Here is a 46281-nt window from a genome sequence, read left to right as displayed (position 1 = left end):
ATCTGGTCGGTTTATGGCGAGAGCGGCTATGTGCTGCCGCTATCCGACAGCACCCGGCTGACGCCATTTGCGGGGCTGTCCTATGACCGTCTCAAACGTGGCGGCTTTACCGAAAACGGCGGCGTGTTCGGCTTGACGGCGGATAGCCAGGCGTATCGGCAGACGGCGGCACTGCTCGGGTTACGCGGCGATGCAGCGTTTCAATGGGTGGGCGGACGCAGCGTATTGCAGGGCTACGCAGCCTGGCAACATGCGTTCACCGACGGCAGCCTGGATTTCAACGCAGCCTTCGTCGGCGCGCCGGCGGCTGGCTTTACGGTGCAGGGAATAGGATTGGCGCGCAATTCCGGCTGGGCTGGATTGGGCTTGAGCACCGATGTGGACAAGCGCTGGGGTTGGTATCTGAACTACGACCTGCAGTTCGGCAGGGGTGGTTTGGCTAACAATGTGGTGGCGCTGGGGTTGCGCTTCAAGCTGGATTAACCGGTTGCGGGCAGGGCGGAGCGCCGTGTTTCAGCGGCGTTTGAACTCTGCTCCGCCATGTTTGCCATTACTCGATGGCTTACTCGATTTGCGGCGGCGCCAGCACATCGCGGCTGCCGTTGGTGGCCACCGATGACACGATGCCGGCGGTTTCCATCTGTTCCACCAGCCGTGCAGCGCGATTGTAGCCGACGCGGAATTGCCGCTGCACCGATGAAATCGAGGCACGCCGGGTGCGCACCACGAAGGCCACCGCTTCGTCGTAGAGTGGGTCGGCTTCGACATCCTGGCTGTCGCCGAGCAGATCGGTGGTAGCGCCCTCGGCTGGCACTCCTGCCAGGATTGCCTCTTCATATTCCGGCTCGCCAAACTGTTTCAAATGCTCGACTACCCGATGCACTTCGGCGTCCGACACAAACGCACCATGCACCCGTTGCGGGTAACCGGAGCCGGGCGGCAGGAACAGCATATCGCCGTGGCCGAGCAAGGCTTCGGCACCCATCTGATCGAGGATGGTGCGCGAATCGATTTTTGACGACACCTGGAATGCGACCCGAGTCGGGATATTGGCCTTGATCAAGCCAGTGATGACATCGACCGAAGGCCGCTGTGTCGCCAGGATCAGGTGGATACCGGCGGCGCGCGCTTTTTGCGCCAGGCGGGCGATCAATTCTTCGATCTTTTTGCCGGTCACCATCATCAGGTCGGCCAACTCGTCGATGATCACGACGATCAGCGGCAAGGTCGATAACGGCTCCGGTGCGTCGGGTGTCAGTGAGAACGGATTGCTGATTTTCTTTTCGCGTTTCTCGGCATCGCGGATCTTCTGGTTGAAGCCGGCCAGGTTACGCACACCCAGCGCCGACATCAGGCGATAGCGCTTGTCCATTTCGGCCACGCACCAGGTCAGCGCATTGGCAGCCAGTTTCATATCGGTGACTACCGGCGCCAGCAAATGCGGAATCCCTTCGTAGACCGACAGTTCCAGCATCTTCGGATCGATCATGATCAGCCGCACTTCTTCCGGTGTCGCTTTGTACAGCAGCGACAGGATCATTGCATTGATCGCCACCGATTTACCGGAACCGGTGGTGCCGGCCACCAGCATGTGCGGTGCGCGCGCCAGGTCTGCTACCACTGGCTTGCCGGTGATGTCCTTGCCCAACGCCAGCGTCAAATGCGATGCAGAATCCTGGTAGGCCGGTGCTTCCAGTATTTCCGACAGTTTGATCATCTGCCGTTTCGGATTTGGCAGTTCCAGTCCCATGCAGGTTTTGCCGGGAATGGTTTCGACCACGCGGATCGACGTCAACCCCAGTGCCCGCGACAAATCCTTCATCAAGCCGACGATCTGGCTGCCGCGTACGCCCAGTGCTGGTTCGACTTCAAACCGCGTAATCACCGGGCCGGCATCGGCGCCCAGCACCGTCACCGGCACCTTGAATTCGCGCAAGCGCTGTTCGATCAGCAAACCGGTTTCCGCCAGGCGCTCGACCGGAATCTCGATCGCCTCGTTGACTGCCGGATCGAGTAAATCCAGTCCGGGTAATTCAACCCGCGGTTCATGGCGTAACTGGAACGGCACTTCGTCGTCATCTTCGAAAATCAGCGTTGGCGGAGATGTCGGTGCGGCAGACTGCGTTGCGGCGCTCGGCGGAGCCGCGACGGGCGCGTCAATCCTGCCGACGGCGGTATGGGAAGGTAAGGTCGCACCGGATATGGCGGCAGTCGGATGCTGTGTTGCCGCCGTACCGACCGGTGCGATGCCATCCGGGGCCGTCTGCGTTGCAATCGCTGGCGCGGGCCGCGCCTCAAATACCGATGACGCGTTGGATAACGCAGCAGGGTGACTATGCGCTGCTTGCGCGACTGCTCCTTGCAGATCATGAACCGGTGCTTCCGTCACCGGCACGGCGGACGCTGCAATTGTTGTCGTCGTTGCGATAGCAGCAGTGCTTGCGTGCGTACCAACGGGGCGCGTGCTGATGGTTCTGGTCTGGGGACGATGCTGCGCGCGCTCGACAGCGCTTCTGTTGATGGCATCTCCGCGCGCGGTGCTGGAAGTCCGGGCCTGCTGTGCGGTATCGGCGCGGGCGCGCATGGCGGGAGTGGGAATGATGCGCTCGAAACTGGCCCATTCGGACATTGCTCTGCCGCCGGCCTTTTGGTCCTGCTGCTTGGCCGGCGCCTGACGCGGCGCGCCTGGCATTTTTTTTGACAGGTCGGGCAGATCGGAGCGTGACGGTAATTGCCAGGATTTTCGTGTACGCGGCGGCACGGCAACGCTTTCGCGCTGTCGCGCCGGTAGAGGCCTGGTTCCGGCTGCCGTTGCTACGGCGCTGGGTGTGGCTCGCGTGGCTCGGGCGATACGCGGTTCGCGTGCCGTCTCAGTCGTTTCGATTTTTCCTGGCGCGCTGCGTGGAGTCTCGCCGGAGCGAGTAGTGGATTTGGCGCGTTCGCGGCCGAACAGCCACGACAGCGCAATCGCGCAGATCGCCATCAGCACCAGTATTCCCAATATGTTGCCAAGCACGCCGGTGAATCCGCGCGCCAGGGCTTGTCCGGCAAAGTCGCCATTGGGCGGCGTCGATCCAGAGCCGCGTAGCAGAGCTTCGAGCGCGCTGCTGCCGCACAGTATGAACAAGGTGCCCAGCCATAAACGGATGGATCCCGGGCCGCGCAGTGCAGTCGTCCCGGCCCGGCGCGCTTTGACTTCGCGTACAACCAGGGGAATCAGCCACAGTAAAGACCATCCGAACCAATCGAAAACTGCTATATGCATACTCAAATTCAACGAAAAATCGACGTCCGGAAATCGCAAGACATGCACCGGTCCGCTCATGGGCCGGCAGACTCCGCTTGACAGTTGCAGTGCTTCGGCCGCCGCGGATGACTGGCTGAAGGTTGTTGGACGCCTTGTAATGAAAGTAGGTGATATTAACCGAAAAAGCAGCGGCCGTTCCCTGTGGGATGTGTTGCTGCCTTTCCCGTTCGCCGACGATGAATGTCAAGTATTGTGCACGCGATAGCAAGATGGCATTCAATATCATTCAATCGGCAAGCCCTTCGATCAATTGCGTTTGAAGTGTGCAGGCAAAAAAAATGCCTGGAATCCAGGCATTCTGTGAGGTATGTCGTACAACGCTGAAAATCGGCCGGCGCATCGCGCATCCCGGCCGGTCTGGCCTTTGGGTCAGTGCGGGAAGCTGACCAGGCGCGCCTGCATTGCCGACGACAAGCTCAGGTCGAAACGGCCACCGCTAGGCAAGCCGCTGATGTCGAGCGTGGCGCTGCCATTTTGCAGGCGGTTGCCGAGCACCGTCTTGGCGCCATTCGGCGCTACATACATCAGCGACAGGAATGGTTCCTGAGCTGCATTCCAGGTCAGGCTCAGGCGACCGTTCTGCACTGTCCAGCCGACCGACGACGCCATCCCTTGCGCTGCGCCGCTGGCCTGGGTAGCCACCTTGGCGCGTTGCACCTGGCCTGGCTGGCGCATGGCCAATACCTGGCCGTTATGCAGCACTTCCACGGTGGAGATGTCGCCGGGATTCGGCATGCTGACCCAGAAGTGGCTGGTTTCATCCTTGGCGTCGGCCACGCCGACTGGATCGAAAGGCAGTTTAAAGGTCTGGCCCGCCACGGTGTGCACCCGTAATTCATAAGTCGACTTGGCGCTTGCGGTGTCATTGCGCAACTTCGCCGCTGAGGCGCTAGCCGGATGCAGCAGCACGCCCTGTGCCGTGAGTTCGCCGGAAATGGTCAGGTAGCCATCCGCAGCTGCGATGTCGGCGCCGGTCGCGGCCAGCACCAGCGGTTGCGGGATGGCGAGAGTCCGCGATTCGGCAAACTGCTGCGCACGCACGTAGCTGAAATCCGAGAACCAGGTGCCGCCGCAATAACCCATCACATCTTTCATTTGCGTATTGCTTGGCGTCAGCGGTGCACTCAGCGTGCCGATCTGGGTGTCGGTGTCGTACAGGCTGTTGTAGACCGGCAGCGCACTCAGGTCGGCGTTGGTGTTCGGGAACGCCGGATCGGGGTTGCCAGCGCCGCCGCACGGTGCATGGCTCAACGAATGGTTGTGGCCCATCTCATGCACCATGATGGCTTGCCATTGCGGCCATTTGTTGTCGAACGGATCGCCTTGGCCGGCGCTGGAAGTCCAGTCCAGGCCAATGGCGGCAACCGGCGAACTACCGCCTTGGGTCCGGTTACCGACATAGCCCAGGCCGGCGACGAACGAGCCGGGAATAGGGTTGTACATCGGCACGAAACCATAATAGAAGGTATTCGGACTTTCGACTTCACGCGCAGCTTCCAGCTGGTTGAGGGCGCTGCTCCAGTTCATCGTGGTGGTGTCGGTGGCGCCGCTGATGACCAACGGGGCGCGTTTTTGTACGACGATATTGCCGTTCGCATAGGGATAGACCCGCGCCAGTGCTTTCTGGACATCGCTCAAGGAGGTCGGCAATACTCCGGTCGCGCCGCCGACTGTCAGCGGCACCAGTATCACGCGCATGGCAGTCGCTGCGCCCACGGTAGGCGATACGTCCTGGCTCGCTGGGCTTGTTGGGCTGCTGCCGCTGCCGGCCAAGACCCGGATGCCGACCTTGACGCCAGGTTTGACCCAGGCTGCAGGCAGCACGACATTGAAGCTGCTGTTCAGGTTGTAATCATCCTTGGCGGTAGGCAAATTGGCCGGTCCGCTCATCGCCAGCGTGCCAAGCGGCGTACCTGATCCGGAACTGGCCACCAGATTGACTACCGGGCTCTGGGTGCCGGCGGTTGGCGCCAGGACTGTTGCCCGCACCAGGGCAGGGCGTCCCGGAGTCAGGCGCAGGGTCGGATCGGTGGCGCTCTTGTCGAACACATGCACGAAATCGACGTTGCTGATCCATAGCCCGACGTTGCCGCTGCTGTCGATCGAACCGGCATTGACGCTGGCCTGGCCGGGCGCGCTCAACGTCACGTTGCCGCTGGTGCCGAGGCTGACATTCAAAACCAGCTGCGTACTGCTAATGCTGACGATGGTCGCGTTCGAGGAGCCGACCTTGGCCGCAGTGACGATGTTGAGATTGCTGCCGGCGATGGTGAGCACAACCGTGCCGCCGCTGGTGGAGCTAAGCAAGGATGTCGGGATGACCGATGGCTCTACGGTAAATGCGCTGGCGCTCTGCACTTCCTGATAGGGATCACGCACCGTGAGCGGGCCGGATGCGGCGCCGGGCGGCACGCTGAACGTGACCGCGTTGTTCGATGCGGTGCTTGCCGATGCCAGCGTACCGTTGGCAAAGCGGATCGTGGTTACCGCCGCCAGGCCGTTGCCGCTGATGGCGACGCTGCTGCCAACGATGCCGACCTGCGGCAGCATGGCGGTAACGGTCGCCGGCACGTAGCCATTGATCTGGTATGCGCTGCTGACGGCGACACCGCCAACATTCAACGTCAACATGCCGGAAATCGCCTGCGCCGGCATGGTCAAGGTTGCCGAGCTGCTGGTACTGCTGACTACCGCCAAGTTGATGCCGCCTATGCTATAGCCGCTGACTTTATCCAGGTTGTTGCCCTGAATGGTGAAGTTGCTGCCGACAGGGACATTGCTCGCCGATACGCTGGTGATCAGCGGCGTCGGTTGGCTGGACGAGAAGCTGGTTGCCGACTGTACCGAAAATCCTGGGCCGGACAGCGTGATCGGTCCGCTGACCGGATTGACCGGAACCGTGACGGTGATTTGGGTATCGCTGACAACGCTGAATGTCACCGCCGTGCCGCCGATGGTTACCGCGGTGACGCTCTTGAAACCGCTGCCGGTAATGGTGACCGTGGCGCCGGGTGCGGCGCTTGATGCCGACAGCGCCATGATATTCACCGAGGCTGCTGGAGCGGTCGTTGTCGGCGTACTGCTGGAGCCGCCACCGCCGCCACAGCCTGCCAGGGCCAACATGGCACAGGTAAAAACGAGAATCAGAGGATTCCTGATGTTATTCATTTCAAAGCACTGCCTTTGCAAGATCGAGGTGTGTCGGATGTCAGCGAGCATGCCGGCCTGCATCAACATGGATGCAGCGTCGGAAAACGTTTCCATTTGGAAATTTCAGGCGGGATTGTAGTTGCTAAGCGCTGGTTCCGTAAAGCAATAGATGTCTTGTCATGCTCAAGGATGGTGAGCCATGTGTTGTATCAATTGGATTGAAGTAGAAAAAAAAGACCTCACTAGCTTGTCAAGTTTTCTCATTGGGAATACTCTGCCTCAACTACAGCTGTTGATTTCGGTCTACCGTCGGTCCATTTAGTGAACGAGCTTGCGTGAAATTGCAATTCAAATATCCTACTGCACGGGTCGGCAAAATATTGCTGCTGGCCCTTGGCATATTCACTGTGCTGCGGCTGATCGTGATTTGGAGCGCAGTACGTGAGCACTCAGGAGATATGGAGCGCATCACAGTTCGTGCCGCGCAGACGGATATGGATAACCTGGTGCGCAGCTATGCGGCAAACACGTTGCGTGTGGTGCAGCGTTTTGATCAGGCGACAAAATCGATCAAATTCCAGTATGAAAGCAAAGAGGGAATTTCGGATCTGCCGGATTTTGTCGGCAGGAGTGTCCTGAATAATGACGATATTCCTTTGCTGGCTTCTATCGCCAACGATCAGGGCGATGTCGTCGCCAGCACCCGGCACGGCCCGATCGGCATCGCCAACGTCAAGGACCTGGCGTTTTTCAAGATTCATGTGTTGCAGGATTCCGGCCAACTGTATATCGGCAAACCGTTGGTCGACCCTGTCTCCGAAACGGAAAGCGTGAGTTTCAGCCGTCGATTGAACCACCCTGACGGCAGTTTCGCCGGCATCGCATTCGTCAGCATCGATCCTTCCTATCTCAGTGGTTTTTACACGAGCACGGATTTCGGCGCCAATGGAATGGTGAGCTTACTGGGTAATGACGGCGTCTTTCGTGCGCTGCGTATCGGCAGCACGAACAAGAGCGGTGCGGCGGTCGACTTTGCCGATACCCTGCAGCGCTACAATGCTGCGCATGCTACGGCTGACGGCGCGCTAGTGCTGCCTGCGATAGACAAGGTGCCGCGCTACACGGCATATCGGCAGCTCGACAACTATCCGTTGCTGGCCAGCGTGGGCATTGCCCGGAGCGATGCGTTGCGCGCGCTGAACAGCGACAAGAATAGCTACTATCTGCTGGCCATTGGCGCATCCTTGACTGCCATCGGATTTTTTTGCTTTACTGCATTCCTCGTGATGATGCTGAAATCGCGCGAATCGCTGATGGAGTACCTGGCTTCGCATGACACGTTGACCGGTCTTCCCAACCGCTTGTTTTTCCAGCAGCGCCTGCAGGAGGAGATGGGGCGCTCGATCCAGCACGGCAACGCACTTGGCGTGCTGTTCATTGATCTGAACGATTTCAAGGCGATCAACGATAAATACGGCCATGAGGCTGGCGATGCCTTGCTGTGCGCCGCTGCCAAACGCATTCAGGCTGCAGTGCGGAATATCGATATCGTGTGTCGCTTGGGTGGTGACGAATTCACGGTTGTGCTGCCCAATCTGACCGATGCCGATATTGCTGCAACAGTCAGTCATCGGATCCGTCAGACGATTGCCCAGCCATTTTCGATAAACGGTGTTGAGATGTCGATCGGCGCTAGTATCGGTATCAGTCGCTATCCGGAAGATGGCGGCAATATATCGGCCTTGCTTGAACGCGCCGATAGCGCCATGTATCACGCCAAGTCCGGCGGTTAAATCTGGTTTGCGTCGTGCGCAACGCGCACAGCTAACTGGGTGGTCGTCAAATTTAACTACGCGCAGTTACTACACGCAGTTAAATGGGGTCAGAGTTTTTTTTCGGCAGGGTTTCGCCGAAAATTACTCTGACCCCTTTTAACGGCCTACGGAGTGAGTGCGGCGGTGCATCAGCCGTGTTCATTCGGCGCTACTTAAAACGGTTGCTACTCCGTGGAGGCTTGCCGGGGGCGGCCCGGCAGCCGCTCACTTTTTGCTTCGCCAAAAAGTAAGCAAAAAGGCGATCGCACAGCCGTTGCCCGCCGTCGGCGGGTCCCCAAATGAGCCGTGCGCCAGTCGGATGGGACACAAACTCGCTTCGCTCAAACATGTGTCCCATAATTCCCGACTGTCGCGCGTCTCATTTGGCAACGTCAGCATGCGAAAAGTCAAAAGCAACGGCAACGTCAAAACCAACATCAACATCAAAACCAACGTCAACGTCAACGTCAACGTCAACATCAACATCAAAACCACCCCCGCGCAGTTAAATGGGGTCGGAGTTTTTTTTCGCGGCTTTTCGCGAAAATTACTCTGACCCCTTTTAACGGACCACGGAGTGAGTGCGGCGGTGTATTGGCAATGAATGGGCGTTGTTACCTAATGCGGTTGCTACTCCGTGGAAGCTTGCCGGGGGCAGCCCGGCAGCTAGTCACTTAAATTACTGCACGCAGATAACTCGTCTTTCAAATTAATCTAGGATTTCGCCGGCTGCTCGGCTGGCAATGCAATCTCTGCCTTGTTTTGCCAGCCACCACCCAACGCGGCAAACAGTGTGACGCAATCTTGCAGGCGCTGTCCCTGCACCCGAACGAAATTCATGCTGGCTTGCGCGTAGGCATTTTCGGCGGTGATCAGTTGCAGCACATTCGATTTGCCGGCGCTATAGCTGGCGCGCTGCAGGCGCAGCGATTTGCTGGAAATATCCAGTGCGTTGCCGGCCAGGCGCAGTGATTCGGCGTCGTTGTCGATCGCGCGCAATGCATCGGCTACCTGGCCGAACGCTACCAGCACAGTCTGGCGATAGGTGGCGAGCTGGGCGTCGTAGGCGTCTATTGCCGCGCGCTTTTGCGATACCAGCGCGCCGCCCTGGAACAAGGTCCAGTTGCCATTGGTGCTGGCGCTGATGGCTTTACTGGCGTTGTTGAGCAGCGTATTGAGCACGGTGGATTGATAGCTGTCGGAGATTGACAGCGTCAGGCTCGGATACAGCTGGGCTGCGGCAATGCCGATCGCTGCGCTGTCGGCGTGCAACAGCGCCTCCGCCGACAGAATGTCCGGTCGTTGATGGACCAGTTCCGACGGCAGGCTGAGCGGCAGTTGTTCCGGCATCTTGAACGTATCGAAATCGAAATCCGGAGTGCGCCATTGCGACGGTGCTTGTCCGACCAGGACCGACAACGCATGGCGTGCGACGCTGAGCTGCTGATGCAACGCCGGCAGTTGGGTGCGGTCATTTTCGAGTTGCGCCTGCGCGGTCAGGACATCGGTTTGCGCTGCGGTACCGATCAGGTAGGATTTCTGAACCAGTTCCAGATTCTTTTCATCGTTCTTGATCAAATCTTCAGTCGTGACCAGCAATTTTTGCGTCACCGCCAGCGTAATGGCTTGCGTCACCGCAGAACTGGTTAATGTCAGGTAAGCAGCCGCCAGTTGGTAATGCTGGTTTTCGGCATTAGCCTTGGCCTGTTCGACGGTGCGCGCGGTTTGACCGGCAATGTCGAAGGTGTAGCTGATCGATGGTCCAAGTGAAAACTGATTGCTGACTGTGCCGTGGGAATATTGGTCGGTGCCGGCGCCGATAAAATTCTTTCCAACCGATGCACCGAGGCTGACAGTGGGGTACCAGGTCGATTTGGCCTGCACGATCGCCTCCTTGGCCTGGGCCAGCGTGGCGCGCGCTGCAACCAGGGTCTGATTGGCGGCGATGGCTTGATCCAGGACTTCTTTCAAGCCGGGCACCTGGAACAGATCCCACCACTGGGCAGGCAAGGCCTGTCCCTGCACGATGCGCGACGGTGTTGCTGTCGGCGAGCCGGCCGGCGGAGCCTGGTCGTTATCGTATGCGGTGAAGTTTGGCGCCGCGGGACGCACGAAGTCAGGGCCGGCAGTGCAGCCGGCAAGACCGAAGACGGCGCCGGCCAGCAGGCTGAAAACGCGGAAGCAGCCGCCGCAGCTGGAACGAAGGGGCTGGTTATTCATAACGTAGGGCGTCGATAGGATTGAGGAGAGATGCCTTGCGCGCCGGGTAAAAACCGAAAAACATGCCGATGCCGGCGGAGAAGCAAAAAGCGCCGATGATCACGCTGGTATGCAGCAGAATCGGCCAGCCGGCGACGTGCGCAATGATCTTCGACGCCACAATGCCGGCCAGTACGCCGGCGCCGCCGCCGATCAGGCTCAGCAGCGTAGCTTCGATCAGGAACTGCAGCAGCACGTGGAAACGCCTGGCGCCGATCGCCATGCGTATGCCGATCTCGCGGGTACGTTCGGTGACCGACACCAGCAGGATGTTCATGATACCAATGCCGCCGACGACCAATGAAATCGAAGCAATCGCTGCCAGCAGCAACTCCATCACGCGGCTATTTTCATCGGCAACTTCAGCAATTTCAGTCAGGTCGCGCACGCTGAAATCATCGGCCTGATCAGGTTTGATGCGATGCCGGCGCTCCAGCGTCTGCGTCACCTGCTGCAACGCCGTCTTCACCAATTCTGGGCTGCGCGCCTGGATGTACATGGTTTGCACAAAACCCTGCAGCTTGGGCTGGATGCTGAACGGATTCGGCGGCGCCGGATACACCGTGGTGCCTTGCGTCAGCCCGGTTGACGGTTGCGCCACGCCCAGCACCCGGACCTGAGAGGTGCGGAAGGGAATCAGTGCGACATCGTCCTGATCCTGGCCGGAGGCCGAATGCCCCTTGACCGACAGCACGCCGATGACCTCCATCGGCACATTCTTCACGATCACGGTGGCGCCGATTGGGTCTTGTCCTTCACCGAACAGATTATCCACTACCGTCTGTCCCAGGATGCAAACGGTACGTCCTTCGCGCTCGTCAATCTCATTGATCAGCCGTCCCGACGACAGCCCCCAGTTGCGAATCGACAGATAACTAGGCGTCACGCCCTGCACGCTGGTCGACCAGTTTTCATCGCCATTCTCTACTTGTGCGGACTGGCGGTTGACGTAGCTGATGACGCCGACCGCCGGATCTTCTTCCAGGATCGCCGCACCGTCGGAAACCTTCAGCGACGATGCGCTACCGGAGCCGCCGCGCACGCCGCTGCCGCGCACCGAGCCGGGCAGTACGATCAGCAAGTCGGTACCGAGGCTCTTGAGTTGCGCCTGGACAGCGGCCCTGGCGCCTTCGCCTACCGCCAGCATGATGATCAATGCGCATACACCGATGAAGATGCCGAGCATAGTCAGTGCCGACCGTAATTTATTGCGGCCGATTGCGCTGAATGCTGCAACGAACGCCATCGCCAGGAAGGACAGGAATTCCGCCGCACTGATGCCGGCTGATCCGATGGATGGAGGCGCCAGTTTGCTGGTCCGTGCACCGACGGCTGGGGCATCGACTTTGCGGATGTCGGATAGCACCAAGCCATCGCGCAGGGTGATGATGCGGTCGGCAAAATCGGCCATTTCCTGTTCGTGCGTGACCAGCACAACGGTCAGGCCCTGATCGCGATTCAATGCGCGCAGGGTGCCCATGATTTCGTTTGCGGTGGCCGAATCAAGGTTGCCGGTCGGCTCGTCGGCCAGCAGGATCGACGGATTGTTGATCAATGCCCGCGCCAGTGCAACCCGCTGCTGCTGGCCACCTGACAATTGATTGGGGCGGTTGTCCAGGCGATCGGCAAGTCCCAGCATGCCCAAGGTTTGATTCACCCGGCCGGCGCCATCGGCCAGTTGCCCGGAATAGAACAGTGGCAGCGAGACATTCTCGGCCGCGGTGGTGCGCGGCAGCAGGTTGAAGCTCTGGAACACGAAGCCGACCCGCCGGCTGCGGATCTTTGCCAGTTCCTGTTCGTCCAGGGCGGCGACATCCACGCCTTCCAGCAGATAGGTGCCGCCGGTAGTCTGGTCCAGGCAGCCGATCAGGTTCATCAAGGTCGACTTTCCCGAGCCGGATGCCCCCATGATCGCGACAAATTCGCCACGTTCGATAGCCAGGCTGACGCCGCGCAAGGCGTGCACTTCCTGTGACCCGACCTGATAGGTTCGGGTCAGATTGCGGACATCGATCACCAGGTCACGCCCGGCGGCCGATTGTGCCTCAGAGATCATGGCCGCCCCATGCCGCGCCGTCCGGCGCCGGCTTGCTGATTGAATGGCGATTTGATCGGCGCGCTCTTGGCCTCTACCTGGCGGATTTCCTTGACGATAACCTGGTCGCCCGGTTTCAGTTTTCCACTCAATACTTCAATCGCATCACCGTCGTCCAGGCCTGTGGTAATCCATACCGGATGTGGCGTGCCATCGCGCAGCACCCATACCCTGGCGCGTTTCCTGGTTTGTGCGTCGGGCTTATCCGTATCTTTATCAGTATCTGTCTCGGCCTGCTGCTTGCCGTTCGGCTTCTGCTCCGCCTTGTCATTGCCGCGGTCGTGCTGCGCATCAACTTGCCCACCCGCGCCATGACGTTCGCCGCGTTCCCAACCATGGTGGTCGCCATGGCCACCGCCGTGATTGTCGCCGCGATGCTGGCCGCGGCTGTCGTCTGCACTGCCATCGTGTTCCTTGCCGCTTGCGGCGTTTTGCTTTGTAGCGCTCTTGTCCGCAAGTTGCGTGGCCGGCTTTGCAGCTTGATTGGTGTTGCCGGCGCCGTTGTCGGCCTGGCTGTCATCCTGGTTTCTGGAACGCGCTCCGTGCTCGTGTGGCGAGCCGCCGCCATGACCGCTGCGTTCCGGTGTGAAGCGCACGGCAGCAAGAGGAATGCGCAGCACGTTCTCACGTGCGTCGGTGACAATTTCCGCATCGGCGGTCATCCCCGGAAACAGCAGCAGATCCGGATTGTCGACTGTCACCACCACATCGTAAGTCACCACGTTCTGCACCGTAATTGGTCCACGGCGAATCTGCTTCACAGTGCCTTCGAAGGTTTTATCGGGATAGGCCTGCACCGAGAACGTGACATCCTGGTCCACCTTGATCCGGCCCACGTCGGCCTCGCTGACGTTGGCGTCCACCTGCATCTTGGTCAAGTCTTTGCCGATCAGGAATAGGGTAGGGGTTTGCAAGCTGGAGGCGACAGTCTGTCCGACATCGACGCTGCGAGTCAGCACCGTGCCGGTCACCGGTGAAACGATGTTGGTGTAGCCGAGATTGACGACTGCCGATTTGAGCGACGCTTCCTGCGCCACAATGGCGGCCTTGTCGAGGTCAATCTGGGCAACTGCCTGCTTGAAGACATTCTGGTCGTTATCGACAATCTCTTGCGCCACGATGCCGTCTTTCAGCAATTTGGTATCGCGCTGATACACTGCATTTGCATAGATTTCGGCGGCCTGGTCCTTGCGTAGCTGGGCACGGCTGCTGTTGAGTTGCGCGGCATTCTGGTCGACTACCACCTGGAATGTGGACGGATCGATCTTCGCGCAAATCTGCCCGGCCTTGACCTCCGTATTGAAATCGCACGTCAGCGATTTGATGGTGCCCGAGACATAAGAGCCAACCTGAACCGTTACCCGCGGATTGATTGAGCCGGTCACATTGACCGAGCGCTCGATATCCCCCTGAGTCACCTCGGCGGTCACGTATTGCGGCTTGTCGTGGTTGCTCGCCCACCAATAATAGGCACCGCCTGCCGCCGCCAGCAGCAGGATCAGCAGCAGCCAAAGCAAGGCCTTCCTGGAGACTTGGCCCGTACGCGTTGCACCTGAAGAAATTTTACTCACACCGTTGCCTTATACGATTGATGCGGCGGCCATATTCCGCCTGTTCGTCAGGCTGCCAGCAATTGTTCTTGTTTTCCGTAATCTATTGAAATCCCAAGCCGGCTAGGCCGAAACCAAACAAAGCAAAAGTGCGCCGTGACGCCGCTTTTGGTGCGCGACGGATGTCTTTTGCTGATCGGATGCTTACACCAGCATTAGAACCCCCGCATGTAAATTGCTTATTGCAATGAACACGGTTTTGTATCGGCAATGTATATATTTGTAAGGAACTGCTCAGCGCCTTCCCAGCAAGGCTGGTGCAGGCATTAAGGGGTTATTGAGAAAGGAAAAAAGGTGATATTGCTGATGCTGTTCAGTAAAAGACTGAACAGATTTTTTGTTTGCGAGGGTTGGGTAGGGTGGGCACTCATGCCCACGCGGAAGGTTGGTTAATTGACGGGTGAATACGGCGTGGGCAGAAATCTGCCCACCCTACGATCCGGAGACTCGTCTCGGCGCCAGTCATTCCGGCGAGCGGGGCTGGTAGGGTGGGCACTCGTGCCCACGCGGAAGGCTGGTTAATTGACGGGTGAATACGGTGTGGGCAGAAATCTGCCCACCCTACGATCCGGAGACTCGTCTCGGCGCCAGTCATTCCGGCGAGCGCCGGAATCCATTCAGAGAAAGCAGGGCGACATTCTGCCGCCCCGCATCCTCAGAAATCTCCGTCATTGAACCGAAAATGATTCCAGTTCTTCGGTCGTGCGTTTATGCAGTGCGCCGCTGCCATTCGAGTCTTCGGAAATGACTTTTACATCGCGTTTGATCTCGGGGACATACCAAAACGCTTTGTACAGCCGTCCGCTGACTGGCGGCGGCGTAAAGGCGGTGTGGGTTTGCACGATAGCGGTAGCTCCAGCAGTTCCCGTTCCCACCGCGCTGTTCGCCGACGGACCGCGTGGTTCAAATTCCTTGCTCCACTCGCCTTCCACTTCAATCTTGAGCGCCTTGAAAGTCCCGGCCGGTACTTTTACCTCTTCCCAGCCGATGACCGTGTATTGCTGCGAGATTTTTTGTGTTTTAGTCAACGCATCGGGCTTGTCTTCCACAGTCTCCAATTTCCAGGTCTTACCAGGCTGCATCGGAAAATCGTAGGGGCGGTTAACCACGATATTTTTCCCGTTAACGCTGCGAGTGACGCTCCAGTCGGTATTGAGGGTGGATTCTTTCGGTGGCAAATTGCTATCAACCGGCTTGTTGGCAAGAACCACAGTGTGCGAGCCCACACGATTGATCGACGCTTCCCATTTGCGCGTTGTGGAACTCATGATGTCCGCTTTGCTTTCATCCACACGGATGCTGTAGACCCATTTGTCGCCTTCTTTCAAGGCAGGGCGGTCAACGGTTTGTGCATGGAGTGTGCCAATCGTCATACAGAACAGCGCAATGACTGTAGTGCGAGGAGCTATTATCATTTTTATTCCTACAAGAAATTTTGACGAAATGATTATAGCTTTCAAATATTGCCGAAACGGAAGCAGATACGTATTGTCACAATTTTCTTGTTTTCGTCATCGCAATGAAGGTGTAGGTGCGCTAGGCGAAGCGGAGTTCAAAGCATCACCTCAAACATAAAGGAAAAAAGGGTTACATACGAAAGCATGTAACCCTTTGATTTATATATGGCGAACGCGGTATCTCAGCGCGTCCAGCCCCATCCTTGCTTCTTGAACGCCAACCGCATGAAGCGTTCCCCGATGCGTCTGTGCGTTGCCGCATCGGGATGCAAATTGTCTGGTAGAGGTAGCTCCCCTGCGTCCGTTGCACCATAAAGTTCGCGGCCATCGAGATAGGAGAGATTGGGGTCATCAACCGCTCGTTGCTTCACTATCCTTTGCAGCTCGTCACGAATCATATTGAGCGTCAGTTTTCCCGCCGCACGTTCAGCTGGATTTCCGGCGGCACGGAAGCGCAACTGACCGAGACTCAGGCCGCTCATGTCTATCAAGCTAGGACCTGGCGTGTCCTCGTGAATCGGGCACAGGATGGGAGAGATGATCAGCAGCGGCGTATCGGGATGCCCCTCGCGGAGAGTATCAATGAAACCGTGCACCGCGGGCCCAAAAGCGCGCAAGCGCATCAGGTCCGTGTTGATCAGGTTAATGCCGATCTTTAGGCTGATCATGTCGGCTGGCGTATCGCGCATGACCCGGGCAACAAACGGATCAAGCAGCGCGCTGCCGCCGAGTCCCAGATTAACCAGCTCCGACCCACTAAGCGAGGCTGCCAGGGCCGGCCAGGTCGTGGTCGGGCTCGCAGCATCGGAGCCATGGCTGATGGAACTGCCGTGATGTAGCCATACTTTACGGCCATGGACAGGAATCGGTTCGATCGGCGCGTCAGTACGCAGCGCCACGATTTCCGTGGTCTCGTTATGCGGCAGCCATATCTCAATATTCTTGGCGCGCGCCGGCAAACCAGTAAAGCGAAGTGTCCCTACCGGACCAGCTTCTGTTTTCATCGTGCCGGCGGACATGTCTATATTTAGAACATTGCCCCCTGCGACACTTGCCTGGGCAATCAGAGCACCGTCCACCAGCAGGTCATATATGCCGTCGGGACGTGGAGGCGCACCGACGTATACGCGCCTGGTACGCAAGGTGTCCAGCTCAATCACCGTCGCTTCGCTACGAAAAACCAGACGCACTCCGGAAGGTTGGGCTTCAACCATTGCCAATTGTGGATCAGGGCATTGCAAGCGCGCCCAAGCCGGCAAGCGATGCGGAAGCACGCCGTGTGCAGTTGTCTCAAGCTCAATCGCGCCCCGCAGGATATCAACGCTTATCTCGTTATTCTGCATGGTGTCGAATTTTCGTTGTACAAACATTGCGACGTACTCCTCGTGCAGAAAAGGACAGAATTCGACTGAACCAGTCAAAAATCTTCGCCCAAAGAAAATGCGGGTTGCATGAAAAATCACGCAACCCGCATGGATACTGGTGGGCCCCCCCAGAGTCGAACTGGGCACCAACGGATTATGAGTCAAACACGCAGTATGCGCGTGACCCGCAAAGCCTTGTAATATAACAACTACTGATTACGCATCCAGTGCATGAAATACGCTGGATGCGCTGAGTTGGTCAAAAAAGTCCCCACCTAATATATCCGCTTAATTGCCAAGCGGGCGTTGCAGCATTATGCAGCGATCAATCAAATCTATATCGGCTGATACGGGCTGTCAGTAATGGAGAAATTATCACCGTAAATAGATTGGTAGTCGATTTTTACTTTGATGCGATTTAATCCCGCATATAATTTTGCAAATTCAAGATCACAAGCTCCTCCTTTTACGGCATTAAATCGTAGTAAGGGTTCATCTACACTTGCGCCATTGAATAACGATGTTCTTGGCGGAGTCGACGCGACAGAAAAACAAGTAACTTGCACGTTTAATTTTTGAAGTGCTTCCGGCCACCCTCCAAGGGATTTCGATTGAATTGGCTTGTCATCAATAAACAATTGAAATCCAGTGAAGTATGCTGGGCCAAGTCCATTGTTTGACATATACCAGCCGTACCTATCCCTTTTGCTATCAAGCTGAAAAGTAAGTGTTATGCGTGGCTGCACAGAAATTCGATCATGTTGCTTGGTCATCTCGTTTTGTCGATACGTAAAAAATACAGAAGCAACCGCAATGACTATGCCGCAGACGCCGACGCAGAGTTCCCAATTCATTTTTCGTTCGCTCATATCTATCTCAATGTAAGTAGCAATTAAGGCAATTATTTTGTCTTGTGATATCTACCATGTCTATCTTTTCTAAAATAAGGTACCCCTCGGGAAAACCATAACCTTTATAACTTTTTTTAGAAATCGGCTGGAAACCCTTGCTGTATAAGGCTTTGCAAGATTCGGCAAACTATAACCTCGGCATAACCTTGGCATAACTTGGTTATAAAATTAAAGTTAACCTCTCTAAAAATAAATAACTATATAAATCAATGGCTTGGAATCTGGTTATGTTTTGGGTTATCAAAAGTTATGGTTCAACCATAACCACCTAAGTCTTTATAAATCAACGGCTTACCGTTCATAAAATCGCTAGGTTATAAAGGTTATGCTTTCCCCGAGGTCAAACTTGAAACCGGTTTTCACCGCTCACACCACTACCCCGTTTTTACCCTTCTGCGTGCGTCGTTTTGCGTCACTTTTTTGCGACGTATTTGCGCCCTTCGACGCTAGGTTTCCCCTATATGCGTCACTTTTGGAAATTTGAGTCGAAATCGACCAATTTAGCGGGCAGGCGTGGCGGGGGGATGACTGCCGCGCCGGCCTCGTTGTTGCCTACGCACCACAAATATCCCGCTAAAGGAGTCGAGGATGACACGTAGTTGCTCTGCGGCACGTGTCCCAGATTCGTGTCCTGGCTCAGCTTCCGTTGGAAATGTAATTCCGATCCGGGCTAGACCCATAGGCCAGGCTCATGTGCCGTTGTACAACGCTTTTTGTGAACCTTTGCAAAATCCAACTCGGTTTTAGCAATGACACACTTTTAAAGTGTATTTTTCACTACAATCTTTCTCTGAATAAAGAATGCCAATTCTTTAGCTATTCATATCTCTAGTGAATCATCTAAAAATAAAACGTTACAAAAATATATGGCCGTGATCCGAGTACCGCCACTCACCGAGGGCGTTCATAAAAGTAGAGACGTAATGTTTGAACCTATCATCCGCGATGGTGCCTCGGTTCAAACTATCGACGATTTCAAGCAATGGACGCGTGAGGCAATTCGGCCTATTTTTCCTCACGAAACGTTGGGTTGTGGATACGGCCGTATTCACGCAGGCGGGGTCGGAACTGATGGCATCATTGCTGTCGACTACCCCATAGAGCATTTGAAAGATATTTGTAATAAAGCTGGTGGCCTTGATACGCCAATTTTGCGTCGCTGGCTGATGACGCGTGAGCCTCAGTTATTTGATGGTGATGTGCCTTGGCCCGACATCCCCCAACATTGGTTCGAGCAGTTTCAACGCCACGGGATGAAAAACACCGCGGCGCATGCGGTCTACGATACCGAGCGTTGCATTGGCACCTATCACAGCTTTCACCGTATACCAGGCGTTCTAGGCGAAATGCATATCGCCATGTTGAGACAGTTGGCGCCGATCATGCATGAAGTGCTGTGTGGCGTGATTGAGAATCTGAACAATGCGAACGCATTTGAATCTCTTCTATCTTCACTGTCCGTACGTGAGCGAGAGATTGTGCGCTTGGTTGCGCAAGGCAAAACAAACCGAGAAATTGCTGAAGCGATCTTTTTAAGTGAAGTTACAGTCAAGCACCATGTAACGAGTATTTTTCAAAAGCTCGGGATGGACAGTCGGACCCAGCTTGTATGCCGACTCGCCGAACATGAAGCGAGTATGAAATCCGAATATGGGGTCAAAATATTTTAAATGACCATCGCTGTCCTTGCGAATCATTCAAAGCCGTGCATTTCTTGTACGCACAATATCGATTGCATGAAAATCGGCACTAAAGTGCCATATACCGCCGACTAAAGATGCGTTATTTTTACGCATCTTTTCAATTCTCATTCATGCCACAGAGCGCGTGAAATCAACGCATCACAATACGTGGGTAACAACAAGAAGGCAGTAGAACATGGGGAAGCGTTTTAGGTGTGAGGGAAATTTTTCGGACCTTGCCAAGCACATCGGCTTGACGTTGCTGTTGGCTGGTACCGCCCACAATAGTGGCGCGCAGACTGCTGCGCTGCCGGATCTGGAAGAGTTGCGGCGTCGTGACCCCAGTGTGCAAACGCCGTCGAGCGAAGAGCAGCGGCGCCGTAATCAGGCCGATTTGCAGGAACGTCAGCGTCAATTAAAAGCGCCGAACGTGAGTCTGGAGGACAAGGCCGCGGCGGAAGCGCTGGAAGGCTTGAGTGTTCCTAGTGAATCCCCTTGCTTCACGACCCACCAGTTTGTCCTTGAGGTTCCTCCTCAATTATCGCCTGCCGTCCATGCGCTGGGTGCAAGTGATCTTCCGTTCGATAACTTCCGCTTTGCCCAAGACTACCTACGCCAATACGATGGCGCCTGTATTGGCAAAGGCGGCCTGAATCTGATCGTCAAGCGCTTGACCAATCTGATTCTGCAACGTGGCTATAGCACGACACGGATTGGCATACCTGAACAAGACCTGACTGGCGGCGTGTTGACGCTGGTATTGGTTCCCGGTGTGATCCGGGAGATTCGTTTTTCTGATCCTACCCTGTACGGCACATGGCGCAGCGCATTTCCGACCGGTCCCGGCCAGTTGCTCAACCTGCGCGACCTGGAACAGGGATTGGAGCAGATGAAGCGCGTGCCGAGCCAGGATGTCGATATGCAGATCGTCCCAGGCGACGTGCCAGGCGAGAGCGATGTCGTAATCCAGGTCAAACGCAGCAAGCCGTGGAAGCTGACCGGGACGTTTGATGATAGTGGCGCCAAGGGCACCGGCAAGCTGCAGGCGGGGTTGAATCTGGCGGTCGATAATCCTTTGGGCCTGAATGATCTGTTCAACATCGGCATCAATACCGATGCACAGCGCAAGGCGGGTCAACGGGGCACCAATGGCAACAACGTGTATTACGCGGTACCCGCCGGATATTGGAATTTTGCGGTATCGGGCAGCACTTATGATTATCACCAAGAGGTGGCTCAGGCGAGTCAGACTTTTGTGTCGAGCGGGAAGTCGCGTAATCTCGAACTTAAAATCGCCCAGCTGTTTCAGCGCGATCAGGCGCAAAAGAATAGCTGGCAGTTCCGCGTCGGCAAGCGCTGGAACCATGCCTACATCGAGGACAGCGAAATCGCTGTGCAGGAACGTAACACCACATTTGCCGAACTGGCCTGGGTACATACGCATTACATCGGTAACGCTCAGCTCGATCTGACGGTCGCTCAGAAGTGGGGCGTCAACTGGCTCAATGGGCAGACGTATGCCCGCAATTTATCGGGGCAAGAAGATCCGACCACCAACAACCTGCACTACAGCCTGCAGACGGTCGATGCGACCTTGAGCGTGCCTTTCCACATCGCCAGTCAACCGCTGACCTATATCGGTACATTCCGTGGTCAGACGACGCGTTCGGCGCTCTATCTGGCAGATCAATTCAGCATAGGCAATCGGTACACCGTGCGCGGCTTTGATGGTGAGCTGACGCTGGCTGCTGAGCGCGGCTTTTATCTGCGTAATGAATTGAATCTGCCGATCGCCAACAGCGGCCAATCGGCCTATGTCGGTCTCGATTATGGGCAGGTATATGGCCCCAGCGTCGCAAACCTCCTTGGCAACAAGCTGGCCGGTGCGACTGTCGGCCTACGCGGCGGCTTGTTCGGGCTGACTTACGACGTGTTTTCCAGCTGGGCGCTGTATAAGCCACAAGGTTTTAATACGGCGATGCCGGCGGTCGGTTTCAACTTGGCCTATCAATATTAGTTCGAGCAAGGGAATGTGAAGATATGAATACTCATCCACGGGCAACAGAGGCATTTCATCGTGCCACGCAGGCGAGTAAAGCACCGATTAATCATTCCATGCAACGCTGTGCTGGGCCGTGCGGACGTATCCGTAGCATCGGCCAGTTTCTGCCGAACGGGGTCGTTTGTTTAACTTGCCGTAGACGCGCAGGCGCTGAGTAATACGTTCGACATTTATCACCATCGATACACCTGAACTGGACGACAGAATATGAATACCCAAAATTTCCGCGTGATTTTCAATAAGAGCCGTGGCATGTTGATGGCGGTCGCGGAGAACGTCTCCAGTCAGGGCAAAGCATCGGGCGCCGGTAGCGCCGTTGCGACGACTGCGACTACACCGCTGCTACGCTTCGCGCAGATGGCAGTAACGGTGGCGATGCTTTTTAATTGTGTCAGCATCGTCTCAGCCCAGATCGTCGCCGATCCGAACGCTGGTTCGCGCAGACCCACTATCACAACGGCGCCGAATGGGGTGCCCCTCGTTCAGATCACTAAACCTAATTCGTCTGGCCTCAGTCACAACCAATTTTCGCAACTGGCCATTGACTCGAAAGGCGTGGTGCTTGGAAATTCTCCGACAGTGGTTAATTCACAGTTGGCAGGATATGTGCCGGGCAACCCGAATTTGACGAACGGCAGCGCATCGGTAATTCTCAATGAGGTCACCAGCACCAATCGTGCCGTCATCGGCGGCACAATTGAGGTGGCCGGTCAGCGTGCCGTGGTGGTGATTGCCGATCCCAACGGTATTACGGTAGGTGGCGGGGGAACAACGGCAGGGTATATCAATACCTCACGCGCCATTCTGACCACTGGTGCGCCTGTGTTTGCTGCCGATGGCAGCCTCAGCACATTCCACGTGACCGGCGGCGATATCCAGATCGGCAGTGCCGGTTTAAACGCTGCCAGTGCCGATACCCTGGATCTCATTTCGCGCAGCATTGCCGTCAATGGTCCGGTATGGGCCAACCAGCTCAATGCGGTCGTGGGAACAAACGAGGTAAATTACAGCGGTTTGGGCGTCAAGGTACTGCAAGGCGATAACAACAAGCCGGCCTTGGGGGTGGACATTGCCTCTCTTGGCGGCATGTATAGCGGAAAAATCTTCCTGGTTTCCACCGAGAGCGGTGTGGGCGTCAGAAATTTGGGCAATATCGCCTCCAGTGCGGGCGATCTGAATCTGGACAGCCAGGGAAAGATCACACTTGCCGGTCCAGTGAGCGCCACGGGTCAGGTGACGATACACAGCCATGACGGCATCGTCAATAGTGGCACAGTCTACAGCGGACAAACAGCGCAGCTATCGAGCGACAATCAGATCGCCAATACCGGCACGGTTGCCGCGCAAGGCGACCTGACACTATATGCCGGCAGTATTGCCTCAACGGGCGTGCTGGGCGCTGGTATCGATGCCAACGGTAAAGCCACACAGAACGGTAACTTATCGCTGATTGCGGCGGGTAATCTGAGCGCGACAGGCCAGAACACGGCCGGCACCAATATTGGTATCAACGGCGCCAGTGTGGATCTGTCGCATGCACAGACCAGCGCTGGCGGCACGGTCGCAGTGACTGCCCGTAGTGGCGACATTAACCATACCGGCGGCAATCTGCAATCGACAGGCGCCGCAACCCTCAGCGCCAGCGGCGCCGTGATCAATGATCAGGGCGTCATCGGTGCAGCGCAGTTGACCTCCAGTTCCGCAACGCTGTCGAATCATGGCGGGACGTTGAATCAGTCGGGTACTGGTGAGACCAGTATCGCCACCAGCGGCCTATTGGATAACAGCTCGGGTGTCATCACGACCGCCGGACAAAACGTCAATCTGCAGGCGGGAAGTTTTACCAACGATGCGGGCCAGTTGAGCCATACCGGATCGGGTACATTGACCGTGAATGCCGGAGCTGTGAGCAACGTCGCTGGTAATGTAGCGACCGGTGGCCAGTTGGCCCTCACTGCATCGAGTCTGAATAATCAGCGCGGGCAAATGATCGCAGCCGGTACAGAACACATCACTGCGAGCGGTGCGGTGTCGAACAACCAGGGCGTGCTGCAAGCCGGCTCGGCGTTGAACTTGCAAGCCGGCGCCATCGACAATAGCGCGGGCCGGATCACCTCGCTCGATACGAGCGGTTTGACGCTGACGACTAATGGCCAATTGACCAATGCAGCGGGAACGACTGCAGGAGGTGCTGCAGGCGGCGTCATCGGCGGCAATGGGGACGTTTCTGTGACGGCTGCCGGCATGTCCAATAGCGCTCAGATCAGCGCCGGCAACAATTTATCGACAACCGTCAGCGGCGCGTTAGATAACAGTGGCGGTAACCTGGCAGCAGGACAGGCGTTGCAAATCAATGCGGCCAGTGTCAAGAACACTGCCGGGATAATCAATGCATCGACGGTTGGATTGACGGTGCCGCAGCTCGATAACTCGCACGGTAAAATCACCGCGGACCAGTTGACGATCCACGCTACCGACCTGACCAATGAAACGGGGCAAATCGCCCAATTCGGTACAGGCACCAATATCATTGCTGTTGCCAATGCGCTCGACAACAGCAACGGCGGTGTGCTTCAGACCAATAGCGCCGATCTGACCTTGACCCCGCAGACGCTGAACAACGCCGGCGGTAGCATTGCCCTGGCAGGCAGCGGAACGTTGACGGTGACTGCCGGTAGCGGCGTGTTACAGAATCAGCAAGGCAGCATCGGTGGCAACGGTGTGACCAATATTAGTGCGCTCAGTATTGCTAACCAGGGTGGCAGCATGTTTGGTCAAAAGGCCACGACCATTGCCGCTACCCAGGGCGACATCGACAACAGTGCCGGCGGCTATCTGGGCGGCAGTCAGTTGACTGTGAATGCGGCGGGGGGCGTCAACAATACCGCCGGTAAAATCGAAGGCACGCAATCCGGCCTCACGGTCAACGCGAACAGCCTCTCCAATGCCGCAGGAACCGTGCAAAGCCTGGGCGGCGCACTGCTCTCGATTACAGCTGCGCAAGGCATCAGTAACGGTGTCGCCAACGGTGTCGGTGGTTTTATCGGTAGTGCTGGTGCCGCTAACATTAACGCTGGCCCGGTCGATAACACCGGCGGGACATTGTACGCAAAAGATGCGTTGTCTCTGCAGTCGAATGGTCAACTGAGCAATTCCTATGGCGTCATTCAAAGCGGCACAGACCTATCGGCCATTGCTACGGGGGCCGTAGACAACGCCAACGGTCGTATTGAGGCCAATGGCAGCACGGCGACGATGACAGTCTCCGGCGCCAGTGTGGATAACACGTCGGGCCGGATTGCCAATAGCGGCACAGGTTTAACGCAAATCAACGGCGGTAGTCAGATCACCAATACCAATGCGGCCAATACACCCAATATGGGCACCATCGGCGGCAATGGCGACCTGACGCTAACCAGTACGAATCTGGACAATAGCAGCAACGGTCAAGTGATCGCCGCCGGAAATTTAACCTTAAATACCAGCAACAACGTCAACAACAATGCCGGTAACCTGTACGCAGGCCAGAGCCTGCAATTGAATCAGGCCGGCGCGGCAGTGACCAACGTTGGCGGTCGTATCACCGCCGGCGGCCCTGTCAATGTGAGTGTCGCCAGCTTCTCGAATATCTTTGGTCTGCTTGCCACCAATGCCGGCGGCGATATTGCGCTGGCCACCAGCGGTAATCTCGATAACACAGCGGGGACCATTGCCAGCGCTCATAATCTGACGCTGACGGTGCCGACGCTGGTCGGCAATGGTCAAGTTGTGGCCCAACAGGATGCCGTCATCAGCCTGCAGGGAGATTACGCCAACACCGCCGGCAACCTACTTACCGCCAACCGTGATCTGACGTTGTCGACGACAGGTAATCTGACCAATACCGGCAATCTCGAAGCGGTGCGCAATCTGACCTTAAATGCAGCCAATGTCGATAATCAAAGCAGTGGCTTGATGAATGCAGGTAATGGTGAGACGGTCATTCATTCGTCCAATGCGATCACCAACACAGGCCGCATCTACGGCAACGATATTGCGTTGGGTGCGCAGACGCTGACCAACGATGTCGATACGACGACCAATCAGGCCGGCGTGATCGCTTCGCGCAATACGCTGCAAATCGGTGCGCAGCAGATCACCAACCGCGAACATGCGTTGATTGAGAGCCTGAGCGATATGGCCATGGGTGGCGCGCTCGACGCCAACAACAATGTGACCGGCAGCGCCGCCAGTATTTTAAACAGTTCGGCGACCATTAATTCCGGCGGCGCGTTGACGCTGCAGACGGCGTCGCTGTTGAATCAAAATAATCACTTCACGACAATCCAGCAGATTGACCCGACCCAAACCACGCAGGTGACTGAATATGCGCAGTGGGCCGCGCCCACGACATGGTACACGCCGAGTCAGGTCACCTGGAGCGACAGCGGTGATGGTGGGATTGTTCTGGTGACACCGGATGGCAACCGCTTCGAGAAATTCTATAAGAAAGACTATACGCAGACGGTCGCTAAAACCGTGGTCACCAGTAGCGATCCCGGCCAGATCAGTTCAGCCGGTAACATGACCTTGTCCGGTAATGTGACCAACGACAAGAGCACGATTATTGCAGGCGGGACTCTGGGCGGCATGGTGGGCAGCATCAATAATATTGGTGCGACCGGTTCCATCGATACTGTCGACCACATGACCGCCGGCGAGAATTACTACCATTGGGTGAGCGGCCATCCGCATCAGAATTACTACACGTATGACAATAACGGCGCGGCTTATGATGTGAATCTGCCGTCGACCCCCTTGGCCCTGCAGGTCTGGACCGTGCAGCAGAACACGCAACCGGTGACCGGCCCGAACCAGGCGGTCGGTAATGGCGTCGGCGGCAGCGCCTTGCCGAGTGTGGGCGCCCTCCAATTGGGCGCTAACCAGTCAGGTCTGACAACGGGTGCAGCCAATGCCAATACGGTTGGCACCGCCAGTGGCAGCGCCGGCAAAGTCACCAGTACGACCGGCAGTCACCAGACCCTCGGGACGCCTCAAGCGCCGTTGCCGAATCTGGTCTTGCCGAATAACCAGCTCTACACCATACATACGCAACCGAATCAGCCGTATCTGATTGAGACCGATCCGAAATTTACCAATTACGGCAATTTCCTCTCCAGCAACTACATGTTAGGTCTCTTGGGCGTCAATCCGGCCTCCACGGAAAAGCGATTAGGCGACGGTTTCTATGAGGCACAAACCGTTACCAACCAGATCGCCCAATTGACCGGTAAGCGCTTTCTGGATGGCTATGCCAGCAATGAGGATGAATATAAGGCGCTGATGGACTCTGGCGTGGCAACGGCAAAACAGTTTCAGCTCACGCCCGGCATTGCGCTGACCGATGCGCAGATGGCGGCATTGACCTCTGACATCGTCTGGATGGTGTCGACCGATGTGACGTTACCGGATGGCACGCATACGCAAGTGCTGGCGCCGGTGGTGTATCTGACCCGGGCAGATGCCAGCGACATTTCGCCGACTGGAGCACTGATATCGGGTAAAGATATCGATTTGAAGGTGAACGGTACGTTGCAAAACGGCGGTACGCTGCAAGCATCGAACAACATGATCATCCAGGCAACGGACATTGCCAATACCGGCGATATCCGTAGTACCGGGGCCAATGGTGCGACCATTCTGGTCGCACAGAATGACGTGTTGAACAATGGCGGCAGTATTTCCGGTCACCGTGTCGGTATTCTGGCTGGACGCGATGTGACGATGAGCACAGATGCCATCTCAGCGACCAGTGTGCAAGGGACGAACACGGTGCTGGGACCGGTTGCCAGTGTCACCGCCGATCAATTGTCGATTCAGGCTGGACGCGATATCAATCTGGCGGCGGTGAGTGTCAATACCACGGGGGATGCAGCACTGTCGGCAGGGCGTGATGTAAACCTGACGGCGGTCAATACGCAAAACACCTATAACGTCACCTACAACGCTGACAATCACCTGTATGAAAATCAGACACAGGTCAACGGCACGAGCATTAATGCCGGCGGCAAGCTGGCGCTGGTTGCCGGACAGGACATTAATGCAGCCGCAGCCTATGCGACAGCCGGCGGTCAGTTAGCGGCTGTTGCCGGACGCGATGTCAATCTCGGTACAGCACAACAGACAAGTAGCCTCGATCAGGCAATCTACACCACCTCGCATGGCATGCTGTCGTCATCGACCAGCCGTTCACAAGCCAATGCCAATACGACGGCTGCTGTCGGTAGTACCTTGTCGGGGGATAGCGTGATCGTTCAGGCTGGCCGGGACATTGGTGTGACTGGCAGTAACGTGGTTGGGACGAACGATGTGTCGTTGAGCGCGGCCAATAACATCAACATCACGACATCGCAGAATACGGTCAAGCAAAGCTTCTCCAGTAAAGAGACCAGCTCCGGCATGTTTAGTAGCGGCATGACGGTCACCATGGGCAACAAAGAGCAAGACAGTCAGAATCAATATCAGGCGGTGACGAATAACGGCAGTCTGGTTGGTTCGACCAATGGCAACGTTACGATCAATGCGGGGAATCACTACACGCAAACCGGCAGTCAGGTGACGGCGTTAGCTGGTGACGTCGGCATTGCTGCGAAGGCGGTAGACATTAATGCCGCGTATGACACGACGACCGAAAGCAGCAAGAACCATACGGAGCAAAGCGGTTTGTCGTTGGGCGTGAGCGCGCCGATCATTACCGCCGTGCAGACCATTCAACACATGAGTTCGGCTGCTGGTAAAACTGACGATCCACGTATGAAATTGTTGGCGGGCGCAACTGCTGTCGGGGCCGCAAGCGACGCGGCTTCCGCCGCACAAAATCCCTCCCAGGGCGTGACTGTCAGTTTAACTGTGGGTAGCAGCAAGAGCGACAGTGCCAGTACAGAGAGTAGCAGTACGGTTGTCGGTTCCAGTGTGAAAGCTGGTGGCAATGTGAGCATTGCTGCGACGGGCGCTGGCACAGACAGCAACTTGAATGTCATTGGCAGCAGTATCAGCGCCGGACAAAATGCCGTATTGAAAGCCGATGGCGACATCAACCTGAAAGCTGCGCAAAGTACAGATACGCAGCAATCGAGCAGTTCATCGAGTAGCGCTGCTGTGGGGATTGCTGCGACCTATGGCTCTAACGGCTGGGCATTTGGCATTACTGCCAGTGCCTCGGGCAGCAAGGGTAATGGAAACGGGACCGATCTCACCAACGTCAATAGTGATGTTTCTGCCGGCAATACTTTGGTGCTGTCATCGGGGCATGACACGAATCTGATCGGTGCGGTTGCCAGCGGTAATCAGGTACTGGCAAATGTGGGGACCAGCGGACAGGGCAATCTGAATATCCAGAGCCTGCAAGACACCAGTACCTACAAGAGCAAAGATCAGAGCATTGGCGGCACGGTGACGATTGGTTACGGCGCTTCGGGCAGCTTTAGCGCCAGCCAGAGCAAGGTCAATGGTGACTACGCCAGTGTCGGGGAGCAGTCGGGCATCAAGGCGGGAGATGGCGGTTTTGTGGTGAACGTCAACGGCAACACGGACTTGAAGGGCGGGGTAATCGCCAGCACTGCAACGCCTGACAAAAATCTGCTGGTGACGCAGACGCTCACGCAAAGCAATATTCAGAACAACAGTAGTTATAGCGCCAGTAGCCAGAGTGTGGGCGGTGGTTATGGCGTCAGTAGCGGTGGAAACTCCAGCACACAAGATCCTCACATCATGAGCATCCAGCAAGGTGGAACAGGGACTGCCGCGGGTGTGAGCAGTACCAGTGGTAGCAGCTCAGGTACGAGTTACGGTGGCGTCAGCGCCGGTACCGTTGTTATTACAAACGACAAGGCGCAACAGCAACTGACAGGGCAGACAGCCGCACAGGCGGTTGCTTCCGTCAATAACAACGTCGGCGTCACCAATACGGGCTCCATCTCGCAAGGCTGGAACGGTCAGCAGTTAAACGACAAAGTGACGGCAGGTGCGCAGATTACGGCTGCATTTGGTCAACAAGCGGCAGCAGCGATAGGCACTTACGCGGACAAACAACAGAAAGACCTGATTGCCCAGGCAAAGCAGGCCGCGGACAATGGTGATCCAGATCAAGCCGCGGCATTACAGGCACAAGCAGCACAATGGGCAGAAGGCGGCGAATATCGCGTTGCGCTGCATACCGGTGTTGGTGCGTTAACTGGCGGTGCAGGAGGAGCCGCTGGCGCTCTGGTATCTGCAGAGGCAATGACAACCATCGCAAGTGCTATTAAGGGGATGGGCTTACCTGATGCAGTAGCAAGCGGATTGACGCAAGTCGCTGCGACGGCACTTGGTGCAGTGGTCGGTGGTGGAGCTGGAGCTGCAGCAGGCTTGAATGTTGAAGCAAACAATCGTGAATTACATCAGTCTGAAAGAGATCGTATTCATCAATTGGCCGGAGGGAATGCCGTCGAAGAAGATCGTTTGACCGCGGCGGCCTGTGTGCTGACTAATTGCGCTGCTGCGTATCCGTCTGACTCCCAGGAAGGAATTTATTACGCGGAGTTGCAGGCGCGCGGCGCGACTTATACAAGCGAACTGGCAACCTTACAGCAACAACGGAGTATTAATTTCTTGGATCTGTCGACTTCAGATATGGCGAACGATTTCGTCAAGCAGATGGGGCGTAATGCCTTGCAGGGGCTGAAGCAGGGAGCGTTAACAGGATATGATTTTTTTGGGATGGTAGGTTCTGGAGTCGCTGGAATAGAACCGGAGGCTCCGGCGAGTGATCTCGGAAAATCTGTTGTTCAAAACGGTGCTGGTTCTACCGCTGCAGCAGTGGGGATGAACGCGCTTAATACCGCGGCTGGCGCTCTTAATGGAAATTCGGAAGACGTCGGTAAGATACTAGGTGGTGTTATCGTTGGCGAAGGGCTCGGTGTATTAAGTAAAGTTGGCGCTGCTACGGACGGTATTACGATTGGGGAAAACAGCGTACTGACGGGAACAAGGGCCGACATTCCTACGGCTACGACTGTTAGTAAAGTCGATTTGAATAGTGCTATAGACGATGCTTTGCAATATATTCAGTATCAGAAAAATGGTGGGTGGGATTGGCCTCCGAATCTTGGTTTTGTAGGTCAAAAAACTGAAGCTACTTTACCCGTTGGAACACAATTGGATCGTATAGGTGATCCCTCCGGCAGCTTTCTAGCGCCCGCTGGATCATCTTATGAATCGAGAGCGTTAGCGCCGGGATCTGGTGCTTCAGTTGTTTATCAGTACGAAGTTATTAAGCCATTACCAGTCGTACAGGGAGAAATTGCTCCAGCATTTGGCCAGCAAGGAGGAGGTACTCAAATTCTACCTAATGTAGGACAGAGAGTTAATGTTCAATGGCTTGTTGATAATGGTTATATAAAACCAATTAAAAAATGATTACATTCCCTGAGATACAAAGTCTTATTTATGAATATGGCGCTAAAATAAATGCGCCAATTAATTTGTTGAGGATATTTGATTCTCCGCAGTCAGATGGAACCCCCTATATAAAAATTACCGATGATTCATATTTTTATATAGTTGAAGAACGTGGATGCGAATTTGAACGCCTCCAAACTGATGACTTAGATGTTCTATGTTATTGGTTAATGAAAAATGTAGTTTTTAATATTTCAATAAAATATGAGTTGGAACATCGCATTGAGTCTCAAGATTTTAGAAAAATTCTTTTTTTTAAACAATTACAGTTATTTGGTTGTTTAAATCCAAAATGGCTTCAAATTAGACAGGCTGAGATTTATGAAATACTTAAAAAATCACCTTATGTGAATTAATCAGGGCTGCTTCCCTAAGTCTTATATTGATTGTCAGAAATAAAAAGAGAAAATTATGCGTCCACGCTTTTTGGTTTTTGTGTTGGTCGTTTGTCCGCTTCTGTCCCATGCCGGCGAATCAACCGTCGACAAGAGCAATGATGTAAAAAGCGATTTTGCACGAATTAGGTTGTTCGGCCAAAACGGTATGGGTGTGAAGTATTATCCGAATAGTGCTTGTTACGGTGGTGATAGCGTCACTGTCTCAGGCGGTTTCGGCGATGCTTTTTCGTCGTTCTTGGGTGCGGCATCGAATACAAGTATCGGCATGCCGGAGACGCCAAACAGCGGAAAGCCAGGAACCAGAAATGGTTTCTTTTCCAAAGCATATTTCCGTGAATATAAAATCGCCGCCAATCAGCCATTGACGATCAAGCTTGATTTTCAAAGCAATCCCAGCCCTAGTGTCAGTTTTCAGAAGGGCCAAAGTACTGGCTATCTTTATTGCAAAACACTTGCAGGTACGTTTGTGCCAGAAGCTGGGAAAGACTATGAAATATCCCTGGATATCAAGGATGGAATGTGTGTTCCTGTTTTGAATGAGCTTCAAACGAATGCCGATGGCCTAGTTTTACAGCCGGTCGTTGCTACCAAAGCAGAACATTGTAATTGATCGGTAAGAGGGGGGAGACCATGCTGTTAGTTAGCTGACAACATGTCTTCCAGCCGTTCAAAATCCTTAAGCACCAGCACGCCGTAATGCTGCCTGTTCCTTGTCGTAGTCGTCCCTACAATCCGCGTTGCAAAACAGCCTCCCATGGGCGATCTGTTCGTCGCAGAAATGACAGTGGCCGTCACTGTCGAGCGTCGGCTTCTTCATGACATGCGCTCTCGCATTTTGTAGGTCTTTTTCGATTCGCCATTCGGCGCGGTCTGCTACATCGCTCATTGCTTTTGTCCCTCTCCTGTCAGTAATTCGTATTCGTTAAATTTCACAACCTCCATACCCAACCAGTCATTGAGTGTCATGAACTGCGACTGCAGCGGCACCAGCTCGTTGCGGGCAAATACCCGCGCCGCGGGTTCAATCGCGCCGAAGCCGCCGGTGTTGTTCGGCATGATTCCCATCAACTGCGGCGGCACACGATGGCCGGCCAGCACATCGTCGCGGGTGACGCCCTTGATATTAAAAAATTCGTCCTTGGCGGCCACATCGGCCACCGGCAGTATCTGGATGCCGTCTTTGTGGCCGTTCGGCGCGTACATAAAAATGTTGCGGAAATTGCCCGGCCCCTTGCTCTCGCGCATGGCTTGCCGCAGGTTGTCGACATCCTTGATGTTGGCTGCAGCGTCGGTCATGTAGAGCACGAAGCCGGCGTGCGATCCGTTTTTGTAATACTTGCGCCGGAAGAGGGTGGCGGCCTCGTTGAGCCAAGCCGACTGCAGGGCGGAGAGGTATTGCGGCACGCCGTAGACCTCCTGATTCAGATCCGGGTCCATCAAGTGAAATACCGCCCCTTTGTCGAACGCATATTCCTGCTGCCAACCCGCTACAAAGTAGTACGTATCGAGATCCTTACCGCGCCGCATGTACTTCGCCAGCGCATGCTTGATTTGCAGGGGCTGACCGCTACGGCTGGCACGCTTTTCCAGATAGCCGTTGCCGAAGGTCAGAAAGTCCAGCACAAAGCGTTTAAAGGCATCCCGCGACAGATATTTATTCGGGATGAAGGTCGAGGCCAGAATGTTGGTTTTGAAATAAATGGCGCTGCTGTGGTGGACGCTGGCGTGAAACGATTTCGCAAGACCGGCCAGGCTGACAGGCGGTTCATACCATTTGCCATTGAACCAGCACTCGAAGCAGTCCAGCACCTCGCTGTGATCGAGTACCGGCGTCGGGTCGCCAAAGGTAAATGCCTCTATGCCGCCGCCGGCGTTCGGTGCTGTTGCTGCCGGCGTTGCTGCATGTGTTGCAGTGCGTTGCGCGGCGCGCCGTTGCTGCTTTCTGGTCATGATGAGTAAATCTCCATAAAGGATTGGGTATTTTCGTTGGCGCCTTCGAACGGCTCATGGTCAAGCGCGTGCATGCACGCCCAGGCCAGATCGGCGTGGCCGGTTTCATCGGTACGACCGGCGTCATAGGTGACTTGTCGCCCACTGGTGGTGATGGTTTTACGGATGGTCATGAAGGATTGCGCAATGTCGGTCCAGCCGGCATCGAATTCCAGCCGTGCCTTGCTCACAATGTTTTGTGCTTTGAGCACCATCCGGGTTTTGACTTCCGCCGAATAGTTGATCGCCGTCACCAGCGGGAAGAATTGTTTGACTAGGGGATACACGCCGATCCCCATGCCGGTCGTGTCGATGCCGATATAGGCGACGTTGTAGCGCGTCGTCATCTCCTTGATCGCCTTGGCCTGCGCCTCGAAGTCGATACCGCGCCACTGGAAGCGCTCCAGGATGCGGAACTTGCCACCGGCGACCACCGGTGGTGCGATTACCACGCAACCAGCACTATCGCCGGTCAACGAGGGGTCGTAGCCGATCCAGACCGGCCGGTCGCCAAAGGGGCGGCTGGCGAACGGTTTGTAGTCGTCCCAGCTGACCCACGAATCGATCATGCAACGCTGCAGTGCCATCAACGGGAACACGGATTGCGTGTCGTCGATGAAATTGCACATCAAGAGATTTTCGAACTGATCGGGGCTGTACTCGAAATTGCGCAAGCGTTCAATATCGAACAGGTTGCAGCCGCCGCGCTCGGCGTCGAGGATGGTGACGATCTGGCGCCAGATCTGATCCTGGCCGACGCAGCCGTTCACCAGCTTTGCATGGCTGACATCAATGTCGACCTGGTCGGCTTTGGAGCGTCCCCTGTTGAACAGGTCGCCAGTCCAGAACGGATACGCCTGATGCGTGATCGAAGAGGGTGTCGAGAAATAGGTCTTGTGCCATTTCTCATGCAGCGCCATACCGGACGCTACCTTGTTCAGCTCCTGGAAGTTGTGTGTCCAGAAAAATTCATCAAAGTAGAAATTGCCGTGATAGCCCTGGGCGGTACGGGCATTGGTCCCGAGGAAATACAGATGTGCGCCATTGGGCAGGATGATCGGATCGCCGGAAAGATCGATGCCGGCGGCCTCTCTAGCGAACTGCACAATGTATTGCTTAAAGACGTGCGCTTGCGATTTCGACGCTGACAGGAAAATCTGATTGCGGCCGGTTTCCATGGCGTCGGCCAGGGCTTCGCGGGCAAAGTACCAGGTCGCGCCAATCTGGCGGGATTTTAGGATAATTCGGGTACGCTGGTTGCTGTTGCGCAGCCACGCCTTCTGATAGTCAAATAGCTCATCGCGGAAGACCTCCAGCAGCTTGTCTTTCTGCTCTTCGCTGAAGTCATTCCTGGTCGGCTTCTTCTTCGGCTCGGCGTTCCGGTTCGCCAGTTTGGGATTGAGATCAACTTCATTGCCGCCTGGCGCCTCATAGCGGCGCACCCGGGCGGTCTGCACCACCTGGCGCATCAAGAGGTCGATTTCCTTGAAATCGCCGCCGGTCTTTACATCCTTGGTGATCAGTTGCACCAGGCGTGATTCCAGCGTCGCTTCGATCTTTTCTAGCGGCGTCGCCTTGTCCCATTCGTCGCGACTCTTCCAGCTTTCGATGGTCGTGCGCTTTTGCTGCAGGTGTTTGGCGATGGACGTGACGCGCCAGCCTTGCCAATACAGGTGTTTGGCAATGCGGCGTGGATCGATTTCAGTGTCGACGGCGGCAGGATTTTCTTCGATCAGTTCAGACATGCCGCAAGCGTATGCGTCGCGCGCGTGTAGCGGGGAAAGCAGAGGGTTGATATCCGGGTTATCAACCCTCCGTTTGTTGTCGCATCCCGCGTCAGGGGCGACTATGGAATCCTCATTCCAGCCACCCTATTCATCGCCATGCCGACAGCACAACCGACAGCATCCACCAAATCCAAATTTTTCCGCGTCGCCGTCGAAGGCGCTACCACCGATGGCCGTGTGATCGACCGCGCCTTTATCGAACAGATGGCCGCCAATTTCGACCCGCAGGTCTATGGCGCCCGGATCTGGGTTGAACACCTGCGCAGCACCTGGGCCGATGGCGCCTTTAAAGCGTATGGCGATGTCACGGCGGTCAAAGCGGAGGAGGTGACGATCGGCGGTGCCAAGAAACTCGCCTTGTTTGCGCAAATCTCGCCGACGCCGGAGCTGGTGGCGATGAATAAGGCCCGTCAAAAAATCTATACCAGCATCGAAATCAATCCGAAATTTGCCGACACCAATCAAGCCTACCTGGTTGGTTTAGCTGTGACCGACAGCCCCGCCAGCCTTGGCACTGAAGTGCTGTCGTTTGCCGCCCAACATCCAGAGAGCAACCCGTATGCCAGCCGCAAGCAGGATCCCGACAACCTGTTTACTGCGGCGGTCGAAACTGCGCTGGAATTCGAAGACCCACTTACCGAACCTGAAGGAATCAAATTGTCCGACACCCTCAAAAATCTGTTGAAACGTTTTTCCACAAAAGCTGCGGGCGACGATGCGCGCTTCGATGAACTGGTCGATGCCGTCGAAACCTTGGCAACCCACGCGAATGTCAGCGCCGATCAATTCGCAGCAGAGAAAACCCGCGTCGACGCACTGGAAGCAGCCTTGAAGAAGAACGCGGAGGATTTTGCAGCATTCCGCCAGCAGGTCGACACCACCGATGCGAACCCAATCCAGCGACCGGCAGCATCGGGCGGCAACGGCGCGCTGCAAACTGACTTCTAAGCGCTTGCACACGCCTATCCCTTATTTGACCCCATTCCCTACAGGAGCATGACCGCATGAGAAAAGAGACCCGACGCGTCTATAACGAGTACGCGCAGCGCGTAGCGCAGCTGAATGACGCCGGCAGCGTGGCCGAGACGTTCAGCGTTGAACCGACTATCCAGCAGAAGCTGGAAACCCGCATGCAGGAATCGAGCGAATTCCTGAGCAAGATCAACATCATGGGCGTGACCGAACTCGAAGGCGAAAAGCTGGGCCTGGGCATTTCCGGCCCGGTTGCCAGCCGTACCAATACCGACAAGGCTGATCGTAAAACCCGTGACCTGACGAATCTCGACAATCAACGCTATCGCTGCGAAAAAACCAACTTCGATACGCACATCAAGTATCAGACACTGGACGCCTGGGCCAAATTCCCGGACTTCCAGCAACGCGTGGCGAATGTCATTTTGCAACGCCAGGCATTGGACCGCATGGTGATTGGCTTCCACGGCACCAGCGTTGCTGCCGATACGGACATTCTCAAGAATCCGATGCTGCAGGACGTGAACAAGGGTTGGTTGCAGCACTACCGTGAACAAGCGCCCCAGCGTGTGATGCATGAAGGCAAGAGCGCCGGCAAGGTTGTTGTCGGCGCCGGCGGGGATTACGCCAACCTCGACGCCGTGGTGTACGACGCGCTCACCTTGCTCGATCCCTGGTATCAGCAAGATAGCGGCTTAGTTGCCATCGTCGGTCGTGGACTGTTGCACGACAAGTATTTCCCGCTAGTGAACACCAAGCAGGCGCCGACCGAAACGCTGGCAGCTGACATCGTCATCAGCCAAAAGCGCATCGGCGCCCTGCAGGCGGCCACTGTCCCGTATTTTCCGGATCACGCGATTCTGATCACCCGCTTCGACAATCTGTCGATTTACTGGCAGGAGGGTGGCCGTCGCCGTCGCGTTGTGGATGAGGCCAAGCGCGACCGTATCGAAAACTACGAGTCGTCCAATGACGCCTATGTGGTGGAAGACTTCGGTCTGGGCGCTTTTATCGAAAACATTGAGCTGGTGGCCTGAGATGCGTGAATTGTCTCCCGCCCAGCGTCACAAGGCCCGCGTACTGGCGGAGCTTGCCGCCGCCAGCGCCGAGCCTGGCGGCCCGACCACCGGTTCGCAATACGAGTTGCAGCTGTATCAGCTTGCCGAGGACCGGCGCCGCCTCAAAAACATCCATTCGATCAAAAGCAAGATCGCCTTGAAGGCGCAGTTATTGCCGAACTATCACGCCTGGATCGACGCAGTGCTGACAGCCGGGAAGGGTGGTCAGGACGATGTGTTTACCACGATCCTGGTCTGGTCGATTGACGCCGGCGACTACAAGCGCGCCGCGCAGATGGCCGGCTATGCGATGGCGCACAAGATGACCTTGCCGGATCAATACAACCGTGACATTCCGACGATGCTGCTGGACGAGTTTTCTGAGGCGTTCCTGCACGGCAAATTGGCCGAGGATCCGGCGCAGGCGGAATCTATCCTGGAACAGATCGGCCAGCTGACCGAGGGCAGCGACGTGCCGGACCAGGCCCGTGCCAAGCTGCACAAGGCACTGGCTTACGCCCAATTGCAACTTGCCGATGGCGACGACGATAAACCTGACCTGGTCGGCCAGTCGCTGAACTACGCCCAGTCTGCCTATCGTCACCTGCAGCGCGCCCTTGAGCTGTTTCAAGGCGTGGGCGTCAAGAAAGACATTGAGATCCTTGAACGCCGCTTGAAGAAAGCGGAACAAGGCTAAACGAGCACCCCCTGGCGCACGGCGGCGCGGGTCGATTACCGATGCTTGTCATGAAGGTATGACGCCCGCCCACCGCCGTTTTTTTGGAAATACCACTATGAGTTTTCTTGCAGTTGAACCGTCGACGCCCTCTGCAGCCCAACCGCCTGTTTCTACCTTGGTAGAAAACGACGGCTTTTATGTCGATATCCACTTATTTCAGATGCGGGACGCGATGCGCTTGGACGGCACCGTCACCGATGTGCGGCTGCGGCAGGCGGTCATTGCGGCTATCTTGCACGTCAATGACGAGCTGCGCGAATGGAAGTTGCAGCAGGTCGCCGCTGGTTACGCGTCGCTGGCGGCCGTGCCGGCGGATCGTATTGACCGTGAGAGCGTGCTGATTGCGCACTATCGCCGTGCGGTGTATTGCACCGCGAAGGCGGATCTGATCGAGCGCTACCGTGATTTCGACAGTACGGCCTCATCGCTGTCCGATAAAAAGATGATGGAAGCGCTGGATCATGCGCCGGGTGAGCAGCGGCGTAATGCGCACTGGGCCATTGCCGACATCATCGGTCGGGCGCATTTGACCGTTGAGCTGATCTGATGCAGGTACGCGCCCAACAGCACGACACTCTGGATTTGCTGTGTTGGCGTCACCTGGGCGCTACCGCCAACGTCGTTGAGGCGGCGCTGGAACTCAATCCCGGCCTGGCCGATCACGGGCCGATCCTGCCGCACGGCTTGCTGGTCACGTTACCGGAACCGACTGCAACCCCTACTAAAACCGCCCAGGTCGTCAACCTCTGGGATTAACGAGAGAATCCGCATATGGCAGAACCTAGCACTACCACCCTTGTTGTTACCGCTGCCGCCGGCGTTGGGCTGACGACGCTGTTTCCCGGCATCGACGGCAATGCGTTGATCGGCGCCTTCGCCGGCGCCACGCTGGTGGCGATATCCAGTAAAAATTTACGCGTCCTGCAGCGCCTGGCGTATATGGCGATCTCGCTGGCGGTGGGATATTTGGCTGCACCGGAGGTCATCAATAACAGCCCATTAAAACAATCGGGCGTGGCTGCCTTTGTGGCGTCGGCTGCAGCCATTGCACTGACCCTGCACGGCATCGAGCTCATCCAGACCATTGAGTTGCCGGCCTGGATTCGCAAGGGAGGCCGCAATGACTAAATTGTTGACCATGTTAGCGTTGCTGTCCTATGCCAGTACCTGCATCCGGCTGCTGTGCTACCGGCGCGGCCTGGCGAACTATCGGATCCATATTTCGGTAGTGGCCTGGTTCCTGATTGTGGCAACAGGGACGTGCGCCCTGGAGATAATGCTCGGTTACGCTCACCCATCCTTCGGGCAGGTGTGCATTGCCTTGACCTTGTGCCTGCTGGTCTATCGTGCCCAGGGCAATGTCGCCAACATCATCCGGGGGATGCAATGACGCCGCTTACCGCGCATTTCACATTGGAAGAATTCACGCGTAGCGACACCGCACGCAGCCGAGGCATCGTCAACACGCCGCCACCTGCCATTGTGGCGAACCTGCGACGCCTGGCGCAGTTCGCCGAACTGGTCCGCCTTGCGCTGGGCGGCGCAGCGATGGTCATTTCCAGTGGCTATCGCTGTCCCGAACTCAACCGGGCAGTCGGTGGCGCTGCCAACAGTGCGCACCTGGTCGGCCTGGCTTGTGACTTTACGGCGCCGGCATTCGGCACCCCGCTGGCAATCTGCCAGGCGCTGAGTACATCGAACCTGCCATTCGACCAGTTGATCTATGAGCGTGCCGGTGGTGCGATCTGGGTGCATCTCGGTATTGCCGCTGAAGGCATCAAGCCGCGCCGTCAGGTACTCACCATTGACAGCCGCGGCACGCGGGCCGGTCTATGGGCGTAATCGTCAGAGGCGCCGTCGTGGCGCTGATCGTGGCGTTTCTGGTGTTCCTCATCACCATTCAGCGCAATGCCATCGTTGCCACCAGGGATCGTGCCGAACGGGCAGAGCAACAAGTGGGCGAACGCGATGCCACCATCGAAACTTTGACCAGGACGGCGGCCAGGAACCGGCAGGCTGCTGCCCGGCTGCAGGTCAAACTCGACAGCATCGCCGACAGCCTGACCGAACGGGAACAACAAATTGAAAGCCTCCGCCATGACCATCCAGATATACAAGCCTGGTTTGATACTCCTTTGCCTGATGCTCTTATCCAGCTGCGGGACAGCTCCGCCACAACGGGCACCGACGCTGCTAGTCAACGCCTGCCCGGCGATCACACGCTGCAGTCGGCAGGCGGCAACGCTAACGACGAACGGTAGCATGCTGCTTGCGCTGGAGCGCGCCAAGGCGGCTTTGATGATGTGCGCGGCCAAGGTCGACACGGTGGTGGATTGTCAGGAGAGTGCTGATGTACAAGCCGAAAAGCCTTAGGGCGCATTTAAAATCTGCGGTTGCCGATCTGGCGCAAAATCCCGACAAGCTGCTGGTGTTTGCCGATGAGGGCAATACGGTCGCTACAGGCACCAACTCCCTGTCGTTTGAATATCGGTACAAGTTGAATGTCATCATCACCGACTACAGCGGCGACGCCGATGCTGTCATGGTGGCGCTGCTGGCGTGGGTGGCCGTACATCAGATTGATTTATTGAATCATCCTGAATTACGCAAGACGGGTATTGGCTTTGAGGTCGATTTCAATAATCATGAGACCATTGATCTGTCGATCAAGCTGGCCGTTACCGAACGCGTGGTCGTCAAACGGGCTGGTACCGATGGGGTGGAAGTGCGTCATCCTGCAGAGCCGCAGCTAACGCCATCATTTGCCGATGCGTTTTGGCAAAAAAATACCGGGGATGCGTTGCTGGCTGAATGGCATACGCCGGCAGATCCTGCATGAGCGACGATTTACACACCCTGGAAGCCTGGGCAGGCGCGTTGCTGGCCCAGCTTCAACCGGCGCAACGTCGCGCAGTCACGCGTCAGATCGCTCAGGATCTGCGGCGATCCCAGGCGCAGCGCATTGCCAGCCAGCAGGCACCGGACGGTGCAACCTATGCGGCCAGGAAGCGACGCAAGGAACTGCGCGGGAAGAAGGGGAGAATCAAACGGCAGAAGGCGGCGATGTTCAACAAGGTGCGTACAACCAAATACCTTAAAACCACCCAAGACGAAAATCAGCTATCCGTTGGCTTTTTCGGTCGCGTGGCGCGGATCGCTCGCGTGCACCAGGAGGGGCTGACGGACAAGGTCGCAAAGAAAGGGCCGGAATATCGCTATCCGGCCCGGCCTTTACTTGGCTTTAGTGCGACAGATCAAGCGTTGATACGTAGTTCATTGCTACGTCTTCTTGATTTTTCTTGAAATCAAGAAGCCTTTTCTTATTCTCCTAACCTTCGTCGTGAGAAAGACGGCTCCCAGGTGGCCAGCGCCTCATCTTGGGAATTCGACGTCAAGCAACCTCGTGCAATACGCTCCAGCGACTGCTTCAACAGTTTTACCCCCATCGGTCCCAGTTCACGCCGCCACAGACTGGCCTCAGTGTCGTCCGGCCGGATGAAGCACCAGTCCTGGGCAATGACAGGCCCAGCGTCGGCGCGCTCATCCATCCAATAGACGCTGCCACCCGTGACAGGCTCATGCATCCGTATAGCCCAAGCGATGGCGTCACGGCCTCGATGCAGAGGTAGCAGGCTCGGGTGATAACCAATCGCACCCAGCCGGGCCTTCTTTCTGGCCTCGTCGGTGATATAGCAATGAGCGTGAGCGGCAATGATCAAGTCCGTGCCGTCAAGCACATGATGCGCCTCTAGCCTGGTTCCGACCGTCACGGCATGTACATCGGCATCAATGGCGGAGAGGATCAAGCGATCGTCTGCGGTCGGTGCGGCCACCTTAATGACTGTATGTTCAAGCGACAGGCACAACTTGAGCGCCTCGGCCGCAAGCCACTTTTGACCAACAATCATGACGCGCATGTCGGCTCCCCTAAATAACGGAAACCTTGCACGGCTCTGAAATGGCCGCCGTAGCCGGTTTTACCGGCGGTACTGAGACCTTTGCGTTCAGCCGACCTCTTCATCGAGGCAATGCACCTGGCGCGATTGTCGCCGCATAGGCTACCTGACACCTGCGTCCATCGGCGATTTCGCCTCAGCGCGGCGGCAAGCCCGGGATGGCTGGTATGGAACAGCGTTCGCAAAGGCAAGTTATATCGGTTTTCACCCTGCAGCCAACGCTCGCAAATTGCATCCAGAAACCGAACGCCAATACCGGCACCTTGCCATTCCGGCATAACGACCAAGCGGCAAGCCCGCGCCTCTATAAGACCGGGCCGGGTTGATACGGCCAAGTGCGCCACCAATTCGCCGTCGACGGTGGCCACGTAGTTGGTGGCGGCAATCATTTTTGGCATCTTCAGATAGTGATGCGGCTCAAATTGAGGCCAATGCCGCCAGTTTGTTTGCCAGAGTTCGACGTCGATGCGCGGTCGCGGCCGAAGCCACCCCCGTTGAAATTCGCCGGTACCGGTATCGAATACCCAGTCCGGTTGTATCCAGTCAAGAATGTCGTAGTGGCAGGACAACAGCACTGCCTTGCCAGTAGTGCGGCGCCATGCCTTGGCAAACGCCCCGGCGCCGACCTGGGCGATCTGCCGGTCTACGACGCTAGAGAACTCATCTAACACCGCTTTCTTTGGCGCTTCCATCACCAGCCTGGCCAGGTTTGCCCGGAACTGTTCGCCGTTGGACAGCACGTCATAAGGGCGCAGCCAAGTAGGAACGCTACCGAGTCCGACCGACGACAGTGCGGCCGTGACGTCGTCAAACTTGCCGTTGGGCGCAATGGCGTCAATGAGCGGCTTGTTTTTGGGCCAGGCTGGCTGATAGATCGCATCCTGGCCCCATAGTGCAGCGCCGATACTGCTTTTTCCGCTACCGCTGGGACCGACGATGACGCCTATCTGCCAATCGTCGTCCTCAATCGGCAGTGCCGCATCCAAGCTGAAATTCGCGCCGGATTCCACATTGAACAGGGATTTGACGCGGGCGGCGCGGTAGCTATTAAAGTCGCTGCAGCGATGGTTGACGGTGATATTCATACCGTAACCACCTTCAACTTGTGGCCTTGGGCGGCTAAGTGCTGGTAGCTTTCTTGCTGATGTTTTTCATCCCGGCAGATGATGACGATGCCGTATTGCTGCCGGTATTGGTACTTATTTTTGCCTGGTGGGTTGCTTGGTGGTTTGAGGGCCATGTGCTGCTCCGATAACTGGCACTCGATGGCGCTCTGGTTCGGAGCTCTCGGCCCTCAGGTGATTTAATGTGCCGCAACGTGGGCATTTCATGGCGAGGGCGATGTATTCGCCTTCGCCGAGTTTTTTGGAACAATTGCCACAACGAATATCTTGCATCTAGGTATACCTGCATAAATATGCTAGGCTTCGGGCCGCCTGTGCACAGGTGGCGCGGCCCTGGGCCTTGCTTGCAGCCTCATTCTGCTGGCACGGTGGCGTGGTCGGTGTTAGCAGCACTGACCGCGTCGCCGCGTCTTAACCCGTACTGTCTCACGCGCACGTGGCCCGCGAAACAGCGGCGGGGTTGATAAGCGGTATATCAACCCTCTGCTTGATGCGCTTCCAGCGCCAACCCGGCAACATGCTCAGCATGACTGCCGACTTTCCCGAACTGCTGCGCTTACTTCTGAATCTGATCCGATTCGGCACCATTGCCGAGATCGATCATGACGCGCAGCGTGTCCGCGTCCGTGTCGGAAAAAACACTACAAATTGGCGTCCCTGGATCACGTTACGTGCCGGTGATGCACAATCCTGGTTCCCGCCGTCCGTAGGCGAACAGGTCATCGTCTTCTCGCCCGAAGGCGAATTGACCAATGCTGTGATCCTGCCGGCACTCTACTCCGACAAGTCCCGACCACCGTCAACCAATCCGGCGCACCACACCACGCGCTACGTCGACGGCACCGTGATCCAGTACGACAGTGCGGCGCATATCTTGAGCGCAACACTGCCGGACGGCACCAGCGTCACCGTCGCCCCCGGTAAAGTCACCTCCAACGCCGAGGACACCGAATGCACCGGCAATTTGACGGTGCAAAAGAATCTGATCGTCAACGGTTTCGCAGCGTTGAACGCTGGCATGAATGTCAAGGCAGGTAAAGGTGGCGGCGCCACCGCAATGATCGAAGGCGTGATGCAGGCCACGCGAGATGTCATCGCCAATAGCGTCAGCCTGTTTGGGCATAAGCACGGCGGTATTAAAAAGGGCGACGACGAATCAGGTGGCCCGACATGATGAACGCCCGTACCGGTCGCGCCATGACCCGCATTGCCCATATCTGCCAGTCCCTGGCCGACATTCTCACCACCCCGATTGGTTCGCGCCTGATGCGCCGCTCCTACGGCTCCGAAGTGCCCGAACTGATCGACCAGCCCTTGAACGGCGCCACCGTGCTGCGCATCTATGCCGCCACTGCCTATGCGGTACTGCGCTGGGAGCGCCGCATAGCGCTCACCGGTGTGCAACTGCAACGCGACGCCGATGGCGCCGCGACGTTGATCCTCGACGGCATCACCAATGAGCAAGGCGTGCAAATTGCCGTGCCCGTGAAATCGGGGGCAAGCACATGAGCGCCGCTATCGACCTGTCGCAACTGCCAGCGCCCAATGTCATCGAGCCGCTCGATTACGAAACCATCCTGGCCGCCCATCTTGCCGAGCTGGAGGCCGCCGGCGTCGATCTGGATGAACTCACTGAATCCGATCCCGCCATGAAGGTGCTACAGGTCAATAGCTATCGAGAACTCAAATTGAGGCAACGTATCAACGAAGCCGCCCGCGCCTTGATGCTGGCCTATGCCTTGGACACCGATCTGGATCACATCGGCGCCAACATGGATGTGCCACGCCTGCAAATCTGGCCGGCCAATCCCGACAAGGGGACCGCCGCCGTGATGGAAGCCGATGACGACTATCGCCGCCGTATCCAGTTGGCGCCACAAGGCATGTCCGTTGCCGGTCCCGAAGGTGCGTATGTCTTCCATGCACTCTCCGCCGATGGTCGTGTCCGCAATGCAACAGCCACCAGCCCATCACCGGGTCACGTGGTTGTCACCATCCTGTCGCATGAGGGGGATGGCACGCCGTCGCAGGCGTTGCTCGATATTGTCGCCGCCCGTCTACTGGATGATGGCGTGCGGCCCTTGACCGACTATGTGCAAGTGCGTGCGGCTCGTGTTGTCCACTACCAGGTCAATGCCAAACTCTATAGCTTTACGGGGCCGGACCCGAGCGTGGTGCAGATTGAGGCTGTCAAACGCCTGCAGCGCTATGTCAACGAGGCGCACCAGCTGGGACGCGTACCAACCCATTCCGGTATCGACGCGGCATTGCACGTGGCCGGCGTTGAACGCGTGACCCTATTGAGTCCAACGGTTGACCCGGACATCTCCAAGCTGGTCGCCTATTACTGCGACGACGTACAAGTGGCCTATGCCGGTATCTGGGGTGAGGCATGACGACAGTGAAATCCCTGCTGCCGCCCAATTCGACACCATTCGAGCGCGCATTAGAGAGAGCCACAGCGCCGATCTCGGATATCCCGGTGCCGCTGCGTACCCTGCACAACCCGGACACCATCGCGCTTTCCTTGTTGCCCTGGTTAGCCTGGCATCGGTCAGTTGATAGCTGGAAATCCTACTGGAGCGAAGAGGTGCGGCGCGCACGGGTGCGTAATGCCATGAAGATCCACCGCCAGAAGGGAACCGCCAAGGCGGTCAAGGATGTGGTGGCCGCCTTTGGCGGGGCGATTTTGCTGCGTGAATGGTGGCAGATGTCACCCATGGGTGAACCCTACACCTTCGAGCTGGTGATGACCTTGTCCGGTGGACAAGGTGCCACGGCAGCCTTTGTCGACGATGTGATCAGTGAGGTGAACCGCACCAAATCGGTCCGCAGCCACTTTACGTTTACCCAGGGCATCGCCACCGGCGCCGCCATTGCCGTGGCCGCTTGCTCCCGCCCGGTGCTCTATGCCCGTTTGAACCTGACAGAAGTTTAATTCTATGACAGCCCTTTCCATGATCGTCACCAAGGCTGGCCGTGCCGCCCTGGTCAATGCCGAACACAACGGCACCGCCAAATTGCAGATTGCCGAGATCGGCATCACGGCCACCAGCTTTGTGCCTGGTGA

The 46281-nt window shown here is 56.5% G+C and carries 39 protein-coding genes; 23 read left to right on the top strand and 16 right to left on the bottom strand.

The features are described 5' to 3' along the window. The coding region (locus ACIPF8_RS24130) for an autotransporter outer membrane beta-barrel domain-containing protein (protein WP_400426256.1) at positions 1-483 on the top strand (483 nt) is incomplete at its 5' end. Positions 484-562: 79 nt separating this feature from the next. On the opposite strand, the gene ACIPF8_RS24125 is transcribed toward ACIPF8_RS24130, so the two are convergent. Continuing rightward, the gene (locus ACIPF8_RS24125) at positions 563-3265 is read right to left on the bottom strand and encodes a DNA translocase FtsK (protein ID WP_400426254.1); all 2703 of its coding nucleotides are present in this window, start codon (positions 3263-3265) and stop codon (positions 563-565) included. Between the two features lie 411 nt (positions 3266-3676). Further along, on the bottom strand, positions 3677-6571 hold the full coding sequence (locus tag ACIPF8_RS24120; RefSeq protein ID WP_400426252.1) for an IPT/TIG domain-containing protein: 2895 nt from the start codon (positions 6569-6571) through the stop codon (positions 3677-3679). Positions 6572-6792: 221 nt separating this feature from the next. On the opposite strand from ACIPF8_RS24120, the gene ACIPF8_RS24115 reads away from it, so the two are divergent. Next, positions 6793-8250, top strand: a complete 1458-nt coding sequence (locus ACIPF8_RS24115; RefSeq protein WP_400426250.1) for a diguanylate cyclase domain-containing protein — start codon at positions 6793-6795, stop codon at positions 8248-8250. A 253-nt stretch (positions 8251-8503) separates the two neighbouring features. Continuing rightward, a complete protein-coding gene (locus ACIPF8_RS24110; RefSeq protein WP_400426248.1) occupies positions 8504-8827 on the top strand; it encodes a hypothetical protein in 324 nt (107 codons plus the stop codon). A 158-nt stretch (positions 8828-8985) separates the two neighbouring features. Here ACIPF8_RS24110 and ACIPF8_RS24105 read toward each other — a convergent pair whose 3' ends face one another. From ACIPF8_RS24105 to ACIPF8_RS24080, 6 genes are all read right to left on the bottom strand, one after another. Continuing rightward, positions 8986-10491 carry an efflux transporter outer membrane subunit gene (locus tag ACIPF8_RS24105; RefSeq protein WP_400426246.1) on the bottom strand — a complete coding sequence of 502 codons (1506 nt, stop codon included), beginning with the start codon at positions 10489-10491 and terminating at the stop codon, positions 8986-8988. Continuing rightward, positions 10484-12586 (bottom strand): ABC transporter permease, encoded by a 2103-nt coding sequence (locus tag ACIPF8_RS24100; RefSeq protein ID WP_400426244.1) that lies wholly within the window; start codon positions 12584-12586, stop codon positions 10484-10486. The genes ACIPF8_RS24105 and ACIPF8_RS24100 overlap by 8 nt, the downstream gene beginning before the upstream one ends. After that, positions 12583-14196, bottom strand: coding sequence for an efflux RND transporter periplasmic adaptor subunit (locus ACIPF8_RS24095; RefSeq protein ID WP_400426242.1), 1614 nt, complete (start codon positions 14194-14196; stop codon positions 12583-12585). Before ACIPF8_RS24095 ends, ACIPF8_RS24100 begins: the two co-directional genes overlap by 4 nt. Before the next feature lie 707 nt (positions 14197-14903). After that, positions 14904-15608, bottom strand: coding sequence for a hypothetical protein (locus tag ACIPF8_RS24090; RefSeq protein ID WP_400426240.1), 705 nt, complete (start codon positions 15606-15608; stop codon positions 14904-14906). Between the two features lie 266 nt (positions 15609-15874). Then, positions 15875-17062 (bottom strand): SGNH/GDSL hydrolase family protein, encoded by a 1188-nt coding sequence (locus ACIPF8_RS24085; RefSeq protein WP_400426238.1) that lies wholly within the window; start codon positions 17060-17062, stop codon positions 15875-15877. A 329-nt stretch (positions 17063-17391) separates the two neighbouring features. Continuing rightward, complete coding sequence (locus tag ACIPF8_RS24080) at positions 17392-17925, bottom strand: hypothetical protein (RefSeq protein WP_400426236.1); 534 nt, start codon at positions 17923-17925, stop codon at positions 17392-17394. 965 nt (positions 17926-18890) lie between these two features. On the opposite strand from ACIPF8_RS24080, the gene ACIPF8_RS24075 reads away from it, so the two are divergent. The 5 genes from ACIPF8_RS24075 to ACIPF8_RS24055 all read left to right on the top strand — a co-directional run bounded on the left by ACIPF8_RS24075 (position 18891) and on the right by ACIPF8_RS24055 (position 32196). Beyond that, entirely contained in the window at positions 18891-19637 is a 747-nt protein-coding gene (locus tag ACIPF8_RS24075) for a response regulator transcription factor (protein WP_400426234.1), read from the top strand. A 208-nt stretch (positions 19638-19845) separates the two neighbouring features. Next, positions 19846-21666 (top strand): ShlB/FhaC/HecB family hemolysin secretion/activation protein, encoded by a 1821-nt coding sequence (locus ACIPF8_RS24070; protein WP_400426232.1) that lies wholly within the window; start codon positions 19846-19848, stop codon positions 21664-21666. Between the two features lie 252 nt (positions 21667-21918). Next, on the top strand, positions 21919-31146 hold the full coding sequence (locus ACIPF8_RS24065) for a hemagglutinin repeat-containing protein (protein WP_400426230.1): 9228 nt from the start codon (positions 21919-21921) through the stop codon (positions 31144-31146). Next, the gene (locus ACIPF8_RS24060; RefSeq protein WP_400426228.1) at positions 31143-31544 is read left to right on the top strand and encodes an Imm63 family immunity protein; all 402 of its coding nucleotides are present in this window, start codon (positions 31143-31145) and stop codon (positions 31542-31544) included. The genes ACIPF8_RS24065 and ACIPF8_RS24060 overlap by 4 nt, the downstream gene beginning before the upstream one ends. A 55-nt stretch (positions 31545-31599) precedes the next feature. Further along, entirely contained in the window at positions 31600-32196 is a 597-nt protein-coding gene (locus ACIPF8_RS24055; RefSeq protein ID WP_400426226.1) for a hypothetical protein, read from the top strand. A 66-nt stretch (positions 32197-32262) separates the two neighbouring features. Here ACIPF8_RS24055 and ACIPF8_RS24050 read toward each other — a convergent pair whose 3' ends face one another. Genes ACIPF8_RS24050 through ACIPF8_RS24040 form a run of 3 tightly spaced genes read right to left on the bottom strand, consistent with a single transcriptional unit; the run spans position 32263 to position 35320 of the window. Further along, on the bottom strand, positions 32263-32472 hold the full coding sequence (locus ACIPF8_RS24050; protein WP_400426225.1) for a hypothetical protein: 210 nt from the start codon (positions 32470-32472) through the stop codon (positions 32263-32265). Further along, a complete protein-coding gene (locus ACIPF8_RS24045) occupies positions 32469-33536 on the bottom strand; it encodes a phage portal protein (protein ID WP_400426223.1) in 1068 nt (355 codons plus the stop codon). The genes ACIPF8_RS24050 and ACIPF8_RS24045 overlap by 4 nt, the downstream gene beginning before the upstream one ends. After that, positions 33533-35320 carry a terminase ATPase subunit family protein gene (locus ACIPF8_RS24040; protein ID WP_400426221.1) on the bottom strand — a complete coding sequence of 596 codons (1788 nt, stop codon included), beginning with the start codon at positions 35318-35320 and terminating at the stop codon, positions 33533-33535. Before ACIPF8_RS24040 ends, ACIPF8_RS24045 begins: the two co-directional genes overlap by 4 nt. A 138-nt stretch (positions 35321-35458) precedes the next feature. On the opposite strand from ACIPF8_RS24040, the gene ACIPF8_RS24035 reads away from it, so the two are divergent. The 8 genes from ACIPF8_RS24035 (at position 35459) to ACIPF8_RS24000 (ending at position 39973) form a co-directional block, all read left to right on the top strand. Further along, positions 35459-36310, top strand: coding sequence for a GPO family capsid scaffolding protein (locus ACIPF8_RS24035; protein WP_400426219.1), 852 nt, complete (start codon positions 35459-35461; stop codon positions 36308-36310). Positions 36311-36366: 56 nt separating this feature from the next. Further along, on the top strand, positions 36367-37371 hold the full coding sequence (locus ACIPF8_RS24030; RefSeq protein WP_400426217.1) for a phage major capsid protein, P2 family: 1005 nt from the start codon (positions 36367-36369) through the stop codon (positions 37369-37371). 1 nt (position 37372) lies between these two features. Then, complete coding sequence (gene gpM, locus ACIPF8_RS24025) at positions 37373-38089, top strand: phage terminase small subunit (protein ID WP_400426215.1); 717 nt, start codon at positions 37373-37375, stop codon at positions 38087-38089. A gap of 97 nt (positions 38090-38186) precedes the next feature. Next, positions 38187-38678 carry a head completion/stabilization protein gene (locus ACIPF8_RS24020; protein ID WP_400426258.1) on the top strand — a complete coding sequence of 164 codons (492 nt, stop codon included), beginning with the start codon at positions 38187-38189 and terminating at the stop codon, positions 38676-38678. Next, entirely contained in the window at positions 38678-38887 is a 210-nt protein-coding gene (locus ACIPF8_RS24015; RefSeq protein WP_400426213.1) for a tail protein X, read from the top strand. Before ACIPF8_RS24020 ends, ACIPF8_RS24015 begins: the two co-directional genes overlap by 1 nt. Positions 38888-38902: 15 nt before the next feature. Further along, a complete protein-coding gene (locus ACIPF8_RS24010) occupies positions 38903-39259 on the top strand; it encodes a putative holin (RefSeq protein WP_400419156.1) in 357 nt (118 codons plus the stop codon). After that, a complete protein-coding gene (locus ACIPF8_RS24005) occupies positions 39252-39521 on the top strand; it encodes a phage holin family protein (protein WP_400419154.1) in 270 nt (89 codons plus the stop codon). Before ACIPF8_RS24010 ends, ACIPF8_RS24005 begins: the two co-directional genes overlap by 8 nt. After that, positions 39518-39973 carry a D-Ala-D-Ala carboxypeptidase family metallohydrolase gene (locus ACIPF8_RS24000; protein ID WP_400426211.1) on the top strand — a complete coding sequence of 152 codons (456 nt, stop codon included), beginning with the start codon at positions 39518-39520 and terminating at the stop codon, positions 39971-39973. Before ACIPF8_RS24005 ends, ACIPF8_RS24000 begins: the two co-directional genes overlap by 4 nt. Here the strand turns inward: ACIPF8_RS24000 and ACIPF8_RS23995 are convergent. Further along, positions 39922-40248, bottom strand: a complete 327-nt coding sequence (locus ACIPF8_RS23995; RefSeq protein WP_400426209.1) for a hypothetical protein — start codon at positions 40246-40248, stop codon at positions 39922-39924. The genes ACIPF8_RS24000 and ACIPF8_RS23995 overlap by 52 nt on opposite strands. On the opposite strand from ACIPF8_RS23995, the gene lysC reads away from it, so the two are divergent. From lysC to ACIPF8_RS23980, 3 genes are read left to right on the top strand one after another with little or no spacing between them, the layout of a single operon-like run. After that, entirely contained in the window at positions 40229-40504 is a 276-nt protein-coding gene (gene lysC / locus ACIPF8_RS23990) for an Rz1-like lysis system protein LysC (RefSeq protein WP_400426207.1), read from the top strand. The genes ACIPF8_RS23995 and lysC overlap by 20 nt on opposite strands. Continuing rightward, entirely contained in the window at positions 40482-40970 is a 489-nt protein-coding gene (locus ACIPF8_RS23985; protein ID WP_400426205.1) for a phage tail protein, read from the top strand. Before lysC ends, ACIPF8_RS23985 begins: the two co-directional genes overlap by 23 nt. Next, positions 40967-41434 (top strand): phage virion morphogenesis protein, encoded by a 468-nt coding sequence (locus tag ACIPF8_RS23980; RefSeq protein WP_400426203.1) that lies wholly within the window; start codon positions 40967-40969, stop codon positions 41432-41434. Before ACIPF8_RS23985 ends, ACIPF8_RS23980 begins: the two co-directional genes overlap by 4 nt. A 17-nt stretch (positions 41435-41451) precedes the next feature. Here ACIPF8_RS23980 and ACIPF8_RS23975 read toward each other — a convergent pair whose 3' ends face one another. Genes ACIPF8_RS23975 through ACIPF8_RS23960 form a run of 4 tightly spaced genes read right to left on the bottom strand, consistent with a single transcriptional unit; the run spans position 41452 to position 43484 of the window. Next, positions 41452-42048: a formyltransferase family protein gene (locus ACIPF8_RS23975; protein WP_400426201.1), complete on the bottom strand. Its 597-nt coding sequence runs from the start codon at positions 42046-42048 to the stop codon at positions 41452-41454. After that, positions 42036-43172, bottom strand: a complete 1137-nt coding sequence (locus ACIPF8_RS23970; RefSeq protein WP_400426199.1) for a GNAT family N-acetyltransferase — start codon at positions 43170-43172, stop codon at positions 42036-42038. Before ACIPF8_RS23970 ends, ACIPF8_RS23975 begins: the two co-directional genes overlap by 13 nt. After that, entirely contained in the window at positions 43169-43327 is a 159-nt protein-coding gene (locus ACIPF8_RS23965) for a hypothetical protein (protein ID WP_400426197.1), read from the bottom strand. Before ACIPF8_RS23965 ends, ACIPF8_RS23970 begins: the two co-directional genes overlap by 4 nt. Next, positions 43287-43484, bottom strand: a complete 198-nt coding sequence (locus ACIPF8_RS23960) for a Com family DNA-binding transcriptional regulator (RefSeq protein WP_400426195.1) — start codon at positions 43482-43484, stop codon at positions 43287-43289. The genes ACIPF8_RS23965 and ACIPF8_RS23960 overlap by 41 nt, the downstream gene beginning before the upstream one ends. A gap of 253 nt (positions 43485-43737) precedes the next feature. Between ACIPF8_RS23960 and ACIPF8_RS23955 the strand changes: the two genes are divergently transcribed. The 4 genes from ACIPF8_RS23955 to ACIPF8_RS23940 are packed head-to-tail and all read left to right on the top strand — an operon-like array spanning position 43738 to position 46149. Next, the gene (locus tag ACIPF8_RS23955) at positions 43738-44385 is read left to right on the top strand and encodes a phage baseplate assembly protein V (RefSeq protein ID WP_400426193.1); all 648 of its coding nucleotides are present in this window, start codon (positions 43738-43740) and stop codon (positions 44383-44385) included. Then, complete coding sequence (locus ACIPF8_RS23950) at positions 44382-44720, top strand: GPW/gp25 family protein (protein ID WP_400426191.1); 339 nt, start codon at positions 44382-44384, stop codon at positions 44718-44720. Before ACIPF8_RS23955 ends, ACIPF8_RS23950 begins: the two co-directional genes overlap by 4 nt. Then, positions 44717-45607, top strand: coding sequence for a baseplate J/gp47 family protein (locus ACIPF8_RS23945; protein ID WP_400426189.1), 891 nt, complete (start codon positions 44717-44719; stop codon positions 45605-45607). The genes ACIPF8_RS23950 and ACIPF8_RS23945 overlap by 4 nt, the downstream gene beginning before the upstream one ends. Then, a complete protein-coding gene (locus ACIPF8_RS23940) occupies positions 45604-46149 on the top strand; it encodes a phage tail protein I (RefSeq protein WP_400426187.1) in 546 nt (181 codons plus the stop codon). Before ACIPF8_RS23945 ends, ACIPF8_RS23940 begins: the two co-directional genes overlap by 4 nt. Positions 46150-46281 lie beyond the last annotated feature (132 nt).

It is taken from the genome of Collimonas sp. NPDC087041, from assembly GCF_044745265.1.
Classification (GTDB): Bacteria; Pseudomonadota; Gammaproteobacteria; order Burkholderiales; family Burkholderiaceae_D; genus Collimonas.
Note: the sequence above shows the minus strand (reverse complement) of the source record. Positions and strands in the feature narration are given on the sequence as shown.

Bases quoted from the DNA above. Each gene is read 5' to 3' on its own strand.
- ACIPF8_RS24015 (WP_400426213.1), top strand. From the start codon at position 38,678: ATGCAGGTACGCGCCCAACAGCACGACACTCTGGATTTGCTGTGTTGG.
- ACIPF8_RS23940 (WP_400426187.1), top strand. From the start codon at position 45,604: ATGACGACAGTGAAATCCCTGCTGCCGCCCAATTCGACACCATTCGAG.
- ACIPF8_RS24125 (WP_400426254.1), bottom strand. From the start codon at position 3,265: ATGCATATAGCAGTTTTCGATTGGTTCGGATGGTCTTTACTGTGGCTG.
- ACIPF8_RS23970 (WP_400426199.1), bottom strand. From the start codon at position 43,172: ATGAATATCACCGTCAACCATCGCTGCAGCGACTTTAATAGCTACCGC.
- ACIPF8_RS24100 (WP_400426244.1), bottom strand. From the start codon at position 12,586: ATGATCTCTGAGGCACAATCGGCCGCCGGGCGTGACCTGGTGATCGAT.
- ACIPF8_RS23955 (WP_400426193.1), top strand. From the start codon at position 43,738: ATGACTGCCGACTTTCCCGAACTGCTGCGCTTACTTCTGAATCTGATC.
- ACIPF8_RS23950 (WP_400426191.1), top strand. From the start codon at position 44,382: ATGATGAACGCCCGTACCGGTCGCGCCATGACCCGCATTGCCCATATC.
- ACIPF8_RS24080 (WP_400426236.1), bottom strand. From the start codon at position 17,925: ATGAGCGAACGAAAAATGAATTGGGAACTCTGCGTCGGCGTCTGCGGC.
- ACIPF8_RS24075 (WP_400426234.1), top strand. From the start codon at position 18,891: ATGTTTGAACCTATCATCCGCGATGGTGCCTCGGTTCAAACTATCGAC.
- ACIPF8_RS24065 (WP_400426230.1), top strand. From the start codon at position 21,919: ATGAATACCCAAAATTTCCGCGTGATTTTCAATAAGAGCCGTGGCATG.
- ACIPF8_RS24040 (WP_400426221.1), bottom strand. From the start codon at position 35,320: ATGTCTGAACTGATCGAAGAAAATCCTGCCGCCGTCGACACTGAAATC.
- ACIPF8_RS24120 (WP_400426252.1), bottom strand. From the start codon at position 6,571: ATGGAAACGTTTTCCGACGCTGCATCCATGTTGATGCAGGCCGGCATG.
- ACIPF8_RS24055 (WP_400426226.1), top strand. From the start codon at position 31,600: ATGCGTCCACGCTTTTTGGTTTTTGTGTTGGTCGTTTGTCCGCTTCTG.
- gpM (WP_400426215.1), top strand. From the start codon at position 37,373: ATGCGTGAATTGTCTCCCGCCCAGCGTCACAAGGCCCGCGTACTGGCG.
- ACIPF8_RS24020 (WP_400426258.1), top strand. From the start codon at position 38,187: ATGAGTTTTCTTGCAGTTGAACCGTCGACGCCCTCTGCAGCCCAACCG.
- ACIPF8_RS24005 (WP_400419154.1), top strand. From the start codon at position 39,252: ATGACTAAATTGTTGACCATGTTAGCGTTGCTGTCCTATGCCAGTACC.
- ACIPF8_RS24070 (WP_400426232.1), top strand. From the start codon at position 19,846: ATGGGGAAGCGTTTTAGGTGTGAGGGAAATTTTTCGGACCTTGCCAAG.
- ACIPF8_RS23965 (WP_400426197.1), bottom strand. From the start codon at position 43,327: ATGGCCCTCAAACCACCAAGCAACCCACCAGGCAAAAATAAGTACCAA.
- ACIPF8_RS24085 (WP_400426238.1), bottom strand. From the start codon at position 17,062: ATGTTTGTACAACGAAAATTCGACACCATGCAGAATAACGAGATAAGC.
- ACIPF8_RS24010 (WP_400419156.1), top strand. From the start codon at position 38,903: ATGGCAGAACCTAGCACTACCACCCTTGTTGTTACCGCTGCCGCCGGC.
- ACIPF8_RS24000 (WP_400426211.1), top strand. From the start codon at position 39,518: ATGACGCCGCTTACCGCGCATTTCACATTGGAAGAATTCACGCGTAGC.
- ACIPF8_RS24060 (WP_400426228.1), top strand. From the start codon at position 31,143: ATGATTACATTCCCTGAGATACAAAGTCTTATTTATGAATATGGCGCT.
- ACIPF8_RS24050 (WP_400426225.1), bottom strand. From the start codon at position 32,472: ATGAGCGATGTAGCAGACCGCGCCGAATGGCGAATCGAAAAAGACCTA.
- ACIPF8_RS24105 (WP_400426246.1), bottom strand. From the start codon at position 10,491: ATGAATAACCAGCCCCTTCGTTCCAGCTGCGGCGGCTGCTTCCGCGTT.
- ACIPF8_RS24030 (WP_400426217.1), top strand. From the start codon at position 36,367: ATGAGAAAAGAGACCCGACGCGTCTATAACGAGTACGCGCAGCGCGTA.
- ACIPF8_RS24045 (WP_400426223.1), bottom strand. From the start codon at position 33,536: ATGACCAGAAAGCAGCAACGGCGCGCCGCGCAACGCACTGCAACACAT.
- ACIPF8_RS23985 (WP_400426205.1), top strand. From the start codon at position 40,482: ATGTACAAGCCGAAAAGCCTTAGGGCGCATTTAAAATCTGCGGTTGCC.
- ACIPF8_RS23960 (WP_400426195.1), bottom strand. From the start codon at position 43,484: ATGCAAGATATTCGTTGTGGCAATTGTTCCAAAAAACTCGGCGAAGGC.
- ACIPF8_RS24035 (WP_400426219.1), top strand. From the start codon at position 35,459: ATGCCGACAGCACAACCGACAGCATCCACCAAATCCAAATTTTTCCGC.
- ACIPF8_RS23945 (WP_400426189.1), top strand. From the start codon at position 44,717: ATGAGCGCCGCTATCGACCTGTCGCAACTGCCAGCGCCCAATGTCATC.
- ACIPF8_RS24090 (WP_400426240.1), bottom strand. From the start codon at position 15,608: ATGACGATTGGCACACTCCATGCACAAACCGTTGACCGCCCTGCCTTG.
- ACIPF8_RS23980 (WP_400426203.1), top strand. From the start codon at position 40,967: ATGAGCGACGATTTACACACCCTGGAAGCCTGGGCAGGCGCGTTGCTG.
- ACIPF8_RS23975 (WP_400426201.1), bottom strand. From the start codon at position 42,048: ATGCGCGTCATGATTGTTGGTCAAAAGTGGCTTGCGGCCGAGGCGCTC.
- lysC (WP_400426207.1), top strand. From the start codon at position 40,229: ATGACCATCCAGATATACAAGCCTGGTTTGATACTCCTTTGCCTGATG.